This is a genomic window from Chitinimonas sp. JJ19 (genome assembly GCF_036961565.1).
In the GTDB taxonomy this organism is placed as follows: Bacteria; Pseudomonadota; Gammaproteobacteria; order Burkholderiales; family Chitinimonadaceae; genus Chitinimonas.
Genome location: NZ_JBAMDD010000002.1, coordinates 283,221 through 339,178, shown reverse-complemented (window position 1 = coordinate 339,178; position 55,958 = coordinate 283,221). Strand labels below are relative to the sequence as shown.

54 protein-coding genes (2 of these 54 cut by a window edge) are annotated in these 55,958 nt (G+C 62.3%); 23 read left to right on the top strand and 31 right to left on the bottom strand.

Annotated elements, in window-relative coordinates; all coding sequences use genetic code 11:
* Positions 1-224, bottom strand: the 5' portion of a protein-coding gene (locus V7714_RS04025) for a hypothetical protein (RefSeq protein ID WP_335388400.1). 199 nt of this gene lie to the left of the window's left edge; the window shows 224 of its 423 coding nt (coding positions 1-224); it begins with the start codon at positions 222-224; its stop codon lies off the left edge, out of view.
* Between the two features lie 63 nt (positions 225-287).
* On the opposite strand from V7714_RS04025, the gene V7714_RS04020 reads away from it, so the two are divergent.
* Together V7714_RS04020 and V7714_RS04015 are read left to right on the top strand one after the other, a co-directional pair.
* Positions 288-1,253, top strand: coding sequence for a hypothetical protein (locus tag V7714_RS04020; protein WP_335388397.1), 966 nt, complete (start codon positions 288-290; stop codon positions 1,251-1,253).
* Positions 1,254-1,460: 207 nt separating this feature from the next.
* The gene (locus V7714_RS04015; protein WP_335388394.1) at positions 1,461-1,769 is read left to right on the top strand and encodes a hypothetical protein; all 309 of its coding nucleotides are present in this window, start codon (positions 1,461-1,463) and stop codon (positions 1,767-1,769) included.
* Between the two features lie 66 nt (positions 1,770-1,835).
* On the opposite strand, the gene V7714_RS04010 is transcribed toward V7714_RS04015, so the two are convergent.
* From V7714_RS04010 to V7714_RS03985, 6 genes are all read right to left on the bottom strand, one after another.
* On the bottom strand, positions 1,836-2,150 hold the full coding sequence (locus V7714_RS04010) for a hypothetical protein (RefSeq protein WP_335388392.1): 315 nt from the start codon (positions 2,148-2,150) through the stop codon (positions 1,836-1,838).
* Between the two features lie 291 nt (positions 2,151-2,441).
* On the bottom strand, positions 2,442-3,242 hold the full coding sequence (locus tag V7714_RS04005) for an NUDIX hydrolase (RefSeq protein WP_335388390.1): 801 nt from the start codon (positions 3,240-3,242) through the stop codon (positions 2,442-2,444).
* On the bottom strand, positions 3,239-3,991 hold the full coding sequence (locus tag V7714_RS04000; RefSeq protein ID WP_335388387.1) for a substrate-binding periplasmic protein: 753 nt from the start codon (positions 3,989-3,991) through the stop codon (positions 3,239-3,241). Before V7714_RS04000 ends, V7714_RS04005 begins: the two co-directional genes overlap by 4 nt.
* Positions 3,992-4,184: 193 nt before the next feature.
* Positions 4,185-6,215, bottom strand: a complete 2,031-nt coding sequence (recG, locus tag V7714_RS03995) for an ATP-dependent DNA helicase RecG (RefSeq protein WP_335388386.1) — start codon at positions 6,213-6,215, stop codon at positions 4,185-4,187.
* Complete coding sequence (gene tsaA, locus V7714_RS03990; RefSeq protein WP_335388384.1) at positions 6,212-6,907, bottom strand: tRNA (N6-threonylcarbamoyladenosine(37)-N6)-methyltransferase TrmO; 696 nt, start codon at positions 6,905-6,907, stop codon at positions 6,212-6,214. The genes recG and tsaA overlap by 4 nt, the downstream gene beginning before the upstream one ends.
* Positions 6,904-7,770, bottom strand: coding sequence for a Rossmann-like and DUF2520 domain-containing protein (locus V7714_RS03985; RefSeq protein ID WP_335388382.1), 867 nt, complete (start codon positions 7,768-7,770; stop codon positions 6,904-6,906). Before V7714_RS03985 ends, tsaA begins: the two co-directional genes overlap by 4 nt.
* Before the next feature lie 233 nt (positions 7,771-8,003).
* On the opposite strand from V7714_RS03985, the gene V7714_RS03980 reads away from it, so the two are divergent.
* The 3 genes from V7714_RS03980 to V7714_RS03970 all read left to right on the top strand — a co-directional run bounded on the left by V7714_RS03980 (position 8,004) and on the right by V7714_RS03970 (position 10,034).
* Complete coding sequence (locus V7714_RS03980) at positions 8,004-8,501, top strand: glutaredoxin family protein (RefSeq protein ID WP_335388379.1); 498 nt, start codon at positions 8,004-8,006, stop codon at positions 8,499-8,501.
* A 66-nt stretch (positions 8,502-8,567) separates the two neighbouring features.
* Positions 8,568-9,338: an exodeoxyribonuclease III gene (xth, locus tag V7714_RS03975; RefSeq protein WP_335388377.1), complete on the top strand. Its 771-nt coding sequence runs from the start codon at positions 8,568-8,570 to the stop codon at positions 9,336-9,338.
* 3 nt (positions 9,339-9,341) lie between these two features.
* A complete protein-coding gene (locus V7714_RS03970) occupies positions 9,342-10,034 on the top strand; it encodes a phytanoyl-CoA dioxygenase family protein (RefSeq protein WP_335388374.1) in 693 nt (230 codons plus the stop codon).
* A 94-nt stretch (positions 10,035-10,128) separates the two neighbouring features.
* Here the strand turns inward: V7714_RS03970 and V7714_RS03965 are convergent, their stop codons facing one another.
* Positions 10,129-11,034, bottom strand: coding sequence for a DMT family transporter (locus V7714_RS03965; RefSeq protein WP_335388373.1), 906 nt, complete (start codon positions 11,032-11,034; stop codon positions 10,129-10,131).
* 132 nt (positions 11,035-11,166) lie between these two features.
* Here V7714_RS03965 and V7714_RS03960 point away from each other — a divergent pair, with 132 nt between their 5' ends.
* The 3 genes from V7714_RS03960 (at position 11,167) to V7714_RS03950 (ending at position 14,637) form a co-directional block, all read left to right on the top strand.
* Positions 11,167-12,078, top strand: coding sequence for a LysR substrate-binding domain-containing protein (locus V7714_RS03960; RefSeq protein WP_335388371.1), 912 nt, complete (start codon positions 11,167-11,169; stop codon positions 12,076-12,078).
* A 78-nt stretch (positions 12,079-12,156) separates the two neighbouring features.
* Complete coding sequence (locus V7714_RS03955) at positions 12,157-14,040, top strand: S9 family peptidase (protein ID WP_335388370.1); 1,884 nt, start codon at positions 12,157-12,159, stop codon at positions 14,038-14,040.
* 66 nt (positions 14,041-14,106) lie between these two features.
* A complete protein-coding gene (locus V7714_RS03950; RefSeq protein ID WP_335388368.1) occupies positions 14,107-14,637 on the top strand; it encodes a GNAT family N-acetyltransferase in 531 nt (176 codons plus the stop codon).
* Here V7714_RS03950 and V7714_RS03945 read toward each other — a convergent pair.
* The 4 genes from V7714_RS03945 to V7714_RS03930 form a co-directional block, all read right to left on the bottom strand.
* Entirely contained in the window at positions 14,623-15,108 is a 486-nt protein-coding gene (locus tag V7714_RS03945; protein WP_335388366.1) for a tetratricopeptide repeat protein, read from the bottom strand. The two genes, V7714_RS03950 and V7714_RS03945, sit on opposite strands and share 15 nt — an antisense overlap.
* Before the next feature lie 42 nt (positions 15,109-15,150).
* The gene (locus tag V7714_RS03940) at positions 15,151-17,616 is read right to left on the bottom strand and encodes an ABC transporter permease (RefSeq protein WP_335388364.1); all 2,466 of its coding nucleotides are present in this window, start codon (positions 17,614-17,616) and stop codon (positions 15,151-15,153) included.
* Positions 17,613-18,188, bottom strand: coding sequence for a hypothetical protein (locus tag V7714_RS03935; RefSeq protein WP_335388362.1), 576 nt, complete (start codon positions 18,186-18,188; stop codon positions 17,613-17,615). Before V7714_RS03935 ends, V7714_RS03940 begins: the two co-directional genes overlap by 4 nt.
* A 62-nt stretch (positions 18,189-18,250) precedes the next feature.
* Positions 18,251-18,976, bottom strand: coding sequence for an ABC transporter ATP-binding protein (locus V7714_RS03930; RefSeq protein WP_335388360.1), 726 nt, complete (start codon positions 18,974-18,976; stop codon positions 18,251-18,253).
* Between V7714_RS03930 and V7714_RS03925 the strand changes: the two genes are divergently transcribed.
* From V7714_RS03925 to V7714_RS03905, 5 genes are all read left to right on the top strand, one after another.
* Positions 18,966-19,574, top strand: a complete 609-nt coding sequence (locus V7714_RS03925; RefSeq protein WP_335388358.1) for an arylesterase — start codon at positions 18,966-18,968, stop codon at positions 19,572-19,574. The genes V7714_RS03930 and V7714_RS03925 overlap by 11 nt on opposite strands.
* Positions 19,575-19,658: 84 nt before the next feature.
* On the top strand, positions 19,659-20,213 hold the full coding sequence (locus V7714_RS03920; RefSeq protein ID WP_335388355.1) for a hypothetical protein: 555 nt from the start codon (positions 19,659-19,661) through the stop codon (positions 20,211-20,213).
* Positions 20,214-20,274: 61 nt separating this feature from the next.
* Positions 20,275-20,958 (top strand): GAF domain-containing protein, encoded by a 684-nt coding sequence (locus V7714_RS03915; RefSeq protein WP_335388352.1) that lies wholly within the window; start codon positions 20,275-20,277, stop codon positions 20,956-20,958.
* A gap of 172 nt (positions 20,959-21,130) precedes the next feature.
* Positions 21,131-21,820 (top strand): hypothetical protein, encoded by a 690-nt coding sequence (locus V7714_RS03910; RefSeq protein WP_335388349.1) that lies wholly within the window; start codon positions 21,131-21,133, stop codon positions 21,818-21,820.
* Between the two features lie 238 nt (positions 21,821-22,058).
* Positions 22,059-23,675: a methyl-accepting chemotaxis protein gene (locus V7714_RS03905; RefSeq protein ID WP_335388347.1), complete on the top strand. Its 1,617-nt coding sequence runs from the start codon at positions 22,059-22,061 to the stop codon at positions 23,673-23,675.
* A gap of 43 nt (positions 23,676-23,718) precedes the next feature.
* Here V7714_RS03905 and V7714_RS03900 read toward each other — a convergent pair whose 3' ends face one another.
* Genes V7714_RS03900 through lgt form a run of 3 tightly spaced genes read right to left on the bottom strand, consistent with a single transcriptional unit; the run spans position 23,719 to position 25,531 of the window.
* Positions 23,719-24,147, bottom strand: a complete 429-nt coding sequence (locus V7714_RS03900; protein ID WP_335388345.1) for a GNAT family N-acetyltransferase — start codon at positions 24,145-24,147, stop codon at positions 23,719-23,721.
* Between the two features lie 17 nt (positions 24,148-24,164).
* Positions 24,165-24,683, bottom strand: coding sequence for a demethoxyubiquinone hydroxylase family protein (locus V7714_RS03895; protein ID WP_335388343.1), 519 nt, complete (start codon positions 24,681-24,683; stop codon positions 24,165-24,167).
* A complete protein-coding gene (gene lgt, locus V7714_RS03890; RefSeq protein ID WP_335388341.1) occupies positions 24,683-25,531 on the bottom strand; it encodes a prolipoprotein diacylglyceryl transferase in 849 nt (282 codons plus the stop codon). Before lgt ends, V7714_RS03895 begins: the two co-directional genes overlap by 1 nt.
* A gap of 474 nt (positions 25,532-26,005) precedes the next feature.
* Between lgt and ilvD the strand changes: the two genes are divergently transcribed.
* Genes ilvD through V7714_RS03875 form a run of 3 tightly spaced genes read left to right on the top strand, consistent with a single transcriptional unit; the run spans position 26,006 to position 28,545 of the window.
* On the top strand, positions 26,006-27,862 hold the full coding sequence (ilvD, locus tag V7714_RS03885; RefSeq protein WP_335388339.1) for a dihydroxy-acid dehydratase: 1,857 nt from the start codon (positions 26,006-26,008) through the stop codon (positions 27,860-27,862).
* 30 nt (positions 27,863-27,892) lie between these two features.
* Positions 27,893-28,222, top strand: coding sequence for a DHCW motif cupin fold protein (locus tag V7714_RS03880; RefSeq protein ID WP_335388337.1), 330 nt, complete (start codon positions 27,893-27,895; stop codon positions 28,220-28,222).
* 8 nt (positions 28,223-28,230) lie between these two features.
* Positions 28,231-28,545 (top strand): MGMT family protein, encoded by a 315-nt coding sequence (locus tag V7714_RS03875; RefSeq protein WP_335388335.1) that lies wholly within the window; start codon positions 28,231-28,233, stop codon positions 28,543-28,545.
* Positions 28,546-28,783: 238 nt separating this feature from the next.
* Here V7714_RS03875 and V7714_RS03870 read toward each other — a convergent pair whose 3' ends face one another.
* The 7 genes from V7714_RS03870 to V7714_RS03840 all read right to left on the bottom strand — a co-directional run bounded on the left by V7714_RS03870 (position 28,784) and on the right by V7714_RS03840 (position 40,056).
* Positions 28,784-32,362, bottom strand: coding sequence for an EAL domain-containing protein (locus V7714_RS03870; protein WP_335388333.1), 3,579 nt, complete (start codon positions 32,360-32,362; stop codon positions 28,784-28,786).
* A 58-nt stretch (positions 32,363-32,420) separates the two neighbouring features.
* Positions 32,421-33,449: a chemotaxis protein CheB gene (locus V7714_RS03865; RefSeq protein WP_335388331.1), complete on the bottom strand. Its 1,029-nt coding sequence runs from the start codon at positions 33,447-33,449 to the stop codon at positions 32,421-32,423.
* A 10-nt stretch (positions 33,450-33,459) separates the two neighbouring features.
* Positions 33,460-35,718, bottom strand: a complete 2,259-nt coding sequence (locus V7714_RS03860) for a hybrid sensor histidine kinase/response regulator (RefSeq protein WP_335388329.1) — start codon at positions 35,716-35,718, stop codon at positions 33,460-33,462.
* A gap of 12 nt (positions 35,719-35,730) precedes the next feature.
* Positions 35,731-37,497 (bottom strand): methyl-accepting chemotaxis protein, encoded by a 1,767-nt coding sequence (locus V7714_RS03855; RefSeq protein ID WP_335388327.1) that lies wholly within the window; start codon positions 37,495-37,497, stop codon positions 35,731-35,733.
* Positions 37,498-37,647: 150 nt separating this feature from the next.
* Positions 37,648-38,247, bottom strand: coding sequence for a chemotaxis protein CheW (locus V7714_RS03850; protein ID WP_335388325.1), 600 nt, complete (start codon positions 38,245-38,247; stop codon positions 37,648-37,650).
* A complete protein-coding gene (locus V7714_RS03845) occupies positions 38,244-39,605 on the bottom strand; it encodes a CheR family methyltransferase (protein WP_335388323.1) in 1,362 nt (453 codons plus the stop codon). The genes V7714_RS03850 and V7714_RS03845 overlap by 4 nt, the downstream gene beginning before the upstream one ends.
* Complete coding sequence (locus tag V7714_RS03840; protein WP_335388321.1) at positions 39,592-40,056, bottom strand: chemotaxis protein CheW; 465 nt, start codon at positions 40,054-40,056, stop codon at positions 39,592-39,594. The genes V7714_RS03845 and V7714_RS03840 overlap by 14 nt, the downstream gene beginning before the upstream one ends.
* A 277-nt stretch (positions 40,057-40,333) precedes the next feature.
* On the opposite strand from V7714_RS03840, the gene V7714_RS03835 reads away from it, so the two are divergent.
* Positions 40,334-42,061 carry a methyl-accepting chemotaxis protein gene (locus V7714_RS03835; RefSeq protein ID WP_335388318.1) on the top strand — a complete coding sequence of 576 codons (1,728 nt, stop codon included), beginning with the start codon at positions 40,334-40,336 and terminating at the stop codon, positions 42,059-42,061.
* Positions 42,062-42,067: 6 nt separating this feature from the next.
* Here the strand turns inward: V7714_RS03835 and V7714_RS03830 are convergent, their stop codons facing one another.
* The 3 genes from V7714_RS03830 to V7714_RS03820 form a co-directional block, all read right to left on the bottom strand.
* Entirely contained in the window at positions 42,068-42,691 is a 624-nt protein-coding gene (locus V7714_RS03830) for a hypothetical protein (protein WP_335388315.1), read from the bottom strand.
* A gap of 299 nt (positions 42,692-42,990) precedes the next feature.
* On the bottom strand, positions 42,991-44,772 hold the full coding sequence (locus tag V7714_RS03825) for an acyl-CoA dehydrogenase C-terminal domain-containing protein (protein WP_335388312.1): 1,782 nt from the start codon (positions 44,770-44,772) through the stop codon (positions 42,991-42,993).
* Positions 44,773-45,060: 288 nt separating this feature from the next.
* Positions 45,061-45,408 (bottom strand): metalloregulator ArsR/SmtB family transcription factor, encoded by a 348-nt coding sequence (locus V7714_RS03820; protein WP_335388310.1) that lies wholly within the window; start codon positions 45,406-45,408, stop codon positions 45,061-45,063.
* Between the two features lie 197 nt (positions 45,409-45,605).
* Between V7714_RS03820 and V7714_RS03815 the strand changes: the two genes are divergently transcribed.
* The 3 genes from V7714_RS03815 (at position 45,606) to V7714_RS03805 (ending at position 47,075) form a co-directional block, all read left to right on the top strand.
* Complete coding sequence (locus tag V7714_RS03815; RefSeq protein WP_335388308.1) at positions 45,606-45,932, top strand: ArsR/SmtB family transcription factor; 327 nt, start codon at positions 45,606-45,608, stop codon at positions 45,930-45,932.
* A 9-nt stretch (positions 45,933-45,941) separates the two neighbouring features.
* Positions 45,942-46,199, top strand: a complete 258-nt coding sequence (locus V7714_RS03810) for a hypothetical protein (RefSeq protein ID WP_335388306.1) — start codon at positions 45,942-45,944, stop codon at positions 46,197-46,199.
* Between the two features lie 165 nt (positions 46,200-46,364).
* Positions 46,365-47,075: a DUF4386 domain-containing protein gene (locus V7714_RS03805; RefSeq protein ID WP_335388304.1), complete on the top strand. Its 711-nt coding sequence runs from the start codon at positions 46,365-46,367 to the stop codon at positions 47,073-47,075.
* A 90-nt stretch (positions 47,076-47,165) separates the two neighbouring features.
* Here V7714_RS03805 and V7714_RS03800 read toward each other — a convergent pair whose 3' ends face one another.
* Positions 47,166-48,959, bottom strand: coding sequence for a hypothetical protein (locus V7714_RS03800; protein WP_335388302.1), 1,794 nt, complete (start codon positions 48,957-48,959; stop codon positions 47,166-47,168).
* A gap of 909 nt (positions 48,960-49,868) precedes the next feature.
* On the opposite strand from V7714_RS03800, the gene V7714_RS03795 reads away from it, so the two are divergent.
* Complete coding sequence (locus tag V7714_RS03795; RefSeq protein WP_335388299.1) at positions 49,869-50,135, top strand: GNAT family N-acetyltransferase; 267 nt, start codon at positions 49,869-49,871, stop codon at positions 50,133-50,135.
* Between the two features lie 4 nt (positions 50,136-50,139).
* Here the strand turns inward: V7714_RS03795 and hmpA are convergent, their stop codons facing one another.
* Genes hmpA through V7714_RS03775 form a run of 4 tightly spaced genes read right to left on the bottom strand, consistent with a single transcriptional unit; the run spans position 50,140 to position 52,578 of the window.
* Positions 50,140-51,345, bottom strand: coding sequence for an NO-inducible flavohemoprotein (gene hmpA, locus V7714_RS03790; RefSeq protein WP_335388296.1), 1,206 nt, complete (start codon positions 51,343-51,345; stop codon positions 50,140-50,142).
* A gap of 35 nt (positions 51,346-51,380) precedes the next feature.
* Complete coding sequence (locus V7714_RS03785) at positions 51,381-51,647, bottom strand: hypothetical protein (RefSeq protein WP_335388292.1); 267 nt, start codon at positions 51,645-51,647, stop codon at positions 51,381-51,383.
* A 44-nt stretch (positions 51,648-51,691) separates the two neighbouring features.
* Complete coding sequence (locus V7714_RS03780; RefSeq protein ID WP_335388289.1) at positions 51,692-52,117, bottom strand: group III truncated hemoglobin; 426 nt, start codon at positions 52,115-52,117, stop codon at positions 51,692-51,694.
* A gap of 2 nt (positions 52,118-52,119) precedes the next feature.
* Complete coding sequence (locus tag V7714_RS03775) at positions 52,120-52,578, bottom strand: Rrf2 family transcriptional regulator (RefSeq protein WP_335388286.1); 459 nt, start codon at positions 52,576-52,578, stop codon at positions 52,120-52,122.
* Positions 52,579-52,780: 202 nt separating this feature from the next.
* On the opposite strand from V7714_RS03775, the gene V7714_RS03770 reads away from it, so the two are divergent.
* Both V7714_RS03770 and V7714_RS03765 read left to right on the top strand, forming a co-directional pair.
* On the top strand, positions 52,781-55,222 hold the full coding sequence (locus V7714_RS03770) for a phosphocholine-specific phospholipase C (protein ID WP_335388283.1): 2,442 nt from the start codon (positions 52,781-52,783) through the stop codon (positions 55,220-55,222).
* 105 nt (positions 55,223-55,327) lie between these two features.
* On the top strand, positions 55,328-55,636 hold the full coding sequence (locus tag V7714_RS03765; protein ID WP_335388280.1) for a flagellar basal body rod C-terminal domain-containing protein: 309 nt from the start codon (positions 55,328-55,330) through the stop codon (positions 55,634-55,636).
* Between the two features lie 153 nt (positions 55,637-55,789).
* Here V7714_RS03765 and V7714_RS03760 read toward each other — a convergent pair whose 3' ends face one another.
* Positions 55,790-55,958 carry the 3' end of a GNAT family N-acetyltransferase gene (locus V7714_RS03760; protein ID WP_335388278.1) on the bottom strand. It continues 278 nt past the right edge of the window, so only the last 169 of its 447 coding nucleotides appear in the window; its start codon lies off the right edge, out of view; its stop codon occupies positions 55,790-55,792.

Below are 55,958 nucleotides of genomic sequence, written 5' to 3'. Positions count from 1 at the left end.
TCGACGTTTGCGCTTCTATGCCAGATCACGGCAGGTTCGAAACGGACAGCGGAGACGCTACTGTGCATCAAGAATTCGGCCAACGCATGCTCGGCCAGGACGTAGCCTGGGCCTGTCACTAGTGGTGCTACTGGCCCTGTTCGAATCAGCTGAAAGCGCCCATCCGATAGCTCGAACAGGCCAACTGATTCGACCGTACAGCGCATGTAGTAGGGACGGGCCATATTATTCGAAGCTTGTATGAGTTTGGCTGGGACTACCTAAAACCCTACAGTAAACTCACGCACATGGAAAAGCTTCAACTGTCACCGACCTACTCATTGCAAGCAGCAGCTTCTGCCGAGGCGCTGGTCGCCTTCAACATTGGTCCGGATGGTGTGGTCTATGCGGTGTACGCCTGCAGGCCCCTTGATGGGCGAACGACGGTGCCTGGCGGGACCAGCTTCGCCAAGACTATTCCGACTTCTACACAGGTTTACCGTGTCATAGGTGTGCTTGGGGAAGACCGGATACTAGATATCCTTATCGCCAATGAGCGGTTCAACATCCACCTCGTACAGCCGCTTGGGCAGGACATTTTGCTGGCATGCGCGCGCTCTTACTATCGAGGACCGGACGACTATGAGTTTAACGGACGTCTATACGGGCGAGATGGTGCGTTGAAGCAGGAAATCCTACTGGGTGACGGCATCGAAGACATGCAGACCACTAAGCATGGCGAGATATGGACGTCGTATTTCGACGAAGGCATTTTCGGCAACTATGGCTGGCACGACCCTATTGGCTCAAGCGGCTTGATCGCATGGGACGCAGTGGGCCAGAAGTGTTACGAGTATGATCCGCCTGCGGGGCTAGACAGCATCTGCGACTGCTATGCCTTGAATGTCGGAAGCGATGACGATGTCTGGTGCTATTACTATACCGATTTTCCCCTGGTGCATTTGCATCAGAAGCGGGTTGCGTCAGCATGGCATATCCCCGTTCGAGGAAGCCGTGCGTTCGCGATAGCTGGGGGGTATGCCTTGTTCGCGGGTAGCTACGATGCACGCGATACGCTGCATCTGTTGCAGCTCCTGCCTGAGGGCAAGGTCAAGCAAATGGGGCAGTTTGTTCCATATGACGAGGCCGGCAATGCACTCGAAATCTCCCATGTGGTCGGGCGAGGAGATTCACTTTGGATGCTCGATACGCAAGGCTTGGGCTATAGGGTCAGGGTGCGTGAACTATTGCAGCTCACTCGCAGGCGTTCATGAGTTTATGCATCATGAAATAACTCACCCGGTATTTCCGTCGGTGAGGGTAGCCCGTGCCGGCTAACAGGCCGTTGAAAAACCCAGCGCCTTGCCTGACGCTCTGATCTATCTTCCTGCGATAGTCTACCTATGAGCGGCATCGACCAGACGACTCGAGAATTGTTTGCCTATCGAACCCTGGAATAGCGGGTGCCCGAGGACCATCCGTTGCGCGCGTTCAAGTTGCTGGTGGATTCGCTCCTGAGATCGATGGACGAGGATTTCGCTGCACTGTATTCGACGACAGGCAGCGCATCGATTCTGGACGTGGAAGTGGAAGTGGCCGAGGTTACCGGCCATGCCGAGCAAGAGGCGGCGTTGCTCATGCTTCAGCGCAATGGAGCTGATAGCGCCAAGCGCTATCAGCGGCTTTTACATCGTCATCTAATCGATCCTGACTACTTCGTCTTGTATGACAGTCTCAGGAATCACTGCCTCAGGCAGCGTGGGGTGGTGGATCTGACTGATGTCGAGTAGGTGAGGTGGCGCTTGGGAGCGAGACCGTATTTCACATGCGCCGGAACTTGCTGGCATCGGACGCGGCTAGAGTGCATTGCGGAGCATGCACTCAAATGACGCCCATGATGGAGCGACGGGAAATGCAGCTGCTGGCTCCATGCCTATAAAAGGCAAACACACAACAGCGCCTGACGGAGAAAAAGCAAACATTTCTCCACCACCACTTGTGGCGAAGCCGAAATAACCCGGAGCGTACAGCGGAACCTCGTATTCAACGTTGTACTTAGTCAGTTCTTCTTGGGGCCAGAACTCGCAAAGGTACGGGTTGGCATCGAGTTCACAGACAAGTGGCTTGCCTGCAGCGTAGTAGGCGAGAAGTTCTTGAGAAGGGATTTCCATTTTTGTATTCTTTGAATCGAGCCGGGGTTCCGAGTAATCTCAAAAGCCCCAAGCTGGGGTCTTTAAGGGTCGCCCATGTGACTGCCTTCTGGAAGTCTTACGACCTGCCGCTCATGGCCGATAGCAGAAGTGCTAGGTATTGGCCGGATTGACCGCTTAGGCCAATAGCCGCCAGCCAAGTGTTTTCCTCTACTTGCTAGCGCAATCAAACTTGGCTCCAAGGATATCCTGGACAGTAATCCGCTTCATAGTGATATCGCCCACTGGCAGCACCTATCGGTAGCCCAACCCTCAACACTCCCCATCCAGCCACCGCCCCAGCCACGCCACCGTGACCGCCGCCGCATCCCAGGTCATGGCGCCAAGTTGCTCGGCGACCTGTGGGGGCTGCAGTAGCTGGAACTGGCTGACCTCGCCGTCGGTGTTGACCGGGGCAAAGTCGTCGGGCAGGGGCAGGTCGTAGCAGTAGAGCAGTTCGTCGTGCACGCCGTCGGGCTCGCGCCGTTGGCTGCGCAGTATGCCTACCGGGCGGGCAAAGCCGGCCAGGCGGGTGGGTACGCCGGCTTCTTCGGCCAGTTCGCGTTGCAGGGTGTCTTCGGGCGATTCGCCGCTGGCGATGCCGCCGGCGGTGAGGTTGTCGAGCTTGCCGGGGTCGACGCTTTTGTGGGTGGCGCGGGTGCCCAGCCACAGGCCGCCGTCCTCGATATAGCCGTTGACATGGATGGCCCGGCTGCACAGACCCAGGGTGCGGAAGGCGCTGCGTTCCAGGTTGAAGCGCACGCGGCCCCAGTCATCCATCCAGTCGTAGCGTTCATCGCGCCAGCCCTTGATCCAGCCTTCATCACGCAACTGCTCGGCCAGCTCCTGCAGGGCGCGGCTGCGCATGAGTGGGCCGCCCAGCCTGGGGTCCAGCGCCAGGCCACGGCCTTCGGACAGGAACAGCTCGCTTTGCAGCAGGCGGTCGGCCAGGGCGGGGCTGACCCAGCCGGCGGCCAGGCCTTCTACCGTCCACGGCAGCAGGCCGGTGGTATCTAGCCGGGGTTGGGTTTGGCGCCAGTAGGCGATGCGGTCCAGCATCTCGTCGGCACTCATGGGGTGGGCTCCATCGGGCTGCGCTGGCGCAAGGGTGAGGCGACATAGCGCTTGAGTATGCGCTGGGGTTCTCCCTCGCTGTTCAGGGCGGCGGTTGCGCGGCTGAGCTGTTGCAAGGTGGTGGCGGGTAGCTTGGGGTTGGCGTAGAGGAACACGTCGGTGGTCAGGAACACAAAGGGTGGCGCCAGCAAGGGTTGCACGGCGGGTTCGGCGTTCAGTGCGGGGCTCAGGCCGCCCAGCTCGCCGCACAGGCCGTCCAGCCTGCCGGCCACCAGCATGCGCATGGCCTGGCGGTAGTCGCTGACTTCATACAGCCTATGGCCTTTGCGTTGCAGCAGGGGGCAGGTGCCGTTGAGCCGGCCTATCAGGTAGGGCTTGAATTCCTCCAACTGGCGTGGCTTGAGCGGCAACTGCGCGCGATAGAGGATGACGCCTTCGAGTTGTGAAATGGTGCCCAGCTTGATCAGCCCCATCTGTTCGTCGAGCTTGAGGCTGCTGATGGCCAAGTCTATCTGCCGCCGTTGCAGCATGGCATAGAGCCTGGCGGTGGGGTAGAGGGTGTTCTGGTAGGGCAGGCCGGCGCGTTCGGCAACCCGGTTGGTGAGCTGGTAAAAGGCGCCATCGGCCTGCTTGTCGGCGCCAAGGTAGCCATAGGGGGTCACATCCAGCGTGCCCAGCCGCAGGCTGGCCGCCTGGGCCAGTGCGGTCACCGTAAACAGCAGGCTGATGAGTAGCAGTCTGAAGCGCATGCGGGATAGCAAAGACCTTGAACGGACTTTTAGTGACGATGCCGCCTTGATGCTGCCCTGACCGTTCGGCTTGGGCACTTTGCGTTTGCAGGCGACGCTTGCTTTATAACGCAGTTATGCCCTGTCCGTGCATAAGAAACCGCTGATTGGCACGCCTGCCACAATCCACCGCAAGGGTGCCGGTGATGCCTACCTAGGTCTTCAGTAGCTCTTCCCGCCCTGCCAGCCAGCGGGCCAGGTGGGCTTCGGCCACGGCGGGGGCGCGCTCCAGCAACTGGCTGGCGACATCGCGTGCCTGCTCCAGCAGATCGGTGTCGCGTTCCAGGTCGGCAAAGCGCAGCATGGGTACGCCGGATTGGCGGCTGCCCAGGAACTCGCCAGGCCCGCGTATGCGCAGGTCTTCGCGGGCGATGACAAAGCCGTCGGTGGTCTCGAAGATGACCTTGAGCCGTTGTTTGGCGACCTCGCCCAGGGGGCCGCTGTAGAGCAGCACGCAGCTGGATTCCAGTGCGCCCCGGCCTACCCGTCCGCGCAGCTGGTGCAACTGGGCCAGGCCCATGCGCTCGGCGTGTTCTATCACCATGAGGGTGGCGTTGGGCACGTCCACGCCGACTTCGATGACCGTGGTGGCGACCAGTACCTGCAGTTCGTTGCGGGCGAAGGCCGCCATGACTTCGGCTTTTTCTGCCGCCTTGAGCCGGCCGTGCACCAGGCCGACGTGGTACTCGGGCAGGGCTTCGGCCAGGGCGATATGGGTGTCGATGGCGGTCTGCAGTTCCAGCGCTTCGGATTCCTCGATCAAGGGGCAGACCCAATAGGCCTGCCGGCCTTCGTGGGCCACCTTGCGGACGAACTCGATCATCTCTTCGCGGCGGGCATCGCTGACCAGCCGGGTCTTGATGGGGGTGCGGCCTGGTGGCAGTTCGTCGACCACGCTGACATCGAGGTCGGCATAGAAGCTCATGGCCAGCGTGCGGGGGATGGGGGTGGCCGACATCATCAGCTGATGGGGCGAGCCGCCCTTGCCGCGCAGGGCCAGCCGCTGGTGTACGCCAAAGCGGTGTTGCTCGTCGACGATGGCCAGGCCCAGTTGGGCGAAGGCGACTGATTCCTGAAACAGCGCATGGGTGCCGATGGCCAGCCTGGCTGCACCACTCTCGACCTGGGCAATGGCGGCGGCCTTGGCGCGCGGCTTGAGAGAGCCGGCCAGCCAGGCTACCTCTATGCCCAGCGGCGCCAGCCAGGCCGACAGCTTTTTGTAGTGCTGCTCGGCCAGGATCTCGGTGGGGGCCATCAGGGCGACCTGGTAGCCGGCTTCGATGGCGTCGAGCGCGGCCAGCGCGGCGACGATGGTCTTGCCGGCGCCGACATCGCCTTGCAGCAGGCGCTGCATGGGGTGGGGCGAGGCCAGGTCGTGGCGTATTTCGGCCAGCACCCTTTGCTGCGCGCCGGTCAGGCCAAAGGGCAGGGTGGCGATCAATTGCTGGGCGAGCGTGCCGGTGGCGCTAAGGATGGGCGCGGTCTGCTCACGGCGGCGCCGGTAGGCCAGCCGCATGGACAGCTGCTGGGCCAGCAGCTCGTCGAACTTGAGCCGCAGCCAGGCGGCGTGGGTGCGTTCGGACAGGGCCCGCTGGGCGATATCCGGCGTGGGGTGGTGCAGCAGCTGCACGGCGGCGGCGAAGGGCATCAGCCCCAGGTCGTCCAGTAGCTTGGCGGGCAGGGTATCGCTCAGTTCGCATTGCTTCAGTGCCTGGGCGATCAGCTTGCGCAGGGCGGGCTGGGCCAGGCCGTTGACCGTGGGGTAAACGGGGGTCAGTGATTCGGCCAAACCGGTCTGCTCGCCCACGCTGCGTATCTTGGGGTGGACCATCTCTTCGCCAAAGAAGCCACGGCGTATCTCGCCCAGCAAGCGGACACGCTTGCCCAGGGCCAGTTGCTGCTGCTGGTTGGGGTAGAAATTGAGCAGCCGGACATACAGCTCGCCAGTGGCATCGGCTACCCTGGCCAGCAGCTGGCGGCGTGGCCGGTAGGTGACTTCGGCATGCACCACCGTGCCCTCCACCAGGGCCGGTGCGCCGACCGGTGCATCGACAATGGGGTAGAGGTGGGTTTCATCCTCGTAGCGCAAGGGCAGGTGCAATACCAGATCAAATGCCCGCTTGATGCCCAGTTTGGCCAGGCGGGCGGCGGCCGCCTTGGGCAGGGTGGAGATATCCAGGCTCATGCAGGCAGTATGCTGATGACCAGGGCGCCGGCAGCATCGCAGCACCACAGTATGTTGAGATCGTACAGGGCCATGCCGTAGCGCCGTGTGGGGTCGTCGGCATAGCCGGGTCGGGGGTCCTGCGCCAGCACTTCGGCAATCAGGCTGCGCAGGCGGGGATGCCGTGCCTGCAGGGCAAGCAGTTGGGCCTCGGCCTCGGCCGAGAAACGCACCGGCAGCGGTTGGCCGCCGTCATCGGCATAGCCGTTGGAGGCATCCGGCAGGGCATCGGCATAAGCCAGGTAAGGCTTGATATCGAGTATGGGGGTGCCATCGAGCAGATCGGCGCCGGCCAGGTACAGGCGCACGCCGTTGTCGGTCTCTATGCGTTCCAGCCTGGCCACGGACAAGCCTATGGGGTTGGGCCGGAAGGTGGAGCGGGTGGCGAACACCCCCACGCGCTGGTTGCCGCCCAGCTTGGGGGGGCGCACGGTGGGGCGCCAACCCTGGTCGGCCGTGGCGTGGAAGACGAATACCAGCCAGACATGGCTGAACTGCGCCAGCTCCCGCACGGCATCGGGGCTGTCGTAGGGCGGCAGCAGGTGCAGGATGGCCTCGGCTGACGGAGTCAGGCCCGGCTGGCGGGGGATGGCGAATTTTTCCTTGTAGCAGCTTTCTATCCGGCCTATGGCCTGCATATTCCATTGGCTCATGGCTGTGCCTCCAGCAGTGCGGCCAGGGCCTGGTGCTGGCTGGCATCGAGTTGTGCCAGCTGTAGTGCCAGTTGCCCCAGGCTGCGATAGGCCTGCGCCACGGCGGGGTCCAGCGCCTGGGTGGCGGCCAGTTGGCGGGCCACGGTCTGGTTGTCGCCCCGTGCGATGGGGCCGGTGAGGGCGGCCTGGGTGCCGAGCCGGTCCAGATTGGCCAGGGTGCCCTGCACCAGCGGGCGCAGGGCGGGCCAGGCCTGTTCGCGGGGTACGCCAGCGGCGGCCATGCAGCGCAAGGCGGCTTCCATCAGGGCGACCAGATCGTTGCAGGCCAGCACGGCACCGGCGTGGTACAGCGTCTTGTGCTGGGCGGCAATGCCAAAGCGGTGGGCGCCGAGTCCATCGAACAGCGGTGCTAGCCGGGCCAGGGCGATGGCGTCGCCTTCGCAGCCGCACCAGGTGCCGGCGAAATCCTGTATGGCCTGCGCGGGCTGGGCAAACGATTTGAGCGGATGCACGCTGGCAACCCACACACCGGCCGAACGCAGGGGCGCCAGCACCTCGCTGCCCAAGGCGCCGCTGGCATGCAGCACCACACTATCGGCCGCCAGTACGCCGACCTGTAGCAACTGCGCGACAATGTCAGGCAGGGCATCATCGGGTGTGGCCAGCAGGGTGAAGTCGGCGGCCGGCAGGTTGGCCAGGGTCATGGCTTGACCCGCGCCGATAAAGGCAATGGCTTCGTCCACCATGGCCGGACGCCGGCCTGCCACGCCTTGCAGCGTGAGGATGCCAGCATCGTGCCATAGCCGTGTCAGGCTACGTCCCAGGCGGCCGGGGCCGATCAGATTGAGGGTTGCAGGCGCCATATGGCTCGGTCTGTGATTGGGTGGCTGAATAAGGCGCCAAGCCAGCACGGTGGCGGGCTGCAGGCGGATACGGCGGGATTATCGCATGCCTGTGCGGCTTGGCTGCGCTCTGCGGCATTGCCTATTCTTTAGACGGATGTGCATTATTTGTTTACGAAAGGCGTCGCCGTAACCCCTTGTAGACGCGTATAATTCCATCGTCATCTTTGGCTGCGCAATCTGGAGTACCCCTCATGAAGCTTACCGCCCTCATCACACTTGGCCTGCTGTTGGCACTGCCGGTCGCGCATGCTGCCAAGGTTTACCAGTGGAAGGACGCAAACGGCAACGTGGTGTTCTCGGATCAGCCGCCACCAGGCCAGAAGACCGAGCAGCGCGAGATCAAGAGCAATGTGATACAGACCAGCGGCGGTAACTTTGCCACCCGCGAGGCCATACGCAAGAATCCGGTGATTCTGTGGAGCAATAGCTGCGGTGATACCTGTGATTCGGCCCGTGCGCTGCTGACCAAGCGCGGCGTGCCTTATTCCATGCGTAACCCGCAAGCCAGTAACGGCGAGATGGAAGAACTCAAGCGCATTGCCGGCGACACCGTGGTGCCGGTATTGCAGGTGGGCGGCAGCACGCTCAAGGGTTTTGAGGAAGGTAGCTGGAGCAGTGCCCTGGATGCGGCAGGCTATGGCAAGACGGCCGACCCTACTCTCAAGGACCAGGCAGCCAAGAAGCCTTGATTGGCGATTACTGCTAACATCGAAACGGCGGCTCAGACCGCCGTTTTTTATTGCCGGATGAAAACCATGCAAATCGCCACCTGGAATGTGAACTCTCTCAAAGTACGCCTGCCGCAGGTGCTGGAATGGTTGGCCGGCCGCCCCGAACTGACGGTTCTGGCACTGCAGGAAACCAAGCTGGAAGACCATGCCTTTCCCAAGGCTGAGATAGAAGCCGCCGGTTTTCATGTGGCCTATGTGGGGCAGAAGACCTACAACGGCGTGGCGCTGATTTCGCGCGCACCCCTGCTGGATGTGCAGTACAACCTGCCCAATTACGAAGACCCGCAAAAGCGGGTGATTGCCGCCACAGTGGATGGTGTGCGCGTCATCGGTGCCTATGTGGTCAATGGCCAGGCGCTGGATTCGGAAAAGTATCCCTATAAGCTGGCCTGGCTTGATGCTCTGATTGCCTGGGTGGGCGAGCAGTTGCAGCAGCATGACAAGCTGGCCCTGGTGGGCGATTTCAATATCGCGCCGGAAGACCGCGATGTGCATGACCCGGCCAAGTGGGCTGGCGACGTGCTGGTCAGCCCGCCCGAGCGCGAGCGCTTCCAGCAACTGCTGGACCTGGGGTTGGTGGATAGCTTCAGGCTGTTTGAACAGGCCGAGAAATCGTTTACCTGGTGGGATTACCGCATGATGGGCTTCCGCCGCAATGCGGGCCTGCGCATTGATCATGTACTGCTGTCGCGGCCACTGGCCGAGCGATGCACGGCCTGCGAGGTGGACAAGGAGCCCCGCCGGGTGGAGCGACCCAGCGACCATGCACCGGTGATTGCGACGCTGGCCGGGTGAGCCTTGCCGCTGTCAGAGGACTACGCGCAGCAGGGCTATGCCATCAGCCAGCCGCTGCTGATGGAGCAGGAGTGCGATGCATTGGCCGCACTGCTATCTGCACAGCATGGCTTGGCCGACGATCAGGCAGGGAGCCGCCAATTGCTGCAGCACGCTTGGTGCCGCACCTTGGTGCAGCGTTTGCAGCAGCATCCGACACTGACCTGCTTGCTGCCGCCGGGCCTGGTGGCCGTGCAGTGCACCCTGTTCGAGAAGTCGCTTGATCGCAACTGGCTGGTGGCACTCCACCAGGATTTGAGCATACCGGTAGTAGCCAGGGTGGAGACGCCTGCGCTGACGAGCTGGTCATGCAAGCAGGGCGGCTGGTATGTGCAGCCACCTTTGTCGGTGTTGCAGGGGCTGCTTGCCGTGCGCCTGCACGTTGATGCTTGCGGCCCCCATGATGGCGCCTTGCGAGTGATGCCGGGTACGCATCGCCTGGGGATATTGGATCATGCTGCCCGCCTGCGCTGCCAGTCGGCACAGGCTGCCGTGCTGTGCCCTGTGGTACGCGGCGCGGCGATGGTCATGCACCCCTTGCTGTTGCATGCTTCTTCCAAAGCCACCGGCAATAGCCGGCGGCGTGTACTGCATTTCCTGTTTGGGCCGGCGCACTTGCCATTAGGCATGGCCTGGCCTGGCCGCTCAACCGATTGAGTCTGCAGCCGTTGCTGCTGGCAAAAAAAACCGGCCATGAGGCCGGTTGTTAGTATCGACGGGCTAGGCATCCCGACGAGGAGTGGGGGGGCGATCAGGCCGGCTGGCGGTTACTGAGGCGCTGTAGCAGCGTGCGCCAGTCGGGCTCGAACAGGGCGATCAGGATGCCGGCGGTCAGTAGTAGGGCGCCGATCCAGTAATAGGCACCCAGTAGTTCGCCAAACATCAGCCAGCCCAGCAGTGGTCCGACGATCAGGCCGCTGAAGCAGCCGGTCTCGGCCAGTGAGGCGTCGGCGGCGCGATAGCCGAGTACAAAGCACTGCATGCAGGCGATGCTGATGCCACCCAGCAGCAACAGGCCCAGCCATTGGGTGGCGAGCAGGGACGGTATGGCAAAGCCGGCGAACAGGCCGAAGGCCAGCAACTGCCCCAGATAAGTCCACCATATGATGGCCAGCATGGACTCGCTATTGGCCCCGCGCTTGAGCAGCACGCCCAGTGCGGCATCGGCCAGGGCGCCTGTCAGCGCGGCCAGTAGTGCCCAGTTCACGGCGCTGATTTCCGGTTGGGCTACCACCCATACACCCACAAAGCCGACGGCCACACCCAGCCAGCGCATGGGGCGGACGGCTTCGTTGAGGAAGATCAGCCCCAGCGGTATCAGCCAGATGGAGGTGGTCAGCGCGTAGACCGTGACCTCGCCCAGGCTGAGATGGGCCAGGGCGTAGAGCGCGCAGGCGGCCGAGAGGCTGGTGAAGACCATGCGGCCCAGGTGCAGCCCGGGTTTGCGGGTGCGGATGGCGGCCGCACGCTGGCGCAGCGCGAAAGGGGCGATCAGCAGCAGGATGCACAGGGCGCGCAGAAACATGACCGTGGCCATGGGCAATTCGCCGCCCAGGTGCTTGAACAGGGCATTGGTGCCGGTGAACAGCGTCATGCCCAGCACGATCCACAGCACGCCACGGGTATTGCCTGAAAGCGATGAGAGGTTTGCATACATGGCATGGCTCCTTGGGTGGGCTGCTGGGCTGGGATGGCGCTGACAGCAAGCAATTTATGGCTTGTGGCAGAGCGGCACAAACGCCTTTTTGGCATGTAAGCTATGCGTTTTGTGCATGGCTGGAGAAGGCTGATGAAACGCTTGCCGCCGTTGGATGCCTTGCATGTGTTCGCCATCGTGGCGCGCGAAGGCAATATGAGCCGGGCTGCCGAAGTCTTGCATGTGACCCAGAGTGCGGTGAGCCGGCAGGTGCGGCAGTTGGAGGACTATCTGGGCGAGGTGCTGTTTGTGCGGCAGGCGCGGGGCATTGCCCTGACGGCCGTGGGGCGCCAGCTGTTGCCGGCCGTGGAGCAGGCCTTTGCAGGTTTGCTGCATGCGGTGGAGGGGCTATGCCAGCGGCCGGCCGATCTCAAGATCAAGCTGCCGCCTACCTTGGCCATACGCTGGTTCTTGCCACGGCTGCCGGCCTTTCAGGGCTTGCACCCCGGTATCGAGGTGCGGATGAGTACGGCCTCGTTCAGCCGTATCCATTTCGAGCGAGAAGATTTTGATGCGGCTATCGTGGCCGGCAATCTGGGGCCGGGCGAGGGCTATAGCGAGGCGCTGTTTGCCGAGACCCTGGTGCCGGTATGTGCGCCAGCCCTGGCCGAGCGATTGCGGCAGCCGGCTGATCTGGCGGGCGAGGCCCTGATACACCTGAGCCCGGACCACGCCGACTGGCGCCGCTGGTTGCGCCAGGTGGGTGTACAGCACCCGGCGCTGGAATCCGGCCCCAGCTTCGAGGTGATAGACATGGCGGTGAACGTGGCCAGCCAGGGCATGGGCGTGGCGCTGGCCGACCCGGTGCTGATCGCTCACGATCTGCGTAGTGGCCGGCTGATTGCGCCTTTTCCGGCGCTGCGGATACAGACCGACTACCACTATTGGTTTGTCTGCCCACGAGGCCGCCAGCACGAACCGGCACTGGCTGCGCTGCATGCCTGGCTCAAGGCCGAGATTGCCGATTCACTTGCTGCGTTAACGCCACAGCCTGCGCCACGCTAAGCAGTTTGATTGAGCATACTGGTCGGTATGGTTATATTGGCGCATTCACCTATCCGGTGACCTACAGGAGGAAATTGCATGAAACGCGTGATTGCCGCAGGCCTTGGCGGCCTGATGCTGGCCCTACCCGGCGCTGCCTTTGCCAATGTCGTGACTGCACCCAAGATACCGGTGCGGGATTTCTTCAAGAATCCGGAAAAGACCAATTTCCAGCTTTCGCCCAACGGCAAGTACATCTCCTTTACCCAGCCGGTCGAGAACCGCCTGAATATCCATGTCATGCCCAGGGGCGGTGACGCCAAGCGGCTGACCACGGTGAAGGACAGGGATATCCGGCAGTATTTCTGGAAGGGTGACGACCATCTGCTGTTCCTCAAGGACAATGGCGGCGACGAGAATTTCCACCTTTATGCGGTGGACCGCGACGGCAAGGCCACGCGCGATCTGACACCGTTCGACAAGGTGCGGGTGGAGTTGATCGATGATCTGGAAGACCATCCCACCGATGTGCTGATTGGCCTGAACAAGCGCAAGGCCGAGGTGTTTGACGCCTACCGGCTGAATGTGAAGACCGGCGAGCTGAAGATGGTGGCGGAGAACCCCGGCAATATCACTGGCTGGATCACCGACCACAAGGGCGCCATACGGGTGGCCCAGAGCACTGATGGGGTGACCTCCTCGCTGCTCTACCGCGCCAATGAGAAGTCGCCGTTCAAGACGGTACTGACCACCAATTTCAAGGATTCGGTGACGGCGCTGTTCTTTACCTTCGACAACAAGCGCCTTTATGCCGCCTCCAACCTGGGCCGCGACAAGGTGGCCATAGTCGAGATGGACCCGGCTACCGGCAAGGAACTGAAGGTGGTCTACCAGCGTGACGATGTGGATGTGGACGGCCTGCGCTACTCCAAGAAGCGCAAGGTGCTGACGGCGGCCACCTATGAGACTGCCAAGATGGAGCGGCACTTCTTTGACGACGCCACTGAAAAGCTGATCAAGGGCTTGCAGGGCAAGTTGCCGGGGTATGAGATCACCCTGCAGGGCAACAAGAACGAAGACGCCTGGATAGTCTCGGCCTGGAACGACCGTACCCGTGGCACCCGCTACTACTACGATGCCAAGGCGGACAAGCTGGAAAAGCTGGCCGAAGTCACCCCGTGGCTGAACGAGCAGCAGATGGCCAGCACCAAGCCCATCAGCTATACCAGCCGCGATGGCCTGACCATACACGGCTACCTGACCCTGCCCCTGGGCAGCGAGGGCAAGAACCTGCCGGTGATCGTGAACCCGCACGGCGGCCCCTGGGCACGCGACAGCTGGGGCTTCAACCCGGAGGTGCAGTTCCTGGCCAATCGTGGCTATGCCGTGCTGCAGATGAATTTCCGTGGTTCTACCGGCTACGGCAAGGCGTTCTGGCAGGCTTCGTTCAAGCAGTGGGGCAAGACCATGCAGGATGACGTCAGTGATGGCGTCAACCACCTGGTGAAGCAAGGTGTGGCGGACAGCAAGCGCGTGTGCATTTATGGAGGCAGCTATGGCGGCTATGCCACCCTGGCCGGCCTGACCTTCTCGCCTGATCTGTATGCCTGTGGCGTGGACTATGTGGGGGTGAGCAATCTGTTTACCTTCATGAAGACCATACCGCCCTACTGGAAGCCTTACCTGGACATGATGTATGAGATGGTGGGCAATCCGGAGAAGGACAAGGCACTGATGGAGTCGGCCTCGCCGGTCTTCCATGTGGACAAGATCAAGGCGCCCCTACTGGTGCTGCAGGGCGCCAAGGACCCGCGCGTGAATGTGGCCGAGTCTGACCAGATCGTGGCGGCGCTGAAAAAGCGTGGCGTGGATGTGGAGTACATCGTCAAGGAGAACGAAGGGCACGGTTTTGCCAACCAGGAGAACCGCTTCGAGGCCTATGAGGCGATGGAGCGTTTCTTTGGCAAGCATCTGGGTAGCTAGGCCAGACCTAGCAGGTAGCCAGGACGGCCGGCGCAAGCCGGCCGTTTTTCATGGGAAGGAAGTACGATGTATTGGCTGGAGAGTGAGCGCCTGTTGCTGCGGCGCTGGCAGATGGCAGACCTTGACGCGTTTTGTCGGCTGACCGGCGATGCCGAGGTCATGCGCTGGGTGGGCGACGGCACGACGCTGGACAGGGCTGGCACAGCTGGCTGGATAGAACGGGCGAACGCCAATGTGGCGCGCTGGGGCTTTGGTACCCATGCGGTGCTGAAACGCGACGATGGCTCGGTGATAGGCTGGGCAGGCCTGATACACAGCGAGCAGGCCAGTGCTGCCGACAGCGCCGAGATCATCTATGCCTTGCGGCCGGATTGCTGGGGGCGGGGCTATGCCACCGAGCTGGCGGCGGCCCTGCTGGCATGGGCCTGGCAGCATAGCGCCTTGGTGCGCATCGTGGCCACCATAGACCCTGCCAACACGGCATCACTGGCGCTGATGACCAAGTTGGGATTCAGCCATGAAGGGGATGGGTTGGATGAGGACGGCTTACCCGAATCCCGTTTCGCCATCCACCGCCCGGCATCACTGGCCGGCTGAGCTGGTGCTGCCCGTGCTGCCTGTCCCCTTGGCGGTATCGAGGGCCGCTTTGAGTTGGGCATATTCATTGCAGCCGGGGCCGCAGAGCTGAAACAGGGTTTGCAGCTCTGCCTCGGCGCGAGCCAGGTCGCCCAGTGCGATATAGGCTTCGCCCAGGTATTCATGGGCGCCACGGTGCTTGGGATCCAGGCTCAGGGCCAATTGGTAGTGGCGCAGCGCCTCGGGCAGCTTGCCCAGCTTGCGATAGGCATAGGCCAGCTGGTTCTGGCCGTTGGCGTCCTTGGGGGCGCGTTCCAGGTATTCCTGCAGCAAGCCCACGGCACGCTCATGCTGGCCCAGCCGGTTGGCCGCCAGGGCGTCACTGTAGTCTGGGTCGGGCTTGGGGTCGTTGTCGTTGGACCAACCTGCGGCCAGGCTGGTGGTGGCAAACAGGGCACAGGCGAGCAGGGCCAGGTGAAAGGTAGGGCGCATGGAGGGTTTCCGGTGAAGAAGGTGGCGCCGGGGCGCCACCGATTATCGCAATGCCCGCAAGGGCGGGGTCTTGAGCACCCTTGCCAGCAAGGGTGCGGCAGCCAGCCGTGCTGCCAGGGCGCCGCTGATCAGGCCAAAGGGCAGGAGCCACCAGCTGATGCGGGCCGGCAGCTCGAACAGCTGCTGCGAGGCCCCCGCGCCTATGCCCAGCGCCGCCGCCGCCGCTAACAAGCCGGCCAGGCCGCCTACCAGCAGCAGTTCTGCGCTGGCAGCCTGCCGGACAGTCTTGCCGGAGGCCCCCAGGGTACGCAGGATGGCGGCCTCGCGCTTGCGCTCATCATGGGTGGCCAGGGTGGCGGCATATAGCACCACGACGCCGGCCGCCAGGCTGAAGGCGAAGACTACCTCCACCGCCGACAGCACCCTGTCGAGCACGCCGCGTACCTCGCGCAGTATCACCGATACATCGATGACGGTGATATTGGGGAACTGGCGCGACAGCTGGGTCGAGAAGGTACGCTGGGCATCCGGCAGGTAGAAGCTGCTAACAAAGCTGGCCGGCTGGCTCTCCAACAGGGCGCGATTGCCCACCACGAAGAAGTTGACCCGGAAAGAATCCCAATCGACCCGCCGCAGGCTGGTGACCGGGGCCTTGAACACCTGACCGTCTATGGTAAAGGCCAGCTCGTCGCCCAGCTTGATGCCCAGGCGCTGGGCCAGGCCTTCTTCCAGCGACCAGGCAGGGGTGTTGTCGCTCAGCGGCACGCCGGCCACCAGGCGGTTGTCGTTGCGCAGGCTGCCGCCCCAGCTGAGGTTGAACTCGCGCTCGGCCAAGCGGCGGGCGCGTTCGTCGGGGTATTTGTCGGCCACCACCGGCTTGCCGGCAATGCTGTGCAGGCGTGCCCGTATCATGGGGCCGAACACCGGCTCGGGCAGGCCGGCGCGCTTGAACTCGGCCAGGATGCCAGCGCGTTGCTCAGGCTGGATATTGATGGCGAAGCGGTTGGGCGCATCGACCGGGACGGACTTGTCCCAGGCGCTGAGCAGGTCGTTGCGTACCACCGTCAGCAGCATCAGCGCCATCAGGCCCAGCGATAGCGAGACGATCTGCGCCACGCTGAGACCGCGTCGCCGGGCAACATTGGCCAGACCGAAGCGCCAACCCAATTGGCCGGGCAGGGGCAGCTTGGGGGTGATCCAGACCAGGCACCAGGCTGCCAGCGTGGCCAGGGCCACCGTACCGGCGAGGCCGGCCAGCGCCAGGCCGGCCAGGGTGGTGTCGCCCGCCTGCCAGTAGATCAGGCCGGCCAGCGCGGCCAGGCCCAGGCCAAAGGCCAGGGGGGCGTTGCCCGCCGGGGTGGCATCGCGCCGCAGTACCCGCAAGGGTGATACCCCCTTGAGCCTGAGCAGCGGGGGCAGGCAGAAGCCAAACAGCAGCACCAGGCCGACTGCCGCACCGGATAGCGCTGGCAAGGGGCCGGCCGGCGGCAGGGTGGTTTCGAACATGCCGGCCAGCAGGTGGGCCAGGCCGAATTGGGTCAGCCAGCCCAAGGCGATGCCGGTGCTGATGGATAGCACGGCCATCAGGCTGTACTGGCGCAGGAACAAGCCGATGATATGGCTTTGGGTCAGCCCCATGGTGCGCAGCAGGGCGACGGCATCGAGGTGGCGCTCCACATAGCGGCGGGCTGCCAGTGCAATGGCGGCGGCGGCCATGAAGACGCTGATCAGGGCAGACAGGCGCAGGAAGCGTTCGGCCCGATTGAGCGAGGTGTTGATCTCGGGTCGCGCCTCGCGCACATCCTCCAGCCGCTGGCCTCGCTGCAGGCGGGGTTTGAGCCACTCGCGCATGGCGGTCACCTGGTCGCGCTCGCCTGCCAACAGCATGCGGTAGCGCACCCGGCTGCCCGGCTGGATCAGCCCGGTTGCGGGCAGATCGGCATCGTTGAACATGGCGCGGGGGATGAAGTTGTACAGATCCATTGCGCCATCGGGCTCACGCGCCAGGATGGGGCCCAGGGTAAAGGCCTTGTCGCCCAGCTTCAGCGTGTCACCGGGTTTGAGGCCCAGCGAGCTGAACAGGCGCTGGTCGGCCCAGATGGTGCCTGGCGCGGGGCCGCCACTTACCTTGATCTCGCTGCCGTTCTGCAGCAGCCGGATATCGCCGCGTAGCGGATAGCTGGTGGAAACGGCCTTGACCGTGACCAGCTGGGCATTGTCGGCCGTCTGCGCCATGCTGGGGAAGGTGGCGGTGGCACCCCGCATCAGCCCGCGCCGGTCTGCTTCAGCCAGGAAATCAGCGGCGATGGGCTGGTCGGCGTTCAGCACCAGATCGGCGGCCAGCAGCTGGTCGGCCTCGCTTTGCAGGGCACGGCCTACCCGGTCGGTAAAGAAACCTACGCTGCTCATGGCGGCAATGGCCACCACCAGGGCGATGGCCATGACGGTCAGTTCGCCCGCAGTTAGATCGCGCTTGAGCCAGCGCCAGGCCAGGCCCCAGCCGTTCATGGCTTGGCGCCCCAGGGGGCTGGCGGCAGGGCAACCGGCTTGGTCAGGTCGAAATCCACCCGGAAGCGCCGCTCACCCCTTTGCAACTGGTAGCTGTAGTGCTGGCCCGGCAGTATCTCCACCCGCCAGGTGTTTTCGGCTGCCGCCGGTATCAGCTTGGCCGTATGGGCATCGGCCGGGAAGGATTGCAGGCTGGCCGTGCCGGCCTCAATGGTGTCGCCGCCGTACTGGGTGATGCTGTCCTCGCTGCCATCGGCGTGGCGGTGATCGTGCTTGAGCCGCAGCCCCTGGGCAGTACGGCTGATGACCCAGGTGCGGGAGTGGTCGTCGCCGACATGGAAGGGCACCCGTATGACGTCGGGGCTGCATTCGCGCACATGCATGGTCAGCTTTTGTTCGCGGAAGCGGGTATCGCTGGGGTTGCCCTCCACCAATCTGCCCTCGAAGGCCTTGCCGCAGAGGCTCGCTAGCTGGCGGAAGAAGGCATCGGCCGGTTTTTCCTCGGCAGCCTGGGCGGGCAGGGCCAGCGCGCCAGCTAATAGTAGGGGGAATAGGTGCAGGGAATGGGTCATGTCTCGGTCTTGTTCTGTTGTAGGGGCGGGTTTGCGTGCAGGTCTGGGGCGGCCTATGCCGCTCATACGCCGTCGCGTTCTATGACCTGGCCGCCGGCCAGCCGCAGGCGGGCGCCACAGCGTGCCGCCAGGCGCTCGTCATGGGTGACCAGCACCAGGGTGGTGCCGGATTCGCTATTGAGGCTGAACAGCAGATCGATGATGCGCTCGCCGGTCTGGGTGTCGAGGTTGCCTGTCGGTTCATCGGCAAACAGCAACTTGGGCCGGGTGACAAAGGCGCGCGCCAGGGCCACGCGCTGCTGCTCACCGCCTGAGAGTTCCTTGGGGCGGTGCTGTACGCGGCTACCCAGGCCCACACGCTCCAGCAGGGCCTGCGCTTCGCGGCGAGCCTCCTTGTGGCCGTTCAGCTCCAGCGGTAGCGCCACGTTGTCCAGCGCGGTCAGGGCGGGCAGCAGCTGAAAGCTCTGGAACACGAAACCCACATGCTCGGCCCTCAGCCTTGCCCGGCCGTCTTCGTCCAACTGCCCCAGCGTGTGGCCGGCCAGGGTGACGCTGCCCTGGGTGGGGGAGTCCAGGCCGGCCAGCAGACCCAGCAGGGTGGACTTGCCCGAGCCGGATGCGCCGACGATGGCCAGGGTGCTGCCAGGTGACAGGCTGAAACTCACGTCGTCCAATATGGTCAGGGTCTCGTGGTCGAAACCTACTTGCTTGCTGAGACCCTGGGCCGCCAGAATGGGGCTACCTGTGGTTGATGATTCACTGTGAAGGAAATCTGGCGTGGCGCGCATTGTTCTGTTCTTGGGTTTGCTGATTAGTCTGTATACACCAACTGCCTGGGCTGCTGGCCCCAAAACCTTGCTGGTGTACGGCGATAGCCTGTCGGCGGGTTACGGCATCAGGCTGGAAGCGGCCTGGCCCAGCCTGTTGCAAAAGAAGCTGGGGCCAGACTGGCGGGTGATCAATGCCAGCCAGTCGGGAGAAACCACGGCAGGCGGCCTGACCCGCTTGCCGGCAGCCCTCAAGGCCCACAAGCCCGATGTGATCCTGCTGGAGCTGGGGGCCAATGACGGCCTGCGTGGCCTGCCAGTGGCGGCTGCCCGTGCCAACCTGGTCAGCATGATTGAGCAAAGCCGGGCCAGCGGCGCACGGGTGGGCTTGATCGCCGTGCGCTTGCCACCGAACTTTGGCGGTAGTTTCACGGCAAAGTTCGATGCCATGTTTGGCGATTTGGCCAAACAATACAAGCTACCCCCACCCCCCTTCCTGCTGGACGGTATCGCAGACCAGCCTGCCCAGTTCCAGGCCGATCAACTGCACCCGGTCGCGGCTGCCCAGCCACGCTTGCTGGACAATGTCTGGCCCATGGTGAGCAAGCTGGTCAAATAACAGTCCACCCTATCCATGGGTAGTCTCCAGCAAGCTCACCTTCATCTAGTGAGCTTTCTGGGCGCTGCCGTTATGATGCAGGCCATGACGCTACCCCTGACCGCTGTCTCGGCTGCCCTGCTGGCGCTGGCCTTTGCCTGGGCGGTACGCCTATGTTGGCAAAGAAAGGACGTGGTTTGCGGCGTGGGCTTCTTGCTGGCCATGCTGACCGCTACCCTGGGCTCGCTCCGTTTTGGCGGGCTTGCGGCGGTCGTGCCCGTGCATGGCTTTATGGCGGAGCTGACCAATTGGGTACTGCCTACGCTGGTGGCTTTTTCTGCAGCCCCGCCGCGCGTCGCCTTGCCGGTCATGTCGCTGGGATTGCTGGCTACCGTGATGGGCTGGCCAGAGCTATTGCGCCAGGCCGTCAATAGCTTGTCCTTGCTGGTCATCCTGCTCAATGCCAGCCGGGGTGGCTGGTTGAGCTGGTTGCCGGCGCTGGCCGGTATCACCGGCATGGCAATGGCGGGTTTTGGCATCGGCACCAAGGGCGCCTGGGCGGGGATACCCCGTTTGTTTTTTTATCATCTGCTGCTGATGCTGGCGGTGCTGTGCCTCTCTTATGGTTTGCACAAGCAGGCGGAGCCAGTCAGGCACTGAGAGCCTGCTTACGATTTTTTTACCCCGGCGCTGGACCGGAAAAGGGTCAAGGACCAATACGATGAATACCGCAGATTACCTCGCGCGCGCAGGACTGGCCGCTGCCCTCGATGCCGATGCAGTCAGCAACCACCTGGCCGCTTATGGCGAGATTGCCGAGAACAGCCAGGCGCCAGCGGATGTCGCGCCGCTGTATGCCTACCGTGTGCCGGAACTGGGTGAGAATGGCGCCTGCTCCTTGCCCGATCAACTGGCTGAGGCGCCCTATGATCTGGCGGCAACGCTGGGTGGGGTGAGTGCGGAAACAACCGTGCAACTGGCCGCGCTCAAGGAACTGGTAGACCGTATCGTGGCCGAGACCGCCTGTGGCTGGCTGGGTGTGTACCAGGCACGCGAGGTGGCTGGCGGCCGGGCCTTGGTCAAGCTGGCCTATGCCGGCAAGCCCAGCCGGGCCGAATTCCCGCTCACGGCGGAGTTTGCATTGCACTCCAACAACAGCGCCGTGGGTTTGTCGGGGCAGGGGCGCATCATAGATAACGTAGCCAGCTATGTGGCCGAGGGCGGGGCGTACTACACCTGCGATGCCGAGGTGCAGAGCGAAGCCTGCCTGCCGCTGTTTGATGAAGCTGGCACGATCGTGGGCATAGTAGACGCAGAAGACGCCCGCCGCGATTTTTTCAAGGGCGAGATACTGGCCAGACTGGTGGCCCTGTGCCTGTTGGCGCCAAACTGCCTGCCTGATTGACACTGGCTAGTTTGCCAGAGCATGGGGCAAGTTCGCCGCAGCGGGCTGCTTGCCGGCGCGAGAGCGCATTGGCGTTTTTGGCGGATTTGGCTATACCGAGCTGACAATCAATCTTGCCTGCAGCGTTGGTGTTCGCGCGCAGTGCATGCCGTCAGCCAGGAGAGAAAAGGCCATGCCCACGCCACGAGAGATTACCCAGTCGCTGAATGCCCACCAGAACGATTTCTCTCAAGCGCAATGGAACAGCCTGCAGCAGGTGCGCAGCCTGTTCGCCTTTGGCTCCCGCCGCCATAGCAACCCCATGATGCGTAATGAAGACGTATTGCATGGCGGCCATATGGTGGTACAGGATAATGGCGCGCTGAATCACTCGCTGCAGCAGGCAGAGGCAAATAGTGGCTGGACTGGCTCACGTCGTCCGCGTGATTGGACCAGTCTGCCCAGTTCGCATTATCCCAACCACAATGCGGCGCAGACCGAGCTGCAGATGCCGTTCAACAACCAGAATTTCGGCACCATTCTGCATGGCACCACGCCGCAGGGGCATAGCTGGGTGCAGATGGAAGCGCACTCTGGTGTTACCTCGGTTAACGGCGGAAGGCTCAGGGCCCTTACTGACTACGCTTTGCATGGTTCCGACTACCAGCAATACCGCCAGCACAACCAGAATATCGGGCCTATGGGCATGTCGCGTTTCACCGAGGCCCGGCCGTTGACCATTACGGCAGGGCAGCTGGACATGCGCCGGCGCATACAGGCGTTTGAGCCTATATTCGCCGGGCGCAACCAGCGGGTAGACGAACTGGCACGGATGCGGGGCCGGCGCGGTAACCTCAATCAAGCCATACAGTCTCGCCTTTAGCAGCGCGGGGTGAAGGTTCAACGTACCCTGCATGGTTTGGCTGGGTCCGATTGTTGGCACTGGATAAGCCCGCGTTTGCGGGCTTTTTCATTGTCAAATCAATGAATAGCAGAAAACCCTTATGTTTATGCGCGGCGAATCCACTGATACTGCGACCCGCGCCCGGCACCATGGTCGGGGTTTCACGTCCGTCGCAAAGCCAGGTTTGGGTTACCGCCAGACGACAGGGGTAGTACTGATGAAGTTATCGTATCGCATGAGCGCCGTCATCGGCGCGGTTTGCAGTCTGCTGGTGGTGATCGGCGTGATCGCCGTGGTGGGCTTCCAGAACAACCAGGCGGGTCTGGTCCGCTTTGTGGAACGTGACCAGGCCGAGCTGCAAACCCTGACGCGGCTGTATGTGCTGGCGCAGGGCAGCAGTGTGTCCTTGCGTAGCCTGTATGCCGACCCCACCAACGAGCAGGCCCTGGCCGAACTGAACGCGGCGCCCGAGCGGATAGCCGCCGTGGTGGCTTCGGCCAACACCTTGCTGGCGGGCGATGCCGATGACCTGAAGCGTCTGGCGCGCTTTGCCGAGCTACGCAAGCTGCAGCAGCAATACCAGTTCGAGGCGCGTGAGCTGGTGCTGGGGGGCGATCTCGATGCCGCCCGCGACAAGATCATCCAGTTCGAGAGCATGCTGGCATGGGAGCCCATGCAGGCCTTGCTGGAGGACTGGCTCAAGGCGACACATGGGCAGGTTCAGGCCGCCAAGGCCGAGGCCGCAGCGGCCAGCCAGCGCATCATAGGCGTGGTGGTTGGGGTGGCCCTGGGTGCTCTGGTGCTGGCGGTGCTGCTGGGGGGCTGGCTGGTGCGCTCGGTCATGCGCCAGATAGGCGGCGAGCCAGATGTGGCCCGGTCGGTGATGCGACGGCTGGCAGCGGGAGACCTGGCCCAGGCAGTGTCTGTGCGTGCCGGTGACAGCGACAGCCTGCTGGCCAGCGTCGAAGCCATGCGGCAAGGCCTGGCCGGGAATGTGCAGGCGTTGCGCGCCCTGGCCGAGCAGGTCAGCAGCGAGGCCAGCCAGGTGAGCGGGGGCACCCGGCGTATCTCTGGCAGCGCCCGCCAGCAAAGCGATTCGGCGGCTGCCATGGCGGCAGCTATCGAGCAGTTGAGCGTCAGTGTCAATCATCTGGCCGATAACGCCCGTGTGGCCCACAGCCTGACCGAGCAGGCAGGCCAGGGAGCGGAGACGGGGAGCGTCACCATACAAAAAGTGGGTGCCGAGATAGACCGGGTGGCGAAATCGATTGCGCAGTCTGCCGGCACCATCAATGCCTTGGGTGCCGAAACCGAGCGGATATCCTCTATCGTTGCCGTGATACGCGATATTGCCGACCAGACCAATCTGCTGGCGCTGAATGCTGCCATCGAGGCTGCCCGCGCCGGCGATACCGGACGGGGCTTTGCCGTGGTGGCAGACGAGGTGCGCAAGCTGGCCGAACGCACCAGCCAGGCCACCGCCGAGATCGGCGGCATGATAGCGGCCACCCAGGCATCGGCCGGCGAAGCCGTACGCGATATGGAGGCGGCCGTAGGCCAGGTGGCGGTGGGCGTAAGCGGTGCGCGCAGCGCCGATGCCGCCATGCGGGCCATACAGGCGGGCAGCCACGAATTGGTAGGGGTGACCAACGAGATATCGCTGGCGCTGAAGGAGCAATCGTCGGCCAGCCAGGAAATTGCCCAGAACGTGGAGCGCATCGTACAGATGGCGGCCAGCACCACGGACGAGGCCGAGCAGGGTGCCGCTGCGGCGGGCCGGCTGGCCGAGGTGGCGCAGGCACTGCAGGCCAGTGTGGCGCACTTCCGCCTGTAAACCTGGAGGGTACCGAATCGCGCCGCCGGTATCGCCTACCGGCTCACGCCTGGTTTTCGGTGGTGCTGAGGTCGTACAAGCGGTGCCTGTCAAACCGGGCCATGGCATCGCCGTGCTTGTCGAAGCCCAGGGTGCGATAGAAGCCCTGCACGTCCTGGTCGGCAATCAGCATGACACGGTACACCGGTAGGCGGTCGAGTAGCGATTGCATCAACCGCCGGCCCAGACCCTGGCCCTGGAAGTCGGGATGAACGGCGACATCATAGATAAAACCGTGGTATTCGCCGTCGGTGAGGGCGCGGCTGGCGCCCACCAGATGCCCGCCCGCATAGGCCAGGCTAACCAGCTGGCTGTTGAGAAATGCCCGCCGTATCTTGTCACCCTTGCGCCCACCCAGGCCGGCGGCGGCAAACAGGGCCTCCAGCTCGGCAGTGCTGAGCTGGTCGCAGTGGTCGCACAATTGGATATCCATTCAATCTTCCCTGGTGTTTAAAAGCGCATGCCCAGCCAGATGACGGCCGAGGTCGCACCAGCGACCAAGGGGTCCAGCAGACGGGGCCAGAGCTGATCTGGCTTGAGTTGGGCTGCCGCATCATCGTGATGGGCTTGTTCCTCGGCCAGGATCGATTCTATGGACACGGTGGCCGCGCTATCCTGCCCTTGCAGAGTCTGTAGCTGCTGTTGCAGATGCACCAGCACGACCCGCTCCACGGCTACCGTGGTGGCGGCAATAGCCTGCGCGCCCAGCAGGCCGGTGCAGATGCCCAGGAAGTAACCACCCATCGCGCATAGCCAGTAACTGCGGCAGCGAGGCACTGCGCGCCTGGTCAGTTCAGCCGCAAAAATGGCGCGGTGCCGGGTTTCGTGTGCCTGCTTGCCTGCCAGTCCGGCACAGGCTGCCGGCGCAGTAAAACGGGCCAGCAAAAGCTGGCCCGCATAGATATGGACTGCACCGTGCTCACCAGCGTGGTTGACCTTGAGTATGCGGTCACCCAGCGTAAGGTGCATCAGCGTTGCTTGCTGCTGGTGTACCACAGGGCTGCGCCGGCCAATATCATGGGCAGGCTGAGCCACTGGCCCATGCTGAAACCGAAGGTGAGGATGCCGAGGAAGTCATCGGGCTCACGGGCGAACTCGGCAATAAAGCGGCAGAGACCGTAGCCCAGCAGGAAGACCGCCGACACCTGGCCAGTACGGCGTGGCTTGCCGGAGAAGACCCACAACACGACGAACAGCAGCAAGCCTTCCAGTACAAACTGGTAAAGCTGGGAGGCGTGGCGGGGTAGCGCACCGTAGGCCTGCAGCATGGCGTTGTAGGCCGGGTTGAACTGGGCCGCCTTGAGATCGGCCTGCTGGGCGCTGGGGAACAGCATGGCCCAGGGCGCATCGGGGCTGGTGACGCGGCCCCACAGCTCGCCATTGATGAAATTGCCCAGGCGGCCTGCGGCCAGGCCCAGCGGCACCAGCGGGGCGATGAAATCGGTTACCTCAAAGAAGCTGCGGCCGGTCTTGCGGCCGAACAGCCACATGGCGACCAGCACGCCCAGGAAGCCGCCATGGAAGGCCATGCCGCCCTCCCATATCTTCAGCACATCGAGTGGGTTGGCAAGGTAGAAGGCGGGCTTGTAGAACAGCACGTAACCAAGCCGACCACCCAGTATCACGCCCAGTACACCGTAGAACAGCAGGTCGTCCAGCTGTGTGGTGGTCCAGCCGCTTTGCGGATTGCGCTTGATGCGGCGGTGCCCCAGCCACAGGAAGAACACAAAACCAACCAGGTACATAAGCCCGTACCAGCGTATGGAAAGGGGGCCGAGATGAATGGCGACCGCGTCGATTTGCGGATGAGTCAGCATGGTGCGCTCAGTTATGCGGGAAAGGCCGGCATTATAGCCGGCATGTCTGCATGATACTTGCCAGCCCGCTTGGTTCCCTGCCACGGTATGCATCCCGTGGCTTGGCATTGATCGCCACCGCGAGGCCTGGTCCGAGCACTGGCGCTGTCGGCCGCAGCGGGTGTGGCGCTACGGTGTTGCCGCGTGCGCTCAGGGCTTCTGCTTGTAAATCAGTTGGATGCTGTGCCTTGGTGGTTCGCAGGCAGCCTGCTCTGATGGGTGGTTCAGGCTGTTGCAAGCACCCCTTTTGCCTCTCTTTCAGGCTACAATCGTCCGCCTGAGACCCGAAACGTAGCGCCCGCCATCGCCGGCGCTGGGTCGCGCCCCGCAGGCCCACCACCCGCTTCCCCGCGCCCCCGTTTCCACCCGTACCACCGGGCTGTCGATCCGTTCCCATTGATGAGGCGCGCCTGACCGTGCCAAGGATTTAGCAGCATGCCCACTTATCGTTCCCGTACCACCACCCACGGCCGCAACATGGCCGGCGCGCGCGCCCTGTGGCGAGCCACCGGCATGAAGGATGGCGATTTCGACAAGCCCATCATTGCCATTGCCAACAGCTTTACCCAATTTGTGCCCGGCCATGTACACCTGCAGAACCTGGGACAGTTGGTGGCCCGCGAGATAGAGAGGGCAGGTGGGGTAGCCAAGGAGTTCAACACCATTGCCGTGGATGACGGCATCGCCATGGGCCATGGCGGCATGCTGTATTCACTGCCCAGCCGCGAACTGATTGCCGATTCGGTGGAGTACATGGTCAATGCCCATTGTGCCGACGCGCTGGTGTGCATCTCCAACTGCGACAAGATCACGCCCGGCATGCTGATGGCGGCCTTGCGCCTGAATATTCCGGTGGTGTTCGTCTCGGGCGGGCCGATGGAGGCCGGCAAGGTCAACTGGCGTGGCAGCGAACGCAAGCTGGATCTGGTGGACGCCATGGTGGAAGCCGCCAATGACCAGGTCAGCGATGAGCAGGTCGATGCGGTGGAACGTAGTGCCTGCCCAACCTGTGGCTCGTGTTCCGGCATGTTTACCGCCAACTCCATGAACTGCCTGACCGAGGCGCTGGGTTTGTCCTTGCCTGGCAACGGCTCCACCCTGGCGACCCACGCCGATCGCAAGGAGCTGTTTCTCAAGGCCGGCCGGCTGATTGTGGAACTGGCCAAGCGCTACTACGCAGGCGACGACGCCAGCGTGCTGCCGCGCAGTATTGCCACCTACGCGGCCTTCGAGAATGCCATGAGCCTGGATGTGGCCATGGGCGGCTCCACCAATACCGTGCTGCATCTGCTGGCTGCCGCCAGCGAGGCGGGGGTGGACTTCAAGATGGCCGACATAGACCGGATTTCGCGCCGGGTGCCCTGTCTGGCCAAGGTGGCACCGGCTACCCAGAAATACCATATGGAAGACGTACACCGTGCCGGTGGCGTGGTGGCCATCCTGGCCGAGCTGGATCGGGCCGGCCTGATCAACCGCGAGGTGCCCACCGTGTATGCGCCCACCATGGCAGCTGCGCTGGAAGCCTGGGACGTGATGCGGCAGCCTGCCGATTCTGATGTGCACCGCTTCTACCGCGCAGCACCGGGCGGCGTGCCGACCACCATCGCCTTCTCGCAATCGATGCGCTACCCGGAGCTGGATCTGGACCGCGAGGGTGGCTGCATACGCTCGCGCCAGCATGCTTATTCGCAGGATGGTGGCCTGGCCGTGCTGTACGGCAATATCGCCGAGCGCGGCTGTATTGTGAAGACGGCAGGGGTGGACGACAGCATCCTCAAGTTCACCGGCAGGGTGCGTATTTTCGAGAGCCAGGATGCCGCCGTGGCGGCCATCCTGGCCGATAGCATCGTGGCGGGCGACCTGGTGCTGATACGCTACGAAGGCCCCAAGGGCGGCCCCGGCATGCAGGAGATGCTCTACCCTACCAGTTACCTGAAATCCAAGGGGCTGGGCAAGGACTGTGCGCTGCTGACCGATGGTCGTTTTTCGGGGGGAACATCGGGCCTGAGCATAGGCCATGTGTCGCCAGAGGCGGCCGAGGGTGGGGTGATAGGCCTTGCAGAAGAAGGCGACACCATAGAGATCGATATTCCCAATCGGCGCATCCACCTGGCGGTGACCGACGAGGAGCTGGCGCGGCGCCGGGTGGCGATGGAGGCACGCGGGGCACAGGCCTGGAAGCCGGTGAACCGTGACCGCCTGGTCAGTGCGGCACTGCGGGCCTATGCCGCCATGACGACCAGTGCCGATACCGGTGCGGTGCGTGATGTCAGCCAGATAGAACGCAGGTAGACCGTACCCCGAACCGCCAAGGAGTTGACCATGCAGATTGCGAACCTGCCTTTTTGCACTACGGATTGGTCGCAGATTGCCGCGACGGAACACCCTGGCGTGACTGGGGTGGCTACCTGGCGTACCCAGCAGTTTGGTGAGGTAAGGGTGCGCATGGTGGAGTACAGCCCCGGCTACCTGGCCGACCATTGGTGCGAGAAGGGGCATTTCCTGCTCTGCCTGGAGGGCGCCCTGCATACCGAGCTGAAGGATGGCAGGCAGTTTTTGCTACGTGCGGGGATGAGCTACCAAGTGGCCGATGGTGCGGAGCCCCACCGCTCCAGCACGCCTGTCGGGGCCAGGTTGTTTATTGTGGATTGATGGGCAGGATGGCAAACAATCCGCAGCATGCGGCTTTCTATGCGGTGATTGCCGGTATACCCGAGGGCTGGGTGATGAGCTATGGCGCGGTGGCCAAGCGTGCCGGCCTGCCACGCCATGCCCGCCATGTTGGAGTGGCGCTCAAGCAGATGCCGGATGGTATGGACCTGCCCTGGTGGCGGGTGGTGAACGGCGAGGGCAGGGTTAGCCCGCGTGGGCTGGACGGCTCGGACGACCTGCAGCGGGTGCTGCTGCAGGGCGAGGGCGTTGCTTTTGCCGCAAACGGCCGGATAGACCTGAAGCGGTTCGGCTGGGGCGGTTAGAGCCTGTTCACGATCTTTTCGCCTCGGCGTTCCGGGCAGTGCCGGATAGAGAACAATGCCCGGAACCCGAACCGGAACCCGAAGGGCTGGACCGGAAAAGGGCCATGTACTGCGTTGGACTCCTTGGTAATAACCGGTTATTGCCTGCGTCGCCCGCCTTGTACCTAACCCTTTTCCGGTCCAGCGCCGAGGCGAAAAGGTCGTGAACAAGCTCTTAGCCCGGCGGGCCTGGCCGTGCTCAATCGAACTGGGCAACCTCACCGTAGCGCCTTAATTCATACTGTTTGAAGGCTTCACGTAGCTGCTCCTTCAGCTCCTGCGGCTGCCAGGGTTTGGTGATGAAGCGGAAGATGGCGCCCTCATTGATGGCCTTCAGGATGGAGTCCACGTCGGTGTAGCTGCTCATGGCGATACGTACCGTATCGGGATGCAGGGTTTTGACCTGGCGCAGGAAATCGGCGCCGCTGATGCCGGGCTGGCGCTGGTCGGCCAGCACTACGCCCACCTGGTTGATAGCCAGTATCTTGAAGGCATCGGCCGGGCAGTCCACGTTCAGGATATGGTAGCCCTCGCGATGCAGATCGCGCAGCAGGTAGGTGTGTATGGCAGGTGTGCTGTCCACCACCAGCAAGGTGCGTTGATTGCGCTTGATGCTGATGGCGGGCAGTGACAGTACACCGTCGTTGGCCAGCAACTGCATGCTGCTGCTGGCGGGCAGGGGGGGCGAGTAATAGTAGCCCTGTATCTGGCCGCAGCCGGCCTGCAGCAGAAAGCCCAACTGCTCTACCGTTTCCACACCCTCGGCGATGACGGCGATACCCAGCGAATGCGCCATGCTGATGATGGCGCGGGTGACCGAGGCGTTCTCCAGGTTGAGGTGGACATCCTCGACAAAGCTGCGGTCTATCTTGAGCTGGTCGAACGGATATTTGCGCAGGTAGCTGAGCGCAGAGTAACCGGTGCCGAAATCATCGATGGACCATTTGAGTCCCACCGCCTTGAGATCGTTCATGATGCGCTGGGCGGTGTCCACATTCTTCATCAGCAGGCCTTCGGTGACCTCCAGCTTGAAGCGGGCGGCCGGCACCTGGTGGCGGCTGAGCGTGTCGCTGATATAGGCGACGATATCGTGCTCCTGCAGGCTATAGGTGGAGATATTGATGGCCACTTCGCCAGGGTCGTAACCCGCAGCCAGCCAAGCGGCGACCTGCTGGAACACGCAGTTGATCACATAGCGGTCCACATCGCGTATCAGGCCGGATTCCTCGGCCACCGGGATGAAATCCAGCGGCGAGATAATGCGGCCATCGGCCATGCGCCAGCGTATCAATGCCTCGAAGCCGCATAGGGCGCCGGTCCGCAGATCAAGCTGTGGTTGATAGAACATCTCCAGCTCACCCTGGCTGATGGCGTGGCGTAGGTCACGCTCCAAGGCCACCCGTTTCTGCACCGTATCGTTCATGGTCAGCTCGAACCGGCTGATCTGGCTCTTGCCCAGTTCCTTGGCCTTATACATGGCGGTATCGGCATTGCGCAGCAATTCGTCCACATCGTTGCCATCTGAGGGGTAGAAGCAATAGCCCATACTGGTGGAGACATAGAGCTCCACCTCGTTGGCCAGCTTGATGGGCAGGGCCAGTTGGGAGCTCATGCGCTTGAGGGCGAGTTCTACTTCCTGATCGCTGCGTGTCTCGGGCAGCAGTAGCACGAATTCGTCACCCCCCAGCCGGGCCACCGTATCGTATTCACGCACGCAGTCGCGTATCCGCCTGGCGACTTCCACCAGCAATTGGTCGCCTACCGAATGCCCCAGGCTGTCGTTGACGTACTTGAAGTTGTCCAGGTCCATGAAGGCCAGGGCGAAGCGCGCATTGTGGCGATTCGCCTGGACGATGGCCTGACGTATGCGGTCCATCAGCAGGTTGCGGTTGGGCAGGGTGGTGAGGGTGTCGAAGTTGGCCTGGTGCTCCAGCTCGTCCTGGTAGCGCTTGGCATCGGTGACATCGTTGAGTACGCCCACATAGTGGCTGATATTGCCCTGGCTATCGAAGGTGGGCGCCACCCGCAGCTCGTTCCAGAACATGGTGCCATCCCGCCGGTAGTTGCGCAGCAGTGCCTTGCCCTCGATGCCTTGCAGCAGTGCCAGCCGTATGGCTGAGAGCGCGACCTGATCGTTGTCGTCGCCCTGCAGGAAACGACAGTTGCGGCCCATTACCGTCTCGCGCTTGTAGCCGGTGATACGCTCAAAGGCCTGGTTGACGTAGATGATGGGGTTGTGGGCCTGCCGGTTGTCGGTAATGACAATAGCGTTGACACTGGACTCGATGGCGCGGTCACGTATCCGCAATTCCAGATCGATCACCTGCTGGGCGGTGATGTCCTGTTGCACCACGATGGCGCCCTGGATGCGGTTGCGCTCGTCGGTTAGGGGTACGGCAGAATTGAGCAAGGTACGCTTGACGCCGTCCAGGGCCTGCATGTCTATGGGGTCGTTGAGTATCAGCTCGCCGACAGCCAGCACCCGAGCCAACGACTGGCGTATATGTTGCACGGCGGGGGACTCGTTCTCTGCCGGCTCCTGTAGTGCATGGGAGAAAGGGGCTGCACCACTCCAGATGCGGATGGCCTCGGGATTGTGCAGCAGCACGCAGCCCAGCCTGTCGGTGACCCAGACACCGATGGGCAGGGTTTCCAATACCTTGAGCATCAATGCTTCGCTGTGGCGCAAGGCGATCTCGGCCCGTTCACGTTCGGCCATTTCCATCCGCAGTGCGCTGGTGCGTTCCTGTACCAGGCTTTCCAGCCGCTCCAGCACCCTGGCGCGGGTCAAGGCGATGACCAGTTGCTGGCCTACCGAGGTGAGGGTATTGAGCTCGGCGTCGGGCCAGTCCTCGCCGTCGTCGCGCACTACATTGAGTATCCCAACCAACTCATTGCCCAGCACCAGCGGGGCGCAGGCGTGTCGCTGGGCATGGGCCAGCACGCCGCAGTTGCCGACATTGAAGGCCGTCAACTGGTTGTCGTGGCGCAGGGCGTGCTGGCAGGGGCAATCCTGGCCGGCTGCCGCATTGATGCGATCCATGTCCACCGCGCCGCTGGCGCCAGCAAAGCGTAGCGAGCCATCCTCGTTGTCCGCGAGCAGCAGCCAGGCCCCCTGGCTATGCGGAAAACGGCTGACCGACTGCAGCGCAGCATCGATCAGCTGCTGCTCGGTCTGGGGCGCACTGAGGCCGGAGGAAAAGCGGAACAGGCTATCGAGCAGGCTATGTGATTCTGACAGCTCCACATGCTTGGCCTGCAACTGGCTGTTGAGCCTGACACCTTGCTCGTAGGTGGAGATCAGCAGGTCCAGTATCTGCTGGCGTGCAGCCGTGATGAAATGGCGCTCGCCCTCCAGCACTACCTCCACACCCATGGATACCCTGTCCTGGCCGCGGAGCGCGTTGTTGGCCAGCAGGTAGCGCAGGCGCGATACCAAGTATTTCTCATCGTAGGGTTTGAGGATGAAGTTGTCTGCCCCACAAGCCAGACCATGTACCACGTCGCGCGGGTCGGAGAGCGTGGTGACCAGAATGATGGGGACATGGCTGGTTTCGGGATTGGCCTTGAGGCGACGGCACAATTCGTAGCCATCCATCATGGGCATGACCACATCGCTGATGATGATGTCCGGTATCTGCTCGCTGACCTTGTTCAGCGCCTGCACGCCATTGTTGGATATGCGAGGTACGCAGCCATGGCCTTCCAGCAAGGCACATAGCTGCTCCGCCTGGGTAGGGCTGTCCTCAACAATCAAGATATCGATTCCTCGCAGCATGGGAGCTGCCCTCCTGTAAGGTATTTATGCGCTGCCTGTTGACAGTCGGGTTATTGCATCAAGTATGGAGCATCAAGCGATTCAGTATGGCGGCCACGCCGCCGGGCGTTTCAACATAGCAGGCAGCATGCTGGGTGATGGCGGCCTTGGGCATGCCATCGACTACTGCCGAGGTGGGGCTTTGTACCAGGGTCAGCGCACCCAAGGCCTTGAGCCGGGCTAGACCTTCCACGCCATCCCGGCCCATGCCTGACAGCAGCACGGCGATGGCATGTCCGCGCAGCTGGCTGGCGGCGCTGTCGAACAGCTCGTCTATGGCCGGGCGGATATAGGGCTGCCGTGCACTCTGGTCCAGCGATAGTCGCAAGCCGGTATCTATCCGCAGGTGCTGATCGTCTGGTGCCACATAGATATGGCCCGGTAGTGCTAGCTGGCCATGGCTGGCCAGTTGCACCGGCAGGAGGGTCTGGCTTGCCAGCCATTCGCAATAATTGCCGGCGAAGCCGGGCGAGATGTGTTGCACCAGCAGGATGGGCCAGGGGCAGGCGGGGTTCAGCCGGTTCAGCAGGGTCTTGAGAGCAGGCGGGCCGCCCGCCGAGGCGCCCATGACCAAGACCTGGAAGGGCCGGTGCAGCCAGTGCTGCAATGAAAGCAGGGCCGCGGCTTGGGCATCGTCTGCTGGCCCTGGTTGCCTGACCGTTGTGTGGGCGAGGTATAGCAAGCTGCTGGTCAGTACCTCGGCGCGCTGCTGGAAGTGCGGGTCGGTTGGGCCGGTGGGTTTTTCCAGCACCATGAGCGCCCCGGCCTCCAGCGCCTGCATGGCCGTCTGCGCGCCGGGCAGATTGATACCGCTGGTTACGATGACGATGGGTAGGGGATGCTGCTGCATGATGCGGCGGGTGGTTTCGAAACCGTCCAGGCCTGGCATGTGGATGTCCATGGTGACCAGGTCGGGCCGCAAGGTAGCCAGTTGGTCCAGTGCGGCCTGGCCATGCTCGGCCTCGCTGACCCGAAAACCGGCCTGCTCCAGCAGGCTACGCAGCAGCAATCGGCTTACGCTGGAGTCGTCTACAAGCAACACATGCATGCGGGGCTTCCTATAGCAGACGTTTGACGGCAGCCAGTACCGTGTCGGTTTCCAGTCCACCCTTGACCAGATAGGCATTGGCACCCACTTCCAGCCCCCTGGCCTTGTCCTCTACCGTGTGCAGTGCGGTGACCAGCACCACGGGCAGCTTGGCCAGATTGGGATCGGCGCGCAATCGGGCGGTCAGGGTGAAGCCATCCATCCGTGGCATCTCGATATCCGAGACCAGCAGGTCGAAAGGTTGCTGCCGCAGGGTATTCCAGGCTTCCAGTCCATCGTTGGCGGTCTGTACGGCGTAGCCTGCGGTCTCGAGCAGTGCCCGCAGCAGGCCACGCGAGGTAAACGAATCATCGACCACCAGGATACGTGCCTGCCGTCGTGGGTGTTCTGCCTTGGGCCTGGCCTGCCATGGCCCCTGTGCCTGCAGGCAGCTGCGGTACAGATCCTGCGGGTGCAGCACAGGGACCAGGCTGCCATCGCCCAGCACCGTGGCGCCGAGCAGATTGCGGACTCGGCGCAATTGCCGGCCCAGGGGTTTCAGGGTGATTTCCTGGTCACCCAGTAGTTCGTCCACCAGCAGGGCAATCTGTTGCTCGGCACTGCCCAGCAGCAACAGGTTCAGCATGACAGGCTCACCCTCTGTAGCAGCCAGGGCCAGCACCTGGGCCAGGGGGCGCAGCGGCAGGCTGAGGCCATCCAGCATCACGCTGTCGCCGCTCTCCTGCCGGTGCAGGGCCGCCAGTGGCAGGCGCAAGGCGCGGCCAACGGCATGGGCCGGGATGGCAAAACGCTGCTCGCCCAGGCGTACCAACATGACACGGAAGGTAGAACGGCTTAGCGGCAGTTGCAGCACAAACCGGCAGCCTTGCCCTGGCGTGCTTTCGACCGCAATGCTGCCCCCCAGTTGTTCCAGCGCCTCGCGTACGATGGCCAGCCCCTCACCCCGCCCCGACAGGGTGGTCAGCAGGGGGCTGGTCGAGATGCCGGATTCGAACACCAGCGGCAGCAGTTGTGCGTCTGGCAGGGGGGGGCTGCCGCTGGCCAGCAGGCCGGTTTCCTCGGCTTTCTGCTGCAGCTTGTGCCTGTCTATGCCCTTGCCATCATCGGTCAGCGTCAGGCTGAAATGGCTGGCCGAAGTCTGGTGCAACAGTATCTGCAGCCTACCCACAGCAGGCTTGCCGTTGGCCGTGCGTACCGCAGGGGTCTCTATGCCGTGATCCAGCGCATTGCGCAGCAAGTGCATCAGGGGGGTGCGCAGGGCATCCAGGATGCGCTTGTCTACCTGCAGGCTGGTCTGGGGCAGCAGCAGTTCGGCCTGCTTGCCGGTTTGTGCTGCCAGCTCGCCCACCATAGCGGGGAGTTCGTCCAGCATGCTGCGGCAGGGCAGGAGCAACAGTTCGTCCACGGTGCGGGTATAGGCTTCGCTCAGACTGCCCATGTCCCGATCCAGCGTCTGGCTGGCCTGCCGCAGGCCATGGCTTTCCACCTGCATGGCCGCCAATAGATCCAGGCTCCAGTCCTGCCATTCCAGCAGGCTGCGCACTGCCTCCAGATCGGGCATCTGGCCTTGGGCCAGCAGGGTGCGCAAACGGCTTAGCAGGCCCTCGTGGCGCAGCCGACGTTGCCACAGGCGCTGGAAGTCGGCCTGCAGGGTGTGGCTGCGCCTATGCAGGTTCTGCGCCGTCATCCGGTGCTGGCGCAGGGCTTCGCCATGGTAGGCCAGTTGTTCACCCTGCTCGGCCCGTATCCGCAGTGTCTGCCCGCGCCAGGTGGCGGGCCGCTCGGCAGGTGTGGTCGCCGGCGCGGGGGGCGAGGGCGGCGTGGTGTCGACGGCAGCCACGGGTGGTGTCGCTACGCTGGGTGCTGCAGAGGTCAGGCGCTGGGAGACGGTGGTTTGCGCCAGCAGGTCCATCGCCTGCCTGAACTGTCCCGCCGTCAGTACCTCGCCGGCATGGCTGCGCTTGAGAAACTGCAGCGCCGCCAGGAAGGCGCCGGCCATGCTGGGCAGGAATGCCCGTTTGCCCTGGCGTAGCTCCTGCAGTATGGCCTCCCAGGCATGGCAGATCTGTTCCGGCTCGTGCAGCCCCACCGCGCGGGTGGCACCCTTGAGGCTGTGTACCTCACGGAATACCGCCTCCAGCGAGTCGGGCTCGGGGGCATCGGTCTGCCAGCGCAATAACTCGCTCTCAAGTATGGCAAGCCGTTCGGCAGCCTCCTCCTGGAAGCTGGCCATCAGCCTTTGCATCAGCGCTTCGCGGTCTATCGGCATGCGTCTGCGGGCTTAGCTGGTTTGCCGGGCAGGTAGCTTGAACTGGCCGGCCAGCAACTTGAGCCTGCCGCCCAGGCCATGTAGATCGCGGGCGGATTGGTCCACCTGCCGGGCGCCTGCTGCATTGTCCTGGCTGGCCTGGCGCAGGTTGACCACGGCAGCTACTACCTGGTCCATACCGGCCAGTTGCTGCTGGCTGGCACTGGCTATCTGCTGCGCCATATCGCTGGACTGTTCTATGCTCTCGGCCAGGTTACGCATGGCCTCGTCGCTGACACGGGTACGCTCGAAGCCCTGGTCCACCGCCTTGCTGCCTTGCTCGGCGGCCATGGCGGTACGGGTCATCGCCCTTTGCACATCCCCCAGTATGGTGCGTACCTGTGCCGTGGCCTGTTTCGACTGCTCGGCCAGGGCTTTGACCTCCAGCGCTACTACGGCAAAGCCCTTGCCGGCATCGCCGGCTTTGCCGGCCTCAATCGAGGCATTTACCCCCAGCAGATTGGACTGCTCGGCCAGCTCGTTGACGCTGGCGACGATCTCGCTGATGGCCTGGCTTTGCTCGCCCAGGCGCAAGATGCCCTCCGCCATGGCGTGCATCTGGTCGCGTACCTGGCCTATGCTGCTGAGCGTCTGCGCCACGGCCTCGCGGCCGGCCTGGGCAATGCGGCGATTGTGCTCGGCCGCCTGGTTGACCTCGGAGGCACGGCGATGCGCCAGGTGGGCGGTCTGCTTGACTTCCTCTATGGTGGTGGCGATTTCGGTGATGGAGGTGGCGCTCTCCTGCGCGCCACCGGCAACCTGGCCGGCTGTGGCCAGTATTTCCTCGCTGGCGCTGGCGATGACCACGATGCCTTCACGCATCTCTTCGGTCAGGCGGCTCAGGCTGTCTACCATGCGGACGAAGGAGCGTCCCAGCAGGTCTTGTTCCGACTTGGGTACCAGGGTAGTGCTGAGGTCGCCTTGTGCCAGGCGTTCTGCCTGCAGGGTGAGCGACTTGAGGTACTGGCCCATGTCGGCAAAGGCTTGGCTCAGTTCACCTACTTCATCGCTGCGCCCGGTGTAATCCATTTCGTGCGGGATATCGCCCACGCTGATACGGCGGGCATAGCTGGTCAGCACTTGCAGGGGCCGCGCTATGCTGTGGCTGAGCGACAGGGTCAGCGCGATGACCAGCAGGATCAAGCCACCGCCCAGCCAGATCACCCGTTCCAGCTGCTGGCTGATGAGGTGGTCGTTGGCTTGCTCCAGCTGGCGTACGCGCTGTGCAACCAGTTGATCCAGCTGCCCGGCCAGATCGCGCAAGCGCAATACCCTGGCGCGTTGCTCGCCGGTGGCGATCTGCCGCGCCTCCTCGTACTTGCCTGCTGCTAGCAGGGGAACAATCTGCTGATCGCGGGCGATGGTGAACTCTTGCCAGATCTGCGTGACGGCGCTGACCAGTTGGGTCAGCTCGGCGTCGCCTGTGGCGTGGCTGCGCAACTGCTCCAGCGTGGCGGCCTCCTGCAAGGCGATGGCCTTGAATTTGCTGCCCAGCTCACCGGCATGGGTGGCATCGCGGGTCAGCAGGGCGTTGAGCACCTCGGAGCGGACATCGTGGATGTTGAAACGTATCTCCTTGAAACCTGCCAGATCACGATTGAGCTCGACGATGGACTGGTTGTTAGTGCGTATGGTCTGCAGGCTGGTCTGGGCCAGGTAGAGCAGGCTCCCGGCGCCTAGCACGATAAGGGCGAAGGCCAGCGTCAGCTTGCTTCGGGTACGCAGGTTCAATAACCACATGGCGGTTCCTTGGGGCCGGATCGCGAGCTAACACGTGCGGCCATCAGCGGGTTGAAGTGCAGCAGGGGACAGAGAGCGGGTGCGATGCAGCGACGAAGCGCAAGGCCTGCAGGCGGATGACTGCCGTGCAGCGGGATAGGCAATGGATAGTCAGTCATAGTCATTCACCACCAGGCTGGGTTCGTTCAGCAATCGGTTGCCATCCAGCACTTGCCATTGCTGTGGGCTGATCCCCAGCATCAGGTTGCGGCGCAGGCCGCTCAGGCCGGCCTGTTCGGTCTGTAGCGTAGCGGGCGCCAGCCTCTGCACGCCCAGGATGCGGTCGGCCAGCAGGCCGAATTCCATGTCAGCGTTGCGCAGTATCAGCAGATGGTTGCGGTCTGCCAGGCCGCGTGGCGGCAGGGCAAACAGCACCCGCAGATCCAGCACCGACACCACGCGGCCACGGGCATTGACGATGCCGCGTACAAAGGCCGGTGTGCCCGGCAGGGGGGTTAATTGCTTGAGCGGGATGACGGCATCGATATGGGCCAGTGCCAGGGCATAGACCTCATCACCCAGGGTGAAGGCCAGCACCTCCTGGGTGGCGTCATCGCTGCCCTGGGGGGGCTGGGCCCACTGCAGGCTGCGTGCGGCCAAGGCGTCTGCCTGCTGCGCTGGGGTTTGGGTCTCGCCACGCTGCAGCTGCTCGGCCAGTGCATCCAGCTGCTGGTGCAGTGCAGACCAATGATCGTCGACCATTTTGCTCATGTGGGCTGTGCCCCCAGTCCCAGGCAGAGCTGCCGTAGTTGCGCCACGCTCATGCCATCGCCCAGCATGACCAGGGTTTGTTCATCCTGTCCCGCCAGCACCTGCAGACTATGTTGGCGCTGGCGCTCGGCCTGCTCGGCCTGCCCCAGCCGCAGATACAGCTGGCTGGCCAGGTAGGGCACCATGGCCAGTTCGGGTGCCAGGTAGGCCAGTTTGTCCAGCACGGCCAGGGCCGCTTCGGGCCGGCTGGCGGCATCTAGCGTCAGCGCCAGCAACCAATAGGCCTCCAGCCGCAATGGGGCTAGCTGCATGGCCTGCTGGCAGCTGGCACCGGCGGCACCCAGCTCGCCCCGGTCGGCCTGTGCCTGGGCCTGGGACAGGTAGTCCTCATAGGTAGCAGGCGGCGGGGCGCTTGCGGCGACGGGAAGCACCGGGGGCTCGACCTGCGGTTTGCGGGGGCGCGGCGGGGAGGGATGCGGCGGCTGCGGTGCTGGCGTTGCCAGGGCAGGGGGAGGGGCGGGGCGGACGGCCGCGGATTCATGCGCAATGCCATAGCCCAGCCCCAGCAGGCGGCCGCCAAAGCCGGCGGCCTGTGCCAGGCCAGCCTCGGCCGCTGCCAGCAGCAGTATGCCCTCAGGGGCAAGCCGGGCCTGCAGTTGCTGCAGCGCCATGCCGGTTGCCAGCGGGGTGAGGTACATCAGCACATTGCGGCACAGTATCAGGTCGTAGCCCTGTACGGCGGGGTCGGCCACACTGTAGTCGTGCAGCGCCAGGTTATGTACGGCAAAGCGTATGCGGCTGCGCCATGGCGGGGTGACGCGCCAGCCTTTGCCCGCGCGGCTAAAGTAGCGCCCGCGCCAGGCTGGCGTGCTTTGCCGGAACGCATAATCACCATACCAGCCGGCCTGCGCATGGGCGATAAAGGCAGGATTGATATCGGTTGCCAGCAGCGTCAGCTGCCAGTCATCCAGCGCAGGCCCCAGCAGGTCGGCCAGGCAGAACAGCAAGGTGTAGGCTTCTTCGCCGGTACAGCAGGCCGCGCTCCAGATACGCAGGCTGCGCTCACCGGCCAGGCTGCGGCGCTGCAGCAAGGGTTGCAGTATGTCCTGCTGCAGGGCTTGCCAGGTCTCCGGGTCGCGCTGAAAGTAGGTTTCACCCACCACCAGGTGGGGTAGCAAGGTGGCCAGCGGCAGGGTTCCGGTATCGGCCGTCGTCAGCCTGGCCTGCTGCAGGGCGCTACGCAGCCTGGCCTGGCGGCTGTCAAAGAAATCCAGCCCCAGTTCGGCGGCGATGCGTTGGGCAAGTGCCATGCTGGCGTCGTGGTGTTCCGGCACGATGGGGCGGTCAGTGGTGTGCATGGGCGGCTAGTGCGCTGCCGAGCTGTTGTTCATCGGCCTGGGAAAGAAAGGCATCAACATCCTGCAGCAGATAGAGCCCCTGGCCGTCGGCCAATACCCCACGTACGGTGGCATTGCTGCCTTGCAAGGCGGTGACCGGGTGCAGCTCGCTGCTGATCTGGCAAACCGGGTCGGTGCGGTCTACCGGCAACAGCAGTTCCCGCTGGCTGCCGCGCAGCCAGATCCAGTGTGCCCAGGGCTGTGGTGGGGCGGGTGGCCAGCCCAGGCGGGCGCGCATATTCATGACGGGAATAATATTGCCGTGTACCTGGCAGACACCGCTGATAACAGCGGGGGCGGCAGGCAAGGGCAGTATCGCCAATGCCTGCAGCACGCGTATTACCTGCCGGGCCGGCAAGGCAAAGCGTTGGCCGTTCAAATCAAATGGCAGCACGGTATGGGTAGATGCCACACATTCCTCTCTCGCTCGGAATACCAAGCGCTGCTCACAAAATCCAGCGCAGCGGCTCTAACCAGGCAACGGGCTTGGCTGCGTCTTGTTTAGCCGTGTGCATCACGTCGTGCGCGCCATTTCCCTTATTTCGATCTAGATTAGGACATGATGACCGGGTGCGCTAAGGAGATATGTCGCTTGCCTCAGCCTATCCGGCCAAGTTTGATAGGTTGATGGCGCACATGTCCGTGCAGCCTGAACCAAGGCTGTCCCAAAACGGGGAGGAGAGGCGGATATGCGATGGACTGTAGGCTGGAAGATTGCCCTGGGCTACCTGCTGGCCTTGCTGGCCCTGGTGGCGATAGGCCTGACGGCACACCGCAGCCTGGAGGGGCTGCTGGGTGCAGCGAATTGGAAGGACCATACCTATGCGGTGCTCGGGCAGCTGGACAGCGTTGCAACGCTGTTGAAGGATGCCGAAACCGGGCAGCGTGGTTATCTGCTGACAGGCCAGGAACGCTATCTGGAGCCCTATGTGCTGGCCGTGCGCAAGCTGGACAACACCCTGCAGGCGCTGCAGCAGGCCACCCGCGACAACCCCGCCCAGCAGCAGCGCCTGCAGCAGGTACGCCAGGCCACGGCGAACAAGCTGGCAGAACTCAAGCAGACCATAGACCTGCGCCGCGACGCGGGCCAGCAAGCCGCCATAGCCCTGGTACTGACCGACCAGGGCAAACGCGATATGGACGCCCTGCGGCACCTGCTGGCGGAGATGGAGGCAGAGGAGCGTGCCTTGCTGCAGCAGCGTGATGCGACCATGCAGGGCAATGCGGTGTTCGCCATGGCGCTGGTGACTTACGGCATCCCCCTGGTGGCGCTGCTGGTGCTGGGTGTTGCTGCGCTGGTGACACGCAATATCGCCATACCGCTGCGCAGCCTGGCCGATGCGGCCAGGGCCATCTCCCAGGGTGATCTGGCGCCACGCCTGACGAGCTTGACCCGTAGCGACGAACTGGGCGTGCTGAACCAGGCTTTTCTGCAGATGATCGCCACACTCAGGCTCAAGGCAGCCGCTGCCGTATCGATAGCACAGGGTGATCTGCGCGCCATGCCCATGCTGGCATCCGAGCAGGACGAGCTGGGTCTGGCCTTCCGTACCATGGTGACCAATCTGCAGAGCGTGGTGGCGGACATGCGCCAGGGTAGCCAGGCCATGGAAAGTGTCGTGGGTACTGTCATGACGGGGACCACGCAGGTAGCAACCGCCGCTGACGAGACCGCGACAGCAACTACTCAGCTGGCTACGACCATCGCCGAGCTGCGGCAGACCACCGAGCTGACTTCGCAGCGCATGGCCGAGGTGTCTGGCAGTGCCCTGATGGCGGCCGAGGTGGCGCGCAGCGGGCAAGTGGCGGTGAACGAGGTGGTGCGGGGCATGCAGGACATACAGGGGCGTATGGGTGTCGTTGCCGAACGGATAGGCCAGTTGACCGACAAGAGCTTGGCCATCAGCGATATCGTCAATGCGGTCAATGCGTTATCCGAGCAGTCTGCCATCCTGGCAGTGAATGCCAGCATAGAGGCGGCCCATGCCGATGAGCAGGGGCAGGGCTTTGCCGTGGTGGCACACGAGATGAAAAGCCTGGCAGGGCAATCCAAGCAGGCGGTGGTGCAGGTGCGCGGCATCCTGCTGGAGATACAGCAACTGATCACCGCCCTGGTCATGGCGACGGAACACAGCGTCGCGGCAGTGGAGAGCGGCGTGGCGCAATCAGGCGTCGCGGGCGATGCCCTGGCGCGCATGTCCACTACGGCAGCTGCCAATGCCCAGGCGGCGCAGCAGATTGCGGTAACGGCCATGCAACAGGCAACGGGCGTGCAGCAGATCGCCGCCGCCGTGCATCATATCAAGCAGGGTAATAACGATAACCTGAGCAGCATGCGGGCCATGCAAGTGGCGATGCAGGGGCTGGAGGAAGCGGGGCAGCGGCTGGGCGGCATCATCAAGGGCTTTGCTACCTGAAGGGGCTCAGCGTGCGATCACCTCGGACGGCAGGCTACGGTCTATGCTGACGTGGGCGGGCACCCGGAAGCGATAGGGCCTGCCCAGCGCCGTGGGCATGGTTTGGCCACCAGCGGTGAGGCGCCATGCCAGATTGTCGAGGCCAGATTCGTTGCACTTGATCCAGCCGTCCGACAGGGCCGTGGCATCACTCACGGTGCCACCAGCGTTGGCCTGTATCTCCCAGGCTGCAATGTCCTCGCAGCCGGAGAGCACATAGACCGTCCTTGAGGGCTCCTGCACCGTTTGGCGCTTGATCCAGTGAGCCCAGCCCTTGGGGTCTCGTGCATAGACATGCTTGATAGCCACACCATAGGTGAGCAACTGGCCGGCATGCTCAGGGAAGCGCTTGTTGGCGAACAGCTCAGCAAGTTCCTCGCTGACAGCTTCTTCCAAGGGGCCTTCGCAGCTACCTGCGCCCTCCAGCGGGCCGAAGTCCGCAACCATGCCATCCTGGCCTATGGAGAAACCGTACAGAGGAAGCACGCAAGGCTTTGGGCTGGCCAATTGGGTGGCAGCCAGCTGCTTGACCGCAGGGCTATCGAGCAGGATGGGGCCCAAGGGGGCAGCAATACCGGCTGACATGGCCAAGACGGGTATGCAGAGGGCGATTGATATGCGGCAACTGTGGTATCGAAGAGGGGATGGGATCTGTAGCGTGAGCATCTGATACGGCAATACAGGGTTGGCCGGTGGCGGAACCACGACCTTGTTCCCTTGGAGGGCGGCGTGACAGCACGGCTAGTGTATGTCAGCCGAGAAACTCGGTCCGCTGCAGGCGCCGACATCCTCCAGACCATCCCGTCCGCGAGCGGACGGGATGGGAGGTACTTGGCTAGGCTGGGTCAGACCAGACCGGGTCCATCCAGACCGGGTCTAGCCAGACTGGATCAGAATGCGAAGTGATCCTGGTCCAGGCTCATCAAGGGCTGGGCGCCTGTTGCCAGCTTGGCGGTCAGGGCGTGGGTTTCGGGCATCAGCTTGGCGTAGTAGAAGCGGGCGGTGCTGATCTTGGCGGCGTAGAACGGCTCGTCTGCCTTGGGCAGGCTGACTGCCACCATGCGGGCCCAGAACCAGCCGTAGACCAGGTGGCCCAGCAGGCGCAGGTAGTCGCTGGCGGCGGCGCCGGCTTCATCCTTGTTCTGCATGGCTGCCATGCCTATCTTCATGGTCACCTCGCCTAACTGTTTGTTGAGCGCGGCCAGCGGGGTCACAAACTCGGCCATCTCGGCACGGCCCTCCTGCTCCTGGCAGAAACGGTGTACCAGTTTGGTGAACTTGCGCAGCTTGGCGCCCTGATCCATCAGTACCTTGCGGCCTATCAGGTCCATGGCCTGTATGCCGTTGGTGCCCTCATACAGCAGGGAGATGCGGGCGTCGCGGACAAACTGCTCCATGCCCCATTCGCGGATGAAACCGTGGCCGCCGAAAATCTGCACGCCATGGTTGGTGGTCTCAAAACCATTGTCGGTCATGAAGGCCTTGGCCACCGGTATCAGCAGGGCCAGCAGGTCGGTCGCATCCTGGCGTTGCTCGGTATCTTCAGCACGGTCTTCCACATCCAGCAGCACGGCCAGCCAGCTGGAGAAGGCACGTCCAGCTTCGGCATAGGCTTTCATGGTCAGCAGCATGCGGCGCACGTCGGGGTGGACGATGATGGGGTCGGCCGGTTTTTCGGGCGCCACGGGCCCGGTGAGGGCGCGCATCTGCAGGCGATCCTTGGCATAGGCCAGGGCAGACTGGTACGACACCTCGTTCAAGCCCAGGCCTTGCATGCCCACGCCCAAGCGGGCGGCGTTCATCATGGTGAACATATAGCTCATGCCACGGTTGGGCTCGCCTATCAGGTAGCCAACGGCACCGTCGAAGTTCATCACGCAGGTGGCATTGGCCTTGATGCCCATCTTGTGCTCCAGCGAGCCGCAGCTCACCGGGTTGCGCTCGCCTACGCCACCATCGGCCGGCAGGAACTTGGGCACAATGAACAGCGAGATGCCCTTGATGTCGCGCGGGGCATCGGGCAGGCGGGCCAGCACCAGATGGACGATATTGTCGGCCAGGTCGTGCTCGCCGCTGGAGATGAAGATCTTGGTGCCGCTAATACGATAGCTGCCATCAGCCAGCGGCTCGGCCCGGCTCTTGATCAGCCCCAGATCGGTGCCGCAATGGGGTTCGGTCAGGCACATGGTGCCGGTCCAGCTGCCATCGACCAGCGGGGGCAGATAGGTCACCTTCTGCGCATCGCTACCGTGGGCGTGGATAGCCGCATAGGCGCCATGGCTGAGGCCTGGGTACATGCTCCAGGCCATATTGGACGAGACATTCATTTCGGCAATGGGGAAGCCCAAGGTCTTGGGCAGGCCCTGGCCGCCATAGGCGGGATCGCAGTCCAGCCCCGTCCAGCCACCTTCGCGGAACTGGTCGTAGGCGGCCTTGAAGCCCTTGGGCGTGGTGACCTTGCCATCGACCAGCGTACAGCCTTCCTCGTCGCCACTGCGGTTGAGCGGGAACAGCACCTCTTGGGCAAACTTGGCCGCTTCCTCCAGCACCGAATCAATCAGGTCGCGGTTGGCGTCCTGATAGCCGGGCAGAGCGGTAAGGGTGGATTCGACGTTCAGCAGCTCATGCAGAACAAACTGCATGTCACGCAGCGGTGCGCGGTATGTGGCCATGATGGTCTCCAAGTGCTTATTGTTGGTGTGGGTTGATACACTGCTGATGACAGCCTTGGGGGCCATCTGGCAGCTATGCGATCAATTTACCAAGCGCTTGCTTGAATTTCAAGTGCGACCATGTACCGCCTGTCTGCCAGCGACAAACGGGCCATATGAGGCTGGCGGCATCCCACGGCGCAGGGGCAACATTGATGCCTATGCTTTCTGTTGGCCAATCTAGGGCGAAGACGGGTACTGGACGGGGTTCTCGTCAGCAGGATCGCCTCTGTGCAGGTTAGGGCGCGACTATTCGGCTTCTGATGGTTTGGTCTCGGCCCGGCGCTGCTTGAGCTGCTTGCTTTCGCGTTTGAGCGGGCCGGCCACCGGGCAGATGCTGGCGGCGAAACCGCCCAGGGTGTTGACCAGGTTGTCCGGCACCAGGCGGTACCAGACAAACTGCCCCCGCTTATCGCTGGTGACGAGGCCGGCGTCTTCCAGTATGCGCAGGTGCTTGGACAGGGCCGGCTTGGACATCTCGAAGCGCGAGGCGATATCGCCCGCCGTCAGCTCAACCTCGGACAGGTAGGCCAATATCTTGCGGCGGGGTGTGGAGGCCAGGGCCTCGAAGACGCGTTCTATGGATGGGTGTGACATTTAGCTAATTAGCTAATCAGGATGGGTTCAAGTCTATACCCAAACCGCTGCGCTGTCCTGGCCGGTGGCTGGGTGATGCCGGGTATCGAAGCACCACATCTGCGAGCAGCCTGAATTAGCCTAGTGCGTGCTTGATTTGGCCGGCGTGAAGGGCAGGTTGACGCTGCTTGAATACACGTGTAATAATTTTCTTACACATGAAAGACGAAACCCTATCTGGTGAGCAGCTGTTGTCCATGCTTGCCGCCCTCGCCAACCCGCATCGACTGCGCATCATTGCCGCGCTGCAGTCGCAGGGCCGCAACTACGTTAGCCAGCTGGCGCGCGAGATAGGTATCAGCCGCCCTCTGCTGCACCTGCACCTTCAAAAACTTGAAGAAGCAGGCCTGGTGACCAGCCAGCTAGAACTGTCGCCTGATGGCAAGGCACTCAATTACTTTGAAGTCAGCCGCTTTGCATTGGAAGTCACACCCGCTGCCATTGCAGAGGCGGCCAAATCCTTACCCACACATCTCGATCCGTAAAGGCTTCTCATGTCTGAAAATGTGTACCTTTTGACGATCTGTCTGCCACTCGGGACGATCTTGCTGGTTTTTGGCATGCGCTACTACGCGGCCGTTATGCAGGCGAAGGCCAGCCTGGCACATCAGGAGGCCTATCGCCAGATGGCGGCGAGTATGGCGAGCTCGCAAGCCGCAACCACGGCGATGCTGTCGTCCATTGATGCTGCCATGACAGATATCCGATCCCGTATGGCGGCGGTGGAGAAAATCCTGAAAGACGTGGAGTAGGCGAGCCTTGCCCCTGCCGGTGTGCGCTTGGTTGGTTTGGCGCATGACAGGCAGCCCTGGTTTGCAGCACCGTTAGCGCCGAAAAAATCTTCGGGCGTTGTTGGACGCGCTTGGCGTGGTTCCGTGTTCCCAACAAGGAGTAGGTTTGCCATGACATGTAAAACGATGGAGATATCACCGCTGGTTTATGCACGCCTGGCAGGTGTGCTTTACCTAGCAGTCATTGTGCTCGGCGCTTTCTCTGAGGGGTTTATCACAAATAGCCTGGTTGTGGCGGGCGATTTTGCGGCAACGGCGCGTAATATCATGGCCTCGCCGGGTTTATGGAACTTGGGTGTGGCCTGCAATCTGATCGTGGTTATCTGTGCGGTACCACAACTCTGGATTGAATACCTATTGCTCAAGCCGGTCAGCCATAAGCTCATGCTGCTGGCTGTGCTGCTCAATCTGCTTAGCCTGGCAGTGGAGTGCATAAGCAAGCTGTTTCTGTTGCTGGTAACCCACATATTAAATAACGCCGACTACCTGAAGGTCTTTGAGCCTGGGCAATTGCAGATGCTCGCCGGCCTTGCCTTGAAGTCGCACGATATTGCCTTTGATATTGCGCTGATCTTCTTTGGCTTTACCTGCCTGGTCAGTGGCTATCTGATCTATAAGTCGGAATTCTTGCCAAAATTGATCGGCTTGCTGATGCAACTGGCGGGCCTCAGCTATCTGGTGGTCTGTTTTTCGTCTTTCTTCGCACCGACATTCGCCAAAGCAATCATGCCCGGTATTTTTATCCCGGTATTGATCGGTGAGTCGTCCTTCTGCCTGTGGTTATTGGTGAAGGGCGTCAATGTCGAGAAATGGCGGGCACGGGCGAGTATGGGGTAGGTAATCATTCTTTCTGTCGGGAAAAATCCCAACCTGTCGGGGGCACTTTCAAAAGCAAATCGCAGCAATCACAAGGTTCAGAAATTTGAATCAGTTTCCAATGCGAAAAACTCTCAGGCCTTCACGCAATTTCGGCTTTTTCGATGGCCAGGGTATTCCAGTTTTGTCACCAATATTGGCAGCCTGAACTTTAATGTCGTTGACCATGATCTCTGTGGCGTCGGCTTCTTCGAATAAAACGCTGAATTCAATAGCAATTCGATCTCCAGTAGCAATTGATTCAGACTCAATGATAATGCCAAATTTCTCACTCCATACCTTGGTCACTTTGCCGAGGTATTTGTAGTGGGTTGGGACTACTTCAAAACGCCCGTGCTGGTAGAGAATCGGTTGTACTTGCTCGAACTTCCACTGATTCAATCTGGCATTTCTTACCAGCCTGTAAAAGTCCCATGCTGTCAATAAGCCTAGGCTACTTTCCAGTGCGACGTGTAGAAGCTCTTGCCTAAAAGGCATTTTATTGTCTCGCTGCATAGGAGGGATATGCCGCTGATGATTAACCAAAGATAATCCAAAAATATCTGTTCTATTTTCCTCGCGCATCAAAAGTGTTGCGTGCTTGCTGGCTTGGAGTACATCTTCATCGCCAGGAAAGTTGGCTATTCCTTTGACATCAATAACGAGGATTGGACTGACATCGCGAATCTGTAAATCCTCTCGCCGACTTTTCCCTTCCTTGTCTCTTATTGCGTCCATATCAATGATGTTGCTGAATCCGAGAGTCTTCAATCCCATTTGTACTGCAGCAACTAATGGGTCACCCGTCTGCGTTAATAGGTCATGCATCCAGCCGTCTTTTCTACGAATCTCTAGCTCCTGTTCGTTCAAGGCAGCCAAGTCGGCCCGGAATTTAGCTTCGAGCTGGCTGCGCTGATTCTGTAGCCGTAAAACATCTGGTAACTCATATTCCGATAAATGTGTCCATCTGCCTTGCTCAATTCCAGGAAAGAGATGCGGTGCCATTTCTGGCAATACACCTGTTAAAAAAGAGTGCAAGAAGCCTGCTTTATCCTTGAGTTGGGGCAGAACAATGACAAAACCTGCGGAGCAAGGACGAAATAAAGCGACAGCTTGGCCAAATTTGTTTTTTAAAAGCGCAGTCCAAGGCTGGGTCTCTCGATATGCCCCCTTGATAGTACAGTCATATGAGCTACCGGGAAGATGCGACTGCAGTAACTTCCCTATAGGTGTATTTTTATCCACCACATTCATTTCTTCGCCGTGAGTTGGGTCCACGTGCATATCGCTCAGCTCAGATATGAAGTTCCACTCACTCCCATTGAAATTTCCTACTAATTCTAATCGTCGGTAGACTACTTTGCCAATTTGGATTAGGCCAGGTGTTTTTCGTGCAGCAAAAACCACGACTACGCCGCCAGTCTTCAATATTCTATCAAAATCACCTTTTACCTGCGTTGTGGCCCGAACTCGTGGATCAATAAATCCGAAATCACATTTTCCCCAATAGTCAGGCTCGCCTTCAGGTCGCGACCTTTCTCCAATTGGGTTGGTTGCAACTTCATAGTGAAGATCAACGATAATGATTTCTTGCTCGGCGTAGTTTGGCAGCCGAGACTCGGAAATGAGTGGCTTAAAATCGGAACTCATCTCAACTTCATAGGGTTGACCAAACGTACCTGCTTTGACGTTGAGCCCAGCGTCCACAAGGGCCTCAAAGGCGCTAGGCACCACGTCTATGAGAAGAATTTTTGGTTTGTCATATTTGACGGCGTGTGTGAGATCTTCATTGACGACTTCTAATGCATCTGATTTTGACGCTTTAGTGCCAAAAAGTGCCACTTGCGATTCTCCTGTATGTTTCATTCGTTACGTTACCATGGTAGCAAAGGCAATTGTTTCGATGTTGGGTCATGAATGGGTCATCTGCAGAGCTCAAGGTCGTCTATCAGGCTGAAGCGAAATCGTGGGACTGTAAGCTACCCCAACAAGCGGGTTAACCACAATAGGCTTATAGCGGACATTCGCGAGCGACAGAAACTAGCAGATTTCAGACTAGTGAGATGGTGTCAGAAGCAGTCAAGCAGGTGTGACTGCTTCGGGTCGTAAGATGACGAGCCAGCTTGCCATTGTGACCATCCGCTTTGGCCGAAATGCAGCCTTTCGACACCCTCGCACGTTCTCTGGCGGATATGCCTCAGCGTCCGCTGGCTAATCTGCTGCGGCCTCCGCGAGCACAATAGGGTTTTGGGAGGAGTCGCCGGTCACAGTGCGGCGTTTTGTGCGAATAGTTGCTCCATGCACATCAACTCCGCGCTGGCTCGATCCTTCACGCTCGCCATGTCCCGCTGGCAGCATATGGTAGATTCCCCCATCGTGGCGTACTCCGTCCGGCACCTAGGCGGTAGCCGTGGCGGATCGCCTATCCATTGAACCCGGCTGGCACCTTCCGGTTGCATCTATCGCGTAGGGGCCAACTGCATAGTCTGTCTACGCCATGACACCCTGTCTGCCTGCCACCATTCAAACCGAGCGGTTACTGCTGCGGCCGCCGCAGCTTGCCGATGCCGCGGCGCTGTTTGCTGCATACACCCAGGATGCCGGGGTGGCGCACTAATATGACCTGGACGCCGCACGTCGATCTGGCCCAGACCCAGGCTTTTCTGGAGTGGTGCGTCAAGGCATGGGAAGGCGGCCGCTGCCTGCCCTATGTGGTGACGCGGCAGGGTGACACTACCGCTATAGGCATGCTGGAAGCAAGGCTGCAGGGGCATTGTGGACCTGGGCTATGTGCTGGGCAGGGCGCACTGGCGGCAGGGGTATATGAGCGAGGCCATCAGCGCCTTCGCCCAAGAGGCATTGGCATTGCCACCGATTTTTCGGCTGCAGGCGACTTGCGATATGGACAATCTCGCCTCCGCCCGGACGCTGGAGAAGTCGGGTTTCCGGCGTGAGGGATTGCTGGCCTCTCGCACCGTCCACCCCAATATTTCGGCCGAACCCAGGGCATGTTTCACCTATGCACGTTGCCGCGACCGGTAGTTTGCTAGATCAGGTGATCCAGCAATTCCGGCCCGAATACCTCGCGGTGTATGCGGGTAGGGGGCACGCCTGCGCTCAGCAGCCCTTGCCACTGTTGCTGCATAAAGCCCAGCGGGCCGCAGAGGAAGAATTCGCCCTCGCGGTTGTCATCGTCCACCACGGCGGATAGCTGCATGCGGCCCCGATGGTGGTAGTCGCTGCCGAGCCGGTCTGCGTCAGCCGGTTGCTCGTAGAACAGCACCGAGCGTAGCTGTGGCAATTGGGCGCGGGCAGCGGCCAGGTCGGCGCGCAGGGCGTGGTGCTGGCCGTTGCGGGCGGCATGGGCAAATACGATGGGGCGGTGGCTGGCTTGGCCGGCCAGGGTGTTGAGGGTGGCGACCATGGGGGTGATGCCTATGCCGGCCGAGATAAGGGTGATGGGGTTGGGGCCGGCCAGGCTGGGGGTGAAATCGCCAAAGGGGGCGCCGGCCAGCAAGGTATCGCCCTGGCGCAGATGGCTGTGCAGCCAGTTGGATACCTGACCTGCCGGGGTGGTGGGGTTGCCGGCTTCGCGCTTGACGCTGATGCGCCACCAGGGGCGGTCGCTGGCATCGGAGAGGCTGTATTGGCGTAGCTGGCGCAGCTCGCCCAACTGCACGGCCACGCTGATGTACTGGCCGGGCTGGAAGTTGCCGGGCGAGCAGCCATTGGCTGTTTGCAGGTAGTAGGACATCACGTCTTCGCCCTCGCGGTGGGTTTCCATCACCACCAGCGTCTGCAAGGCGCCGGCTGTGGTTGCGGTGCGCTGGTATAGCCTGGCTTCGGCTGAGATCAGCTCGCCTGCCAGCAGCCAATAGGCTTCGTCCCAGGCGGCCAGCAGGGCTGGCGTCGCGGCATCACCCAGTACAGCCTGGATGGCGCCCAGCAGGTGGCGCCCCACGATGGGGTAGTGGGCGGGGGTAATGCCGACGGAGGCATGCTTGTGCACGATGCGCTCCAGCACGGGCGCCAGGGCGGCGGCATTGTCGATATTGGCGGCATAGGCAAAGACGGCGGCGGCCAGCGATTGCTGCTGTACCCCGCTGGCCTGATTACCCATATTGAACAGATGCTGCAGTTCGGGGTGTTGCGCAAACATCTGGGTATAGAAGTGACGGGTGATGGCCAGGCCATGTTCGCGCAGGACGGGAACGCTGGCGGCTATGTAGGGGCGGGATGCGGCAGACAGCATGCGGTACTCCATTAGTGGTATATAAAATGCAACTTTTAATGTAGCGCTTGGGCGCGCAATACAACGGCGGCTTCTCTCCGGCGGTTTTGCGGCTTGGCCGCTTCTTCTGCCGCCAGGCGCAGCACATAGCCCAGCTTGAGCAGGCCGGGGCCGATCAAGAGCATCAGATGGCCGCCTACCAAGGTGCCCAGGCCGATGCGGTCGGCCGCCATATAGGCGAGGTAGAAACCCGCCAGGCTGAGCAGGCAGGCGAGCTGGATCAGCCGGGTGGAATAACGATGTACGAGGGCGGGGTCTTGCATGGTGCGCTCCTTGCTCGGTTTGCCGGGGATGGGATAAGGATTTGCTAGCTGTGCCTGCAGGGGGAGGCGGTGGCTTGGGCCTGCCTTGCCGCATCGGGGTAGTGCCCCAGTGCATGCATCAGCCGCAGCGATTCGCCTATGCGTTCGGCACGGCTCAGCCAGGCGCTGGCCTGGTCAGCAGGTAGGTTTGCCCGCAGCGTCTGGCCAAACAGGGTTAGCCAATCCTGCAGCAGGGCTGGGGTAAAGCCGGCCTCTGCATGGCGCTCCGCCACCTGATAGCGGTATTCAAGGTAGCGCGCACCGCCCAGTGTCACCCACCAGAAATGGGTCAGGTGCGCCAGGTGGGTGGGCCAGTCATGCACCCTGGCAAAGGGCTGGGCTAGGGTAGGGTGGGTGCGTACCTGCTGGTAGAAATCCGCAACCACGGCGGCTACTGTGGGGTGGCCTATCTCGTCGGCAATGGCTTGCATGATCAATGCCTCGCCGTCTGTTGATCGAGAAACTGCCGATGCAGGGTGATGATGGCCTCACCGGTACGGCTGCCGCAGACATCGGCCAGCGTGTAGTCGTCCATCTTGCCGTAGAAGGCGGCCAGCCCCGCATTGAGCGCCACCTTGAGCAGGCAGTTGCCGCGCAGGGTGCAGGGTGGGTCTTCGCAGTTGATCAGCTCGGTGCTGTGCTCCAGCCCTTGCAGTACCTGCCCCAGTTGCAGGCTTTGGGCCGGCACGGCTAGCCGGAGCCCGCCGTTGCGGCCCCGCGTGGCGGCAACCCAGCCCAGCTTGCCCAGGCGGTTGACCACCTTGACCAGATGGTTGTGCGGCACCTGGAACTGGCCGGCGATCTCAGCGATGGTGACGGGCAGGGCGCGGTCGTGCTGGGTCAGGTACATCAGCACACGCAGGCCTAGGTCAGAGAAGCGGGTCAGTTGCATGGCAGTGGCCGGTGGGGGACTGAGCTAACGATACTAAACATGCATGTAAAATGCAACTATATGGGGCGTCAGCGGGAGCGGCGCAGTGCTGGCGGAGGGAGGTACTGCAGGCCTGCTGCCCGATGCGCCCTTGCGGTGGCTGTCATGCTGCTGACTTGTTCTACCAAAACAATGCAGGGCTTCATTCATCGTGGAGTCCGGCATGTCGATAGAGAATCCTTCCCGTAGAGGTTTCATGGCGGCGGGCGCCATGGGTTTGGCCAGTGCGTCCAGTTTTTCCCAAGTCATCGCCAAGGCCTTGGCAACACCGGCGCATCAGGGTGTCGGGGGTGTCGGGGATATCGAGCATGTCGTCTTCCTGATGCAGGAGAACCGCTCGTTCGACCACTATTTCGGCAGCCTTGCCGGTGTGCGGGGTTTCAATGATCCGCGGGCTATCCCCCTGCCTTCAGGCAAGCCGGTCTGGTATCAGCCCAATGGCAGTGGCTATGTGCTGCCCTATCATTTTGACGTGCGCAATACCAATGCCCTGAAAGTGGGGCTCGATCATTCCTGGAAAGGCACCGAGGCGGCCTGGAAGGACTGGAATGCCTGGATACCCCGTAAGACGGTGCGCAGCATGGGCTATTTCAATCGGGCCGATCTGCCGTTCTATTACGCGCTGGCCGATGCGTTCACCGTCTGCGATGCCTACCATTGTTCGGTATTCGGGCCAACCGACCCTAACCGTTTCTACGCCTTGAGCGGCCATGCCAACGGCTATCTGACGGGTATTCAGGATGCCAAGCTCTACAACGTCAACAATGGCACCTATAACGCCGATATCGCCAATGACAACGCGGCCGCCAAGGGGCTGGAGTGGCAAAGCTATGCCGAGGTGCTGGAAGCCAATGGCATCAGCTGGAAGGTCTATCAGGAGTGGGATAACTACGGCGATAACTACTTGCAGTATTTCAGGAATTTCCGGGTGGATGCTGGCGGCCGTAAGCTGACGGCGGATTCACCGCTGTACCGCCGGGGCCGTGCCATGGCGCCGGGCTCGCATGGCGGCAACGCGGCGGGTACCAGCGGCCAGTGGCTGATCGATGATTTCGCTGCCGATGTCAGGGCGAATCGGCTACCGCAGGTATCGTGGATATGCGCACCCACTGAATACTGTGAACACCCCTCGCACTCGCCCAATGCCGGAGAGCATTTCGCCGCGCGCCTGCTGTCGGCACTGGTGGACAATCCCAGTGTGTGGGCCAAGACCGTGCTGATCATCACCTACGACGAGAATGACGGCTTCTTCGACCACATGCCCGCGACGGTACCGCCGCTGAGTGCGGGGCGTGGCCGCACAACGCTGGCGAATGCCGGCATGGGCGAGACCTATAACAATGCCGAGCCCATCGGACTTGGGCCACGCGTGCCGACGCTGGTCGTCTCACCCTGGAGCAAGGGCGGGCGCGTCAATTCCCAGTTGTTTGACCATACCTCTCTGATACGGCTGCTGGAAGAATGGCTGGTGCAGGGCAAGGGCTTGCCGCGCAGCCAGGTGCAATGCAGCCATATCTCGCCCTGGCGCCGGGCCGTGTGTGGCGACATGACCAGTGTCTTCAATTTTGCCAACCCCAATACCAGTTGGCCTACCAGCGTGCCGCGCAGTGCCAGCTACTTCACGTATGGCGGTAGCCGCGATGCCTTGCCCCCGGCCACGCAGAGCCTGCCCAGGCAGGAGACCACGGCCGGTGCCCAGCCGCGCCGGGCATGCGCCTTGCCCTATCGCTCGCAGGTGGTGGGCAGCACGGTGGCAGAAGCGCGCAAATACGCCCTGAGCTTCAGCAATGCCGGCTCGGCTGCGGCGACCTATATCGTCTATTCCACCGTGCGCAACGATGGGCCATGGCATTACACCGTGGAGGCCGGCAAGCAGATAGCGCTGGAAACCTGGAGCTGGAGCGGCAGCCATTACCAGTTGGTTGTCGTCAGCCACAATGGCTATGCCCGCGAGTTTGGCGGCAGCCTGGACAGCCTGCCACGCAAGGCCGAGGTACAGCTGGAGGAAGACCCTGCAGCCCGTTGCGTCAGGCTGACGTTCAGCAATGGCGGGACGCAGGTGTGTCGCTTCCGGTTGGTGGACAACGCCTATGGCGACACCACTGTACAGCTGATCGAGGTGCCGGCCGGGCAAAGCCGCAGCCTGATCCAGCCGCTCTCTGCCAGCTATGGTTGGTATGACCTGGGCGTGAAGCTGGAGGGTGACGGCAGCTACTGGCGCAGGCTGGCTGGCCACCTGGAAGGCGCAGGGCTGGATTACACCGACCCAGTACTGAACGGCCAGGCCGAGGCAGTCCCTTCGCCGCTGCCACAGCCACTACCCGTGGTGACTTTTACGACCAGCGCCAGCCAGATCCGCGTGGGGGAGAGTGTGACCGCCAACTGGCAAGGCATGCCAGCCGGGACGCAGCACTGGCTGGGGGTGTATCGCGCAGGCCAGGTACCTGGCGCCACCAGCGCGCTGAAATGGCATTACCTGCCTGCGGCAGCGGGCAGTCAGGTACTGAGCGGGTTGGCTCTGGGGGACTACTTCATCGCCTTGTTTCTGAACAATGGCTATGGCGAGGCCGCACCCAGGCTGAACCTGCGCGTTGTTAGCGGCTAGTTGGGCGGGCGGCACGTTACGCCCGTCGGCTGGGTACGAATAGGGGCTCGCCTCGGGCCCGGGGCAGGGTAAGCTGTGCACTGTTGCCTTGCTTCTGGAGTTGCCATGTCCGTATCTGCACTGGGTGCTGGTTTGTCAGGCATGCTGGGTTACCAGCGGGCGCTGGACGTCTCGGCCCACAACGTTGCCAATACCCTGACAACCGGCTTTCGGGCCCGCCAGCCCGATTTCAGCGAAGGCACCCCACCGGGTTCCGGCGTAAGGGTCGCACCCTCTGCCAGTAGCAGTGATGGCACCCAGATCGAGACCGAAATGGTGGGGCAGCTGATTTACAAGGCGGGCTTCCAGGCCTCGGCCAAGGTGGTGTCCACAGCCGACCAGATGCTGGGCGCGCTGATTGATATCAAAGCCTGATAGCTTGCTGTGAATTTGCAATCGGCGTTTGGGGCGCCCAGAGCGGTTCAGGTGCCCAGGCCCCCGACACGCCCCATTGAGCTGACTTGTGCACACGTCACGCAGTCTCTTATCTGGCGATGGGCCAGCCAGTCTCTTGCTGATACTGCAAGATCAGAGGCGTATTTCGGCCACCATCTCTTCATCTTCATCAATGCCGATTTCGACAAAGCCGAAGCTGCCATAGAAATCCTTGGCGACCGGGTTGGCCGGTACATAGGAGATCAAGATGCGTTGCACGCCGGGCTGGCTGCGAATTTCGTCGAGCGCCCGCTGCAGGGCC

Excerpts from the sequence above, each read along its gene's own strand:
- xth (WP_335388377.1), top strand. The coding sequence starts at position 8,568 with ATGCAAATCGCCACCTGGAATGTGAACTCTCTCAAAGTACGCCTGCCG.
- V7714_RS03845 (WP_335388323.1), bottom strand. The coding sequence starts at position 39,605 with ATGCACACCACTGACCGCCCCATCGTGCCGGAACACCACGACGCCAGC.
- V7714_RS03820 (WP_335388310.1), bottom strand. The coding sequence starts at position 45,408 with ATGTCACACCCATCCATAGAACGCGTCTTCGAGGCCCTGGCCTCCACA.
- recG (WP_335388386.1), bottom strand. The coding sequence starts at position 6,215 with ATGAGCCTGGATATCTCCACCCTGCCCAAGGCGGCCGCCGCCCGCCTG.
- V7714_RS03965 (WP_335388373.1), bottom strand. The coding sequence starts at position 11,034 with ATGTATGCAAACCTCTCATCGCTTTCAGGCAATACCCGTGGCGTGCTG.
- V7714_RS03920 (WP_335388355.1), top strand. The coding sequence starts at position 19,659 with ATGACGCTACCCCTGACCGCTGTCTCGGCTGCCCTGCTGGCGCTGGCC.
- V7714_RS03805 (WP_335388304.1), top strand. The coding sequence starts at position 46,365 with ATGGAGATATCACCGCTGGTTTATGCACGCCTGGCAGGTGTGCTTTAC.
- V7714_RS03770 (WP_335388283.1), top strand. The coding sequence starts at position 52,781 with ATGTCGATAGAGAATCCTTCCCGTAGAGGTTTCATGGCGGCGGGCGCC.
- V7714_RS03800 (WP_335388302.1), bottom strand. The coding sequence starts at position 48,959 with ATGAAACATACAGGAGAATCGCAAGTGGCACTTTTTGGCACTAAAGCG.
- hmpA (WP_335388296.1), bottom strand. The coding sequence starts at position 51,345 with ATGCTGTCTGCCGCATCCCGCCCCTACATAGCCGCCAGCGTTCCCGTC.
- V7714_RS03985 (WP_335388382.1), bottom strand. The coding sequence starts at position 7,770 with ATGGCGCCTGCAACCCTCAATCTGATCGGCCCCGGCCGCCTGGGACGT.
- V7714_RS04005 (WP_335388390.1), bottom strand. The coding sequence starts at position 3,242 with ATGAGTGCCGACGAGATGCTGGACCGCATCGCCTACTGGCGCCAAACC.
- V7714_RS03815 (WP_335388308.1), top strand. The coding sequence starts at position 45,606 with ATGAAAGACGAAACCCTATCTGGTGAGCAGCTGTTGTCCATGCTTGCC.
- V7714_RS03810 (WP_335388306.1), top strand. The coding sequence starts at position 45,942 with ATGTCTGAAAATGTGTACCTTTTGACGATCTGTCTGCCACTCGGGACG.
- V7714_RS03935 (WP_335388362.1), bottom strand. The coding sequence starts at position 18,188 with ATGACCCATTCCCTGCACCTATTCCCCCTACTATTAGCTGGCGCGCTG.
- V7714_RS03900 (WP_335388345.1), bottom strand. The coding sequence starts at position 24,147 with ATGGATATCCAATTGTGCGACCACTGCGACCAGCTCAGCACTGCCGAG.
- V7714_RS04020 (WP_335388397.1), top strand. The coding sequence starts at position 288 with ATGGAAAAGCTTCAACTGTCACCGACCTACTCATTGCAAGCAGCAGCT.
- V7714_RS03940 (WP_335388364.1), bottom strand. The coding sequence starts at position 17,616 with ATGAACGGCTGGGGCCTGGCCTGGCGCTGGCTCAAGCGCGATCTAACT.
- V7714_RS03905 (WP_335388347.1), top strand. The coding sequence starts at position 22,059 with ATGAAGTTATCGTATCGCATGAGCGCCGTCATCGGCGCGGTTTGCAGT.
- V7714_RS03955 (WP_335388370.1), top strand. The coding sequence starts at position 12,157 with ATGAAACGCGTGATTGCCGCAGGCCTTGGCGGCCTGATGCTGGCCCTA.
- V7714_RS03850 (WP_335388325.1), bottom strand. The coding sequence starts at position 38,247 with ATGAGCAAAATGGTCGACGATCATTGGTCTGCACTGCACCAGCAGCTG.
- V7714_RS03880 (WP_335388337.1), top strand. The coding sequence starts at position 27,893 with ATGCAGATTGCGAACCTGCCTTTTTGCACTACGGATTGGTCGCAGATT.
- tsaA (WP_335388384.1), bottom strand. The coding sequence starts at position 6,907 with ATGAGCCAATGGAATATGCAGGCCATAGGCCGGATAGAAAGCTGCTAC.
- V7714_RS03950 (WP_335388368.1), top strand. The coding sequence starts at position 14,107 with ATGTATTGGCTGGAGAGTGAGCGCCTGTTGCTGCGGCGCTGGCAGATG.
- V7714_RS03785 (WP_335388292.1), bottom strand. The coding sequence starts at position 51,647 with ATGCAAGACCCCGCCCTCGTACATCGTTATTCCACCCGGCTGATCCAG.
- V7714_RS04010 (WP_335388392.1), bottom strand. The coding sequence starts at position 2,150 with ATGGAAATCCCTTCTCAAGAACTTCTCGCCTACTACGCTGCAGGCAAG.
- V7714_RS03875 (WP_335388335.1), top strand. The coding sequence starts at position 28,231 with ATGGCAAACAATCCGCAGCATGCGGCTTTCTATGCGGTGATTGCCGGT.
- V7714_RS03835 (WP_335388318.1), top strand. The coding sequence starts at position 40,334 with ATGCGATGGACTGTAGGCTGGAAGATTGCCCTGGGCTACCTGCTGGCC.
- V7714_RS03930 (WP_335388360.1), bottom strand. The coding sequence starts at position 18,976 with ATGCGCGCCACGCCAGATTTCCTTCACAGTGAATCATCAACCACAGGT.
- V7714_RS04000 (WP_335388387.1), bottom strand. The coding sequence starts at position 3,991 with ATGCGCTTCAGACTGCTACTCATCAGCCTGCTGTTTACGGTGACCGCA.
- V7714_RS03860 (WP_335388329.1), bottom strand. The coding sequence starts at position 35,718 with ATGCCGATAGACCGCGAAGCGCTGATGCAAAGGCTGATGGCCAGCTTC.
- V7714_RS03915 (WP_335388352.1), top strand. The coding sequence starts at position 20,275 with ATGAATACCGCAGATTACCTCGCGCGCGCAGGACTGGCCGCTGCCCTC.
- V7714_RS03775 (WP_335388286.1), bottom strand. The coding sequence starts at position 52,578 with ATGCAACTGACCCGCTTCTCTGACCTAGGCCTGCGTGTGCTGATGTAC.
- ilvD (WP_335388339.1), top strand. The coding sequence starts at position 26,006 with ATGCCCACTTATCGTTCCCGTACCACCACCCACGGCCGCAACATGGCC.
- lgt (WP_335388341.1), bottom strand. The coding sequence starts at position 25,531 with ATGCTGACTCATCCGCAAATCGACGCGGTCGCCATTCATCTCGGCCCC.
- V7714_RS03865 (WP_335388331.1), bottom strand. The coding sequence starts at position 33,449 with ATGCATGTGTTGCTTGTAGACGACTCCAGCGTAAGCCGATTGCTGCTG.
- V7714_RS03980 (WP_335388379.1), top strand. The coding sequence starts at position 8,004 with ATGAAGCTTACCGCCCTCATCACACTTGGCCTGCTGTTGGCACTGCCG.
- V7714_RS03910 (WP_335388349.1), top strand. The coding sequence starts at position 21,131 with ATGCCCACGCCACGAGAGATTACCCAGTCGCTGAATGCCCACCAGAAC.
- V7714_RS03825 (WP_335388312.1), bottom strand. The coding sequence starts at position 44,772 with ATGGCCACATACCGCGCACCGCTGCGTGACATGCAGTTTGTTCTGCAT.
- V7714_RS03870 (WP_335388333.1), bottom strand. The coding sequence starts at position 32,362 with ATGCTGCGAGGAATCGATATCTTGATTGTTGAGGACAGCCCTACCCAG.
- V7714_RS03895 (WP_335388343.1), bottom strand. The coding sequence starts at position 24,683 with ATGCACCTTACGCTGGGTGACCGCATACTCAAGGTCAACCACGCTGGT.
- V7714_RS03855 (WP_335388327.1), bottom strand. The coding sequence starts at position 37,497 with ATGTGGTTATTGAACCTGCGTACCCGAAGCAAGCTGACGCTGGCCTTC.
- V7714_RS03780 (WP_335388289.1), bottom strand. The coding sequence starts at position 52,117 with ATGCAAGCCATTGCCGACGAGATAGGCCACCCCACAGTAGCCGCCGTG.
- V7714_RS03960 (WP_335388371.1), top strand. The coding sequence starts at position 11,167 with ATGAAACGCTTGCCGCCGTTGGATGCCTTGCATGTGTTCGCCATCGTG.
- V7714_RS03945 (WP_335388366.1), bottom strand. The coding sequence starts at position 15,108 with ATGCGCCCTACCTTTCACCTGGCCCTGCTCGCCTGTGCCCTGTTTGCC.
- V7714_RS03765 (WP_335388280.1), top strand. The coding sequence starts at position 55,328 with ATGTCCGTATCTGCACTGGGTGCTGGTTTGTCAGGCATGCTGGGTTAC.